41 protein-coding genes and 1 pseudogene are annotated in these 41,931 nt (G+C 65.5%); 20 read left to right on the top strand and 22 right to left on the bottom strand.

What is annotated here, in order from left to right:
- From JZ792_RS28040 to JZ792_RS28025, 4 genes are all read left to right on the top strand, one after another.
- The coding region (locus JZ792_RS28040; protein ID WP_216915025.1) for a DNA/RNA non-specific endonuclease at positions 1-1,013 on the top strand (1,013 nt) is incomplete at its 5' end.
- Positions 1,014-1,045: 32 nt separating this feature from the next.
- Entirely contained in the window at positions 1,046-1,525 is a 480-nt protein-coding gene (locus tag JZ792_RS28035; RefSeq protein ID WP_216915023.1) for a hypothetical protein, read from the top strand.
- On the top strand, positions 1,522-2,694 hold the full coding sequence (locus JZ792_RS28030; protein WP_216915021.1) for a hypothetical protein: 1,173 nt from the start codon (positions 1,522-1,524) through the stop codon (positions 2,692-2,694). Before JZ792_RS28035 ends, JZ792_RS28030 begins: the two co-directional genes overlap by 4 nt.
- A gap of 208 nt (positions 2,695-2,902) precedes the next feature.
- A complete protein-coding gene (locus JZ792_RS28025) occupies positions 2,903-3,583 on the top strand; it encodes a DUF6882 domain-containing protein (RefSeq protein WP_216915019.1) in 681 nt (226 codons plus the stop codon).
- Between the two features lie 236 nt (positions 3,584-3,819).
- Here JZ792_RS28025 and JZ792_RS28020 read toward each other — a convergent pair whose 3' ends face one another.
- Genes JZ792_RS28020 through JZ792_RS28010 form a run of 3 tightly spaced genes read right to left on the bottom strand, consistent with a single transcriptional unit; the run spans position 3,820 to position 5,914 of the window.
- On the bottom strand, positions 3,820-4,965 hold the full coding sequence (locus JZ792_RS28020; protein WP_216915017.1) for an RNA polymerase sigma factor: 1,146 nt from the start codon (positions 4,963-4,965) through the stop codon (positions 3,820-3,822).
- Positions 4,962-5,369, bottom strand: a complete 408-nt coding sequence (locus tag JZ792_RS28015) for a YciI family protein (RefSeq protein ID WP_216915015.1) — start codon at positions 5,367-5,369, stop codon at positions 4,962-4,964. Before JZ792_RS28015 ends, JZ792_RS28020 begins: the two co-directional genes overlap by 4 nt.
- Before the next feature lie 47 nt (positions 5,370-5,416).
- Positions 5,417-5,914: a pyridoxamine 5'-phosphate oxidase family protein gene (locus JZ792_RS28010; protein WP_216915013.1), complete on the bottom strand. Its 498-nt coding sequence runs from the start codon at positions 5,912-5,914 to the stop codon at positions 5,417-5,419.
- Between the two features lie 426 nt (positions 5,915-6,340).
- Between JZ792_RS28010 and JZ792_RS28005 the strand changes: the two genes are divergently transcribed.
- Both JZ792_RS28005 and lon read left to right on the top strand, forming a co-directional pair.
- Complete coding sequence (locus tag JZ792_RS28005; protein ID WP_216915011.1) at positions 6,341-7,675, top strand: NAD-dependent succinate-semialdehyde dehydrogenase; 1,335 nt, start codon at positions 6,341-6,343, stop codon at positions 7,673-7,675.
- Between the two features lie 105 nt (positions 7,676-7,780).
- Complete coding sequence (gene lon, locus JZ792_RS28000) at positions 7,781-10,246, top strand: endopeptidase La (RefSeq protein ID WP_308165490.1); 2,466 nt, start codon at positions 7,781-7,783, stop codon at positions 10,244-10,246.
- A 317-nt stretch (positions 10,247-10,563) separates the two neighbouring features.
- Here lon and JZ792_RS27995 read toward each other — a convergent pair whose 3' ends face one another.
- From JZ792_RS27995 to JZ792_RS27985, 3 genes are read right to left on the bottom strand one after another with little or no spacing between them, the layout of a single operon-like run.
- A complete protein-coding gene (locus JZ792_RS27995) occupies positions 10,564-11,082 on the bottom strand; it encodes a hypothetical protein (protein WP_216915009.1) in 519 nt (172 codons plus the stop codon).
- A 25-nt stretch (positions 11,083-11,107) separates the two neighbouring features.
- A complete protein-coding gene (locus JZ792_RS27990) occupies positions 11,108-12,292 on the bottom strand; it encodes a DUF6973 domain-containing protein (RefSeq protein ID WP_216915007.1) in 1,185 nt (394 codons plus the stop codon).
- Positions 12,292-12,603, bottom strand: coding sequence for a hypothetical protein (locus JZ792_RS27985; protein ID WP_216915005.1), 312 nt, complete (start codon positions 12,601-12,603; stop codon positions 12,292-12,294). The genes JZ792_RS27990 and JZ792_RS27985 overlap by 1 nt, the downstream gene beginning before the upstream one ends.
- Positions 12,604-12,676: 73 nt before the next feature.
- Here JZ792_RS27985 and JZ792_RS27980 point away from each other — a divergent pair, with 73 nt between their 5' ends.
- On the top strand, positions 12,677-13,108 hold the full coding sequence (locus JZ792_RS27980; RefSeq protein ID WP_216915003.1) for a hypothetical protein: 432 nt from the start codon (positions 12,677-12,679) through the stop codon (positions 13,106-13,108).
- A gap of 262 nt (positions 13,109-13,370) precedes the next feature.
- Here the strand turns inward: JZ792_RS27980 and JZ792_RS27975 are convergent, their stop codons facing one another.
- Together JZ792_RS27975 and JZ792_RS27970 are read right to left on the bottom strand one after the other, a co-directional pair.
- Positions 13,371-13,811, bottom strand: a complete 441-nt coding sequence (locus JZ792_RS27975; protein WP_216915000.1) for a PaaI family thioesterase — start codon at positions 13,809-13,811, stop codon at positions 13,371-13,373.
- A 41-nt stretch (positions 13,812-13,852) separates the two neighbouring features.
- A complete protein-coding gene (locus JZ792_RS27970) occupies positions 13,853-14,413 on the bottom strand; it encodes a TetR/AcrR family transcriptional regulator (RefSeq protein WP_216914998.1) in 561 nt (186 codons plus the stop codon).
- Positions 14,414-14,635: 222 nt separating this feature from the next.
- Here JZ792_RS27970 and JZ792_RS27965 point away from each other — a divergent pair.
- The 3 genes and pseudogenes from JZ792_RS27965 to JZ792_RS27955 form a co-directional block, all read left to right on the top strand.
- Positions 14,636-15,700, top strand: a pseudogene (locus JZ792_RS27965) (DNA polymerase IV); the annotation flags it as partial.
- A 63-nt stretch (positions 15,701-15,763) separates the two neighbouring features.
- Positions 15,764-16,759: an oxidoreductase gene (locus JZ792_RS27960; RefSeq protein WP_216915032.1), complete on the top strand. Its 996-nt coding sequence runs from the start codon at positions 15,764-15,766 to the stop codon at positions 16,757-16,759.
- A 13-nt stretch (positions 16,760-16,772) separates the two neighbouring features.
- Positions 16,773-16,991, top strand: coding sequence for a hypothetical protein (locus JZ792_RS27955; RefSeq protein ID WP_216914996.1), 219 nt, complete (start codon positions 16,773-16,775; stop codon positions 16,989-16,991).
- Here the strand turns inward: JZ792_RS27955 and JZ792_RS27950 are convergent.
- Positions 16,934-18,814, bottom strand: a complete 1,881-nt coding sequence (locus JZ792_RS27950) for an ABC transporter ATP-binding protein (protein WP_216914994.1) — start codon at positions 18,812-18,814, stop codon at positions 16,934-16,936. The two genes, JZ792_RS27955 and JZ792_RS27950, sit on opposite strands and share 58 nt — an antisense overlap.
- A 168-nt stretch (positions 18,815-18,982) precedes the next feature.
- Here JZ792_RS27950 and JZ792_RS27945 point away from each other — a divergent pair, with 168 nt between their 5' ends.
- Positions 18,983-21,733, top strand: a complete 2,751-nt coding sequence (locus JZ792_RS27945) for an FAD-binding and (Fe-S)-binding domain-containing protein (protein ID WP_216915030.1) — start codon at positions 18,983-18,985, stop codon at positions 21,731-21,733.
- Between the two features lie 435 nt (positions 21,734-22,168).
- A complete protein-coding gene (locus JZ792_RS27940) occupies positions 22,169-23,116 on the top strand; it encodes a DNA-3-methyladenine glycosylase family protein (RefSeq protein WP_308165489.1) in 948 nt (315 codons plus the stop codon).
- A 63-nt stretch (positions 23,117-23,179) separates the two neighbouring features.
- On the opposite strand, the gene JZ792_RS27935 is transcribed toward JZ792_RS27940, so the two are convergent.
- Together JZ792_RS27935 and JZ792_RS27930 are read right to left on the bottom strand one after the other, a co-directional pair.
- The gene (locus JZ792_RS27935) at positions 23,180-23,386 is read right to left on the bottom strand and encodes a hypothetical protein (protein WP_109522992.1); all 207 of its coding nucleotides are present in this window, start codon (positions 23,384-23,386) and stop codon (positions 23,180-23,182) included.
- Positions 23,386-23,709, bottom strand: a complete 324-nt coding sequence (locus JZ792_RS27930) for a hypothetical protein (RefSeq protein WP_254190459.1) — start codon at positions 23,707-23,709, stop codon at positions 23,386-23,388. The genes JZ792_RS27935 and JZ792_RS27930 overlap by 1 nt, the downstream gene beginning before the upstream one ends.
- Before the next feature lie 653 nt (positions 23,710-24,362).
- Between JZ792_RS27930 and JZ792_RS27925 the strand changes: the two genes are divergently transcribed.
- From JZ792_RS27925 to JZ792_RS27910, 4 genes are all read left to right on the top strand, one after another.
- A complete protein-coding gene (locus JZ792_RS27925; RefSeq protein WP_254190464.1) occupies positions 24,363-25,208 on the top strand; it encodes a helix-turn-helix domain-containing protein in 846 nt (281 codons plus the stop codon).
- The gene (locus JZ792_RS27920; protein ID WP_216914990.1) at positions 25,205-25,411 is read left to right on the top strand and encodes a DUF397 domain-containing protein; all 207 of its coding nucleotides are present in this window, start codon (positions 25,205-25,207) and stop codon (positions 25,409-25,411) included. The genes JZ792_RS27925 and JZ792_RS27920 overlap by 4 nt, the downstream gene beginning before the upstream one ends.
- A 34-nt stretch (positions 25,412-25,445) precedes the next feature.
- Positions 25,446-25,667 (top strand): DUF397 domain-containing protein, encoded by a 222-nt coding sequence (locus tag JZ792_RS27915; RefSeq protein ID WP_216914988.1) that lies wholly within the window; start codon positions 25,446-25,448, stop codon positions 25,665-25,667.
- A 178-nt stretch (positions 25,668-25,845) separates the two neighbouring features.
- Positions 25,846-25,983 carry a hypothetical protein gene (locus JZ792_RS27910; protein ID WP_232839452.1) on the top strand — a complete coding sequence of 46 codons (138 nt, stop codon included), beginning with the start codon at positions 25,846-25,848 and terminating at the stop codon, positions 25,981-25,983.
- Between the two features lie 51 nt (positions 25,984-26,034).
- Here the strand turns inward: JZ792_RS27910 and JZ792_RS27905 are convergent, their stop codons facing one another.
- The 3 genes from JZ792_RS27905 to sdhC are packed head-to-tail and all read right to left on the bottom strand — an operon-like array spanning position 26,035 to position 29,618.
- Positions 26,035-26,781, bottom strand: coding sequence for a succinate dehydrogenase/fumarate reductase iron-sulfur subunit (locus JZ792_RS27905; protein WP_216914986.1), 747 nt, complete (start codon positions 26,779-26,781; stop codon positions 26,035-26,037).
- A gap of 2 nt (positions 26,782-26,783) precedes the next feature.
- The gene (locus JZ792_RS27900) at positions 26,784-28,724 is read right to left on the bottom strand and encodes a fumarate reductase/succinate dehydrogenase flavoprotein subunit (protein WP_216914984.1); all 1,941 of its coding nucleotides are present in this window, start codon (positions 28,722-28,724) and stop codon (positions 26,784-26,786) included.
- A gap of 45 nt (positions 28,725-28,769) precedes the next feature.
- On the bottom strand, positions 28,770-29,618 hold the full coding sequence (gene sdhC / locus JZ792_RS27895) for a succinate dehydrogenase subunit SdhC (protein ID WP_216914982.1): 849 nt from the start codon (positions 29,616-29,618) through the stop codon (positions 28,770-28,772).
- Positions 29,619-30,078: 460 nt separating this feature from the next.
- Between sdhC and JZ792_RS27890 the strand changes: the two genes are divergently transcribed.
- Entirely contained in the window at positions 30,079-31,296 is a 1,218-nt protein-coding gene (locus JZ792_RS27890) for a thiolase family protein (RefSeq protein WP_216914980.1), read from the top strand.
- 54 nt (positions 31,297-31,350) lie between these two features.
- On the opposite strand, the gene JZ792_RS27885 is transcribed toward JZ792_RS27890, so the two are convergent.
- The 4 genes from JZ792_RS27885 to JZ792_RS27870 all read right to left on the bottom strand — a co-directional run bounded on the left by JZ792_RS27885 (position 31,351) and on the right by JZ792_RS27870 (position 36,467).
- A complete protein-coding gene (locus JZ792_RS27885; RefSeq protein WP_216914978.1) occupies positions 31,351-31,638 on the bottom strand; it encodes an Rv0250c family protein in 288 nt (95 codons plus the stop codon).
- Between the two features lie 281 nt (positions 31,639-31,919).
- On the bottom strand, positions 31,920-32,885 hold the full coding sequence (locus JZ792_RS27880; protein ID WP_216914976.1) for an alpha/beta fold hydrolase: 966 nt from the start codon (positions 32,883-32,885) through the stop codon (positions 31,920-31,922).
- Positions 32,886-33,176: 291 nt separating this feature from the next.
- Positions 33,177-35,141, bottom strand: coding sequence for an acyl-CoA dehydrogenase family protein (locus JZ792_RS27875; RefSeq protein WP_216914974.1), 1,965 nt, complete (start codon positions 35,139-35,141; stop codon positions 33,177-33,179).
- A gap of 144 nt (positions 35,142-35,285) precedes the next feature.
- On the bottom strand, positions 35,286-36,467 hold the full coding sequence (locus tag JZ792_RS27870; protein WP_216914972.1) for an ATP-binding protein: 1,182 nt from the start codon (positions 36,465-36,467) through the stop codon (positions 35,286-35,288).
- A 162-nt stretch (positions 36,468-36,629) separates the two neighbouring features.
- Here JZ792_RS27870 and JZ792_RS27865 point away from each other — a divergent pair, with 162 nt between their 5' ends.
- From JZ792_RS27865 to JZ792_RS27855, 3 genes are all read left to right on the top strand, one after another.
- Positions 36,630-36,881 (top strand): hypothetical protein, encoded by a 252-nt coding sequence (locus JZ792_RS27865; protein WP_216914970.1) that lies wholly within the window; start codon positions 36,630-36,632, stop codon positions 36,879-36,881.
- Positions 36,882-37,355: 474 nt separating this feature from the next.
- Positions 37,356-37,919 carry a C40 family peptidase gene (locus tag JZ792_RS27860; protein WP_254190458.1) on the top strand — a complete coding sequence of 188 codons (564 nt, stop codon included), beginning with the start codon at positions 37,356-37,358 and terminating at the stop codon, positions 37,917-37,919.
- A 4-nt stretch (positions 37,920-37,923) separates the two neighbouring features.
- The gene (locus JZ792_RS27855; protein ID WP_216914966.1) at positions 37,924-38,328 is read left to right on the top strand and encodes an RNA-binding S4 domain-containing protein; all 405 of its coding nucleotides are present in this window, start codon (positions 37,924-37,926) and stop codon (positions 38,326-38,328) included.
- Here JZ792_RS27855 and JZ792_RS27850 read toward each other — a convergent pair.
- The 4 genes from JZ792_RS27850 to JZ792_RS27835 all read right to left on the bottom strand — a co-directional run.
- Positions 38,325-39,467 carry a cation:proton antiporter gene (locus JZ792_RS27850; RefSeq protein WP_216914964.1) on the bottom strand — a complete coding sequence of 381 codons (1,143 nt, stop codon included), beginning with the start codon at positions 39,465-39,467 and terminating at the stop codon, positions 38,325-38,327. The two genes, JZ792_RS27855 and JZ792_RS27850, sit on opposite strands and share 4 nt — an antisense overlap.
- A complete protein-coding gene (locus JZ792_RS27845) occupies positions 39,464-39,841 on the bottom strand; it encodes a hypothetical protein (protein WP_216915027.1) in 378 nt (125 codons plus the stop codon). Before JZ792_RS27845 ends, JZ792_RS27850 begins: the two co-directional genes overlap by 4 nt.
- Before the next feature lie 66 nt (positions 39,842-39,907).
- Positions 39,908-41,635, bottom strand: coding sequence for a fatty acyl-AMP ligase (locus tag JZ792_RS27840; RefSeq protein WP_216914962.1), 1,728 nt, complete (start codon positions 41,633-41,635; stop codon positions 39,908-39,910).
- A partial coding sequence (locus JZ792_RS27835) for an acyl carrier protein (protein ID WP_216914960.1) occupies positions 41,632-41,931 on the bottom strand: 300 nt, incomplete at its 5' end. The genes JZ792_RS27835 and JZ792_RS27840, both read right to left, overlap by 4 nt.

The raw sequence follows: 41,931 nt of genomic DNA, 5'->3' as shown, positions 1-41,931 counted from the left end.
CCCACCACCCCAACGGCAGGTCCACCTCCGAAGGTGTCAATCCCAACCCACCCGGAGCGGCGCGCCCCGAAAGTTACGAACCCAGCCGCGATTCCTCGATCGACAGAAGCGCGTTCCGCCGCCCGAGCGTGACACCGAATCCGTACGACAGTCTGACTCGTGGTATGCCGGTCGAGAACATCGGTCCGAGTCATCCGCTTTCTCCGAACAGAAACCTTCCTTTCGGCCGTACTCCCGTCAGAGGACCGCGTACGGCCGGCGCTCCGATTCCGTTGGCTCCGAATACTGCCTACCGTGTCACCGATCAGAGGGGACGTGATCGTGGCCTCTTCATCACCGATGAGAACGGCAACATCAGGGAAGTGATCACGAATTCCGGAACATCCCGCTCACGGGATCTCAATAGCGGCTCGAGGGAGGGCTTCAACCCGGATCTTCGACATCCGTTTGCTGGTGCGGAGTACACCGTCGATCAGAAGTTCGTCTATAGGACGGACTCCGAAGGTCGCGTGGTTCAGGCGGAGGGCCGACTGGAACACACTGGTTCGGACCGGCGCCGGCGTGGACCGGACCAGACTGGGATCGGACGGTATGGACAGCAAGAGTATGCCCGGATCAATGCAGAAACAGAGGCCGAGTTCAAACGGATCTTCGGCCGGGATCCGAGCCCAGAGGAGGTGGTGCTCTTCGCAGCTGTCGCCTTCAATGGCGGGCACCTGTTCGGTACAGAATTCGACGGCCCGGGCGAGGCTATCAACATGGTTCCGATGCTCGAATCCATCAATCAGGGGCAGACGGGTGCGACACCCACCGACAGTTGGCGAAGAATGGAGGAAGTCTGGGTAGAAATCCTTTCGCGACAACCGCCGCCGCAAGTGAATGTGCGGATCGATCTCACCTTCGATCCGAACGACCCCGAATCGAAGACGCCGAAATCTATCGAGGTAACGTATGTAGTCGATGGAACCACCCTACCTCCATTGCCGTTCGGCAACGTTCCACCACGTGCCTGAGCCCGGACGATGAAAGGGAGACAAACTCCTATATGCACACAGACAACCAGCCCGTTGCGCTTCGCCAGGAGAAACTCGTTCGTGCCCTCGGGCAAATGCTGGCAGACTTTATTCCAGAAGGTTGGGAGCGCATCCGCTTCGAAGCTCACGGGACGACAGCGGGATTCAGGTACAAGATTGGTTACGCTGTTGCGGACGGCGAAATGCAGCTGCATCAGCAGTCGCATCGTATTCCACCGGAGTTTCGTAGGATGCTCGCCGACCTCCGTGAATTGATGTACCGGCCCGATATCGGTACCTGGTTCGACATGGAACTATCGATCGAATCCGGTGGCGATTACATTGTGCGTTTCGAACGCGACCGTCCGCCTGAGAATCCGGATAACGTTCCAGAATTCTCCGACGACATCTATGCGCAGGACCTGAAAGTTTATCCCAGATCGGCTGGTAATATTCCAGAATGGTTGGCTCAGAAAGTCTATCGGGCGCAATCGGAAGGAATGGTTGAATGAATTCTGTCGATTCAGAGGATTATTCGACCGAGGAAGTCGTCGAGGAAATAAGGGAAGAATGCGTCGATGTGCTGTGGGATGATGCCCCGGATGGTTGGTCTTCTATCAGATACATCGCATACTCCACCATCACCAGCCATGCCTCCTCCGCAACGGTGACCTCGCAGGATGGGTCGGAATCACCGATTATCTGTGATCCATATCTACTTGCGGTCTTTCATCGGTTGCGGATAGAGATGTTCGAGCCGGGACGGGGCGCCTGGTTCGCGGCTGTTCTCGAACTCGAGTCCTCGAATGACAGTGTATTTTCGTTCGAATACGATTGCGAACTTCCCGCCGAAATGGCGCTCACTGCTGATGACTACGCTCGCGACTTCGACTATTTCCCACGCGATACCAACCGTATCCCTGAATGGCTGCGCTCGAAGCTCGCGGCTGCAGACAGGCCGTCGAATTGGTTCATCAGCCCGAAGGCCGACGGCACTCGTCGTGAACCCGCACCTGTCGACTTCGAAACCCGGGTGGTCGACAATCGAGACGATCGAACGCCTGGCGGAATCCAGGTTTACGATACCCTCACTTTCCGACTCGACGAACTGTATCCGCCCAAGGATCCCGGCGAAACCCGTAGGACCGCAAGTGAAGTCGAACCGAGCGGAATCGATCCCTTTCGTGACAACGCTGTTCTGGAACAGATCGGCCGAAACCTACAGCACGCTGTGCCCGATGGTTGGCAAAAGTTGAGCTGTATCTACCGTGAAGTCGGTCTGTGCCAACATGCTGTCATATGGTGGACAGCCGAAGATGGGACCAGCACGCGAATTCTCTACCCGCTCGAGGTCAGAGATCAGCAAGCCGCAATCCGTCTCGGTCGTTCCGATATGGCCGAATGGTCTCCGCAGGCACTGGATGATCTGTGGACTCGACTCCGAGCGGATATGTATCAGCCGGGACGGGGGACTTGGTTTACGGCAATTTATAGCCTGGACAACACCGGGTCGTTCGGTGTCGAATTCGATTACGACACCAAGCCTGAATTTATACCAAAAGTTTCAGCTGGCATGTATTCCTTCGATTTCGACAACTATCCACGGGACGACGCGCACACTCCAATGTGGCTCGCCGATGCCAGGCGATATGCGCAGACCACTCCCGGTCAACTCGTCTGAGTTCGTCGGTTGGCGGTAGGCCTCGATCCGACGACCGTTCGTCTCGTCAGGAGTCACCGGGCCGACCGCAAGACGTAGTCATGTATTTGGAGAGACTCGTGTAGGAATCGCACAGACCGCTGGAACTAGGATTATCGAGGCTAGGAGGCCGCCGTTGGGGTGCGGCCGGGGAGGGAATGAAATGTCCGATGTGACGTTGGCGAATCTGTTGGACGATGCGGCGTTTCTGTCGTTGGAGCATCAGTTGCATCTGGTGGATGTGACGGGGGATCGGGGCTGGCATGTCGATCTGAAAGGTCAGGGGCGGTTCACGTTCACCGGGGATGAGCCGATTGTGGCTGATCGGGTGCATCTGCTGGGGTCGGCGGCGCCGGGGCCTCGGTCGTGGTTGTGGGCGTGGGCGAATCCGGCCGGGTATCCGGAGGCGGTGACGGGGTTGGCGGCGTCGCTGCGGGATTTCGGCGCGCAGCACGGGATTCCGGAGTTGACGGAGCCGGAGGTGCCGTTCGCCGCGCTACCGGGTGGGGTGGATGATCCGGCGTCGGTGGTGGCCATTTTCATGGAGGCGGCGAAGGCGGTGTCGGGGTTGTGGACCTCGTACAACGGGCCGGTCGGCGGGGGGACGCGTGCGGCGTTCGTCATCGAGCATCCGTCGTTCCAGTTGCCGGCGCCGGTGGGGCCGCGGATCGCGACTGTCCTGCAACAGGGGGCGATGATGCCGACCCTGTCCGATCATCGTCGGGCGATCCACAGTTACGCGTCCAAGCGCGGGCTCGGGCTGCAATGGAATACGGAGTGGTCGCAGGTTGTGATCACCGCACCGGGAATCAGGGCTACGGTCGACTTCGACGGTTATGCGCGTATCGAGAAGATCAATATCGAGATGTGACGGCTCAGATTCTGCGGGTTCCGGACAGTCGTGCTCGGAACCCGTTGATCCACATGACGATTCCCGGCGATACCGGTGGGTGCCCGATATTTCGTACCGTGACGGCCGAAGTGGTGCGGGTCCGTCTACCCGACCACCCGCAAGATGTGCTTCACGCCGCTGACCGTATAGAGCAGGCATAGCGGAGTGGCCGTGAAGACACCCAACTCCTTGGTGAGGCTGCTGGACAACCGAACTCAGGACCGAAGCGACTGCCGCACCCGGGCGGCCTCACGGGTGAGATGGTCGCGCTCGGGCACCGTGGTGGCCGCGTGCGATGCTTCGGCGTACAGGTCGGCGGCCTGCTCGCGATCGCCCGCGCGTTCGAGGAGGTAGGCGCGGGCGGCGGTGTGGCGGGGCAGGTCCGGGTCCAGTTCGGACAGTGCGGCGAGTCCGGCCAGAGGGCCGTCGGCCTCACCGACCGCCACGGCGCGGTTCAGTCGCACGACCGGGCCGTCGGTGAAGACCAGCAATTCGTCGTACCATTCCACGATCTGTACCCAGTCGGTTTCGGCGGTGCTCGGGGCATCGGCGTGCAGGGCGGCTATCGCGGCCTGGGTCTGGTATTCGCCCAGCCGGTCGCGGGCCAACGCGGTTTGCAGAATCATCACACCTTCGGCGATGAGGGCGGTGTCCCAACGGAATCGGTCCTGTTTCGCGAGCGGCACCAGACGACCGCCGGGGCCGGTGCGTGACGCGCGGCGGGCATGGTGCAGCAGCATCAACGCGAGCAGGCCGGAGACCTCGGGGTCGTCGGTGGTGGCGGCGAGTTGGCGGGTGAGGCGGATGGCTTCGGCCGCGAGATCGATATCCCCGCCGTAGCCCTCGTTGAAGACGAGGTAGAGCACGCGCAGCACCGTCGCGAGGTCGCCGGGCCGGTCGAGCGGCAGGCCCGTGATCCGCCGCTTGGCCCGGCTGATCCGTTGCGCCATGGTCGCTTCCGGAACGAGATAGGCCGTGGCTATCTGCCGGGTCGTGAGGCCGCCGACGGCGCGCAAGGTCAATGCGACGGCCGACCCGGGGGACAGCGAGGGATGCGCGCACAGGAAATACAGCCACAGCGTGTCGTCGCGGGCGGGCACCGGACCGGCGGGCGGCTCGACCTCGACGGCGAGTTCCCTTCCGCGCCGCGATGTCTCGGCGCGGACGGAATCGACGAATTTGTGCCACGCGGCGGCGACGAGCCATCCCTTGGCATCGCGTGGTGGATCGTCCGGCCACGTTTCCAGCGCCCGGATCAGCGCTTCCTGCACCGCGTCCTCGGCCGGGGCGAAATCGGCTCCGCGACGGACGAGGATGCCGATCACCGCGGGCACGAGTTCGCGCAGCAGCGATTCGTTCACTCGGTGACCGTGGGCAATTCGGTGTAGAACGGTCGCAACTCCAGCCATTCCTGGACCGGCTTCCCTCCCGCGCCGGGAGCCGCGGACAGGTCACCCGCCAGTTCGAGCGCCCGTTCGTAGGTCTCGACGTCGATGACCATCCAACCCGCGATCAGGTCCTTGGTCTCCGCGAACGGGCCGTCGGTGACCGGAGGACGTCCTTCGCCGTCGGACCGGACGAACGTGCCCTGCGTTGACAGCGCCTGACTGTCGACGTACTCACCGGTCGCTTGCAGACGCGCGACGAAATCCTCCATGTATTGCACGTGGGTCGTCACCTCCTCCGGCGTCCAGCGATCCATCGGCACGTCGTTGACCGAAGGCGGCGCGCCCCGGTAGTGCTTGAGCAGCAGGTATTTGGCCATGGTGTTCTCCGTAAGTTGTCAGGCGGCCCGGAAGGGCCGGATTCGGTTCAGGCGTGCTGACGTTCGGCCCGCTGCCGGATCAGTTCCTCGACCGGGCTGGGCAGGGTGGTGTCGAAGTCGATGAGTTTGGCCCAGGTCGGGGTGATGACGATCCGGACCATGCCGTCGTAGAGCGAGTGGACTTCGGCCTCCCATTCGACGCGCTGCTCGGGGGTCATGACGTAGCTGCCGTTCATCTGGAGATATTCGGCCGGGATACCGTCGACCACGTCCAGTTCGGCGCGGCCGCGGATGAGCAGCATCTGGGGTGGGTGTACCTCGGTGTCGATCGTCAACGCGACCTGGGGATTGTGGCGCAGGGAGTGCAGCTTCGGGGCGTTCTTCGAGGTGCAGACCACGATGTGCGAGCCGTTCCAGGTGAAGCCGATCGGGATATTGCGGGGAGTGCCGTCCTTGGCGACGTAGGCCATGCGCAGCAGGTCGCGGGCCAGGAGTTCCCGGCTGATCGGGAGGTTCAGGACGGTGGTGATCTCGTTCGGTTGCATGGTCGCTCCTTGATTCGGTGTCGTCGAGCCCGTTCGTACCCCTGGGACGGAGCCGGTCGAGCGTTCTCGACATCCCCGGCGCACGAATTCCCGAATATTTTCTCGGGATCGATCAACGTGCCTGTCCGAGGGTCTCCCGTGCCCGGTCGGACCCGCCGCACCGCACTGTCGCCGCAAGACCGGTCACCACCTGCCGCGAGACCTCCCGCTGGAATCACTTCGACCGTGCCGGGCGCGCCGACTACTGAATGTGCGCGTACTGGCATCTAATCAGTGGCACCGATTCCCGTCTGCCGCGCAGTACGGCCCAGGTATGCGTGCGTACCCGGTCACTCCGACCGCGTCGTCGACCCATGGCAGACACCTACGACAGTGTGCCTCGACAAGTCAAGCAGTCGCCGATCGCCGTTGAAAGGAATACGACCCATGAGCCTGTACGCGGTTACCGATCCATCGACCGGTGAAGTGGTCGAGGAATATCCGACGGCGACGGCCGCGCAGATCGAGGACGCCATCACCGCCGCCGCGGCGGCTCACCGTGAATGGGGCCGTGCCACGACGGTTGCCGAGCGGGCGGCATCGATCCGTCGCGTCGCCCGGCTGCACACCGAGCGCAAGGACGAACTGGCACGCATCATCAATCGGGAGATGGGCAAACGGCTCGACCGTTCCGCCGCCGAAGTCGAGTTCAGCGCGGCGATCTACAACTACTACGCCGACAATGCCGAGAAGTTCCTCGCCGACGAGCCGATCACCCTGCTCGACGGCGACGGATCGGCGCTGATCCGGCGTTCCCCGGTCGGTGTCCTGCTCGGGATCATGCCCTGGAACTACCCGTACTACCAGGTCGCTCGCTTCGCCGGGCCGAACCTGACCCTCGGCAACACCATCCTGCTCAAACACGCGCCGCAGTGCCCCGAGTCGGCCGCCGCCTTGCAACAGATCTTTCTCGACGCGGGCTTCCCGCACGGCGCCTACGTCAATATCTACGCCACCAACGAACAGGTCGCCGAGATCATCGCCGACCCGCGCGTGCAGGGAGTTTCGCTCACCGGTTCCGAGCGGGCGGGCGCGGCCGTCGCCGAGATCGCGGGCCGAAACCTCAAGAAGGTCGTCCTCGAACTCGGTGGCTCCGACCCTTTCATCGTCCTGAGTTCCGACAACCTCGAAGCGACCGTCGACGCGGCGGTCGGCGGCCGGTTCGAGAACACCGGCCAAGCCTGCAACGCCGCCAAACGTTTCATCGTCGCCGACGACATCTACGACGAGTTCCTGGACAAATTCACCACGCGGGTGCTGCGCAAGTCGGCCGATCTGGGACCGCTGTCGTCCACCGCGGCCGCCGAGCGTCTGGAGAACCAGATCGAGCGAGCCGTGGCCGCGGGCGCCGATCTCGTCACCGAGGGGCGACGCGACGGCGCCTATTACCCGCCGGGTGTGCTCACCAACCTGCCCGCCGACTATCGCGAGGAATTGTTCGGCCCGGTCGCCGCGGTCTACCGGGTGACGGGGGAGGACGAGGCCGTCGAGCTGGCCAACGACACGCCGTTCGGCCTCGGCTCCTACGTGTACACCACCGACGAGGACCAGGCCCGCCGCGTCGCGGACAGGATCGAGGCGGGAATGGTGTTTGTCAACGCTGTCGGCGCCGAGGGGGTCGAACTGCCGTTCGGCGGCGTCAAGCGATCCGGCTTCGGCCGCGAACTCGGCCGCTACGGCATCGACGAGTTCGTCAACAAGAAACTGATTCGCATCGGCTGAGCGCCGGGATCCCTTCGCTGTGAGCGAACCCCCTCGGCAGGTGGAACAAACCGGCCGGGGGTGGGGTTGAGTAGGCATCGCTCAACTTTCAGAAGGGTCGAACACGTGACTACACCTCAGAACTTGCCGGTGCTGTTCCTGACCGATCCGATCGTGCTGCCGGGCATGGTCGTGCCCATCGAACTGGACGAATCCGCGCAGGCCGCCATCGACGCCGCGCAGGCCGCCAAGACCTCGGCGGTCTTGCTCGCGCCCCGGCTGACGGAGGGCTACGCCACCTACGGCGTCGTCGCCACCATCGAACAGGTCGGACGGATGCGCGGCGGCGCGCCCGCGGCCGTGTTGAAGGCCGAACGGCGCGCGAAGATCGGACACGGGGTTACCGGACCGGGTGCGGCGCTGTGGGTCGAGGCCGAACCGGTCGAGATTCCGCCCGCCGACGGGCGCACCACCGAACTCGCCGCCGAATACAAGAAACTCGTCGTCTCGGTCCTCCAGCGGCGCGAGGCCTGGCAGATCATCGACGCGGTGAATCAGCTGACCGATCCGTCGGCCGTCGCCGACACCGCGGGATACGCGCCGTACCTGACGGCCGATCAGAAGCGTGAACTGCTGGAAACCCCCGATGTGATCCAGCGCCTGACCACGTTGATCGAGTGGACGAAGGCCCATATCGCCGAGGCCGAGGTCACCGAGAAGATCAGCGACGACGTGCGCGAGGGGCTGGAGAAAAGCCAGCGTGAATTCCTGCTGCGCCAGCAACTCAACGCCATCCGCAAGGAACTCGGCGAGGACGAGCCGGACGGCGCCGACGACTACCGCACCCGCGTCGAACAGGCCGATCTGCCCGGTGAGATCCGGGAGGCGGCGCTGCGCGAGGTCGGCAGGCTGGAACGCGCCAGCGATCAGAGCCCGGAATCGGGCTGGATCCGCACCTGGCTGGATACCGTCCTGGAATTGCCGTGGGCGGTGAAGACCACCGACAACACCGATGTCGCGGCCGCTCGCGCGGTACTCGACGCCGATCACCACGGCCTCGAAGAGGTCAAGGACCGCATGGTCGAGTACCTGGCGGTGCGCGCGCGGCGTGCGCAGCGCGGGCTGGAGGTCGTCGGCGGGCGCGGTTCCGGCGCGGTGCTTGTCCTCGTCGGCCCGCCCGGCGTCGGTAAGACCTCGCTCGGTGAATCCGTGGCGCGGTCGCTCGGCCGCGAGTTCGTGCGTGTCGCTCTCGGTGGTGTGCGCGACGAGGCGGAGATCCGCGGACACCGGCGCACCTACGTCGGCGCGCTGCCGGGCCGGATCGTGCGCGCCATCAAGGAGGCGGGTTCGATGAATCCCGTCGTCCTGCTGGACGAGATCGACAAGGTCGGCTCCGATTTCCGCGGCGATCCCGCGGCGGCGCTGCTCGAGGTGCTCGACCCGGCGCAGAACCACACGTTCCGCGACCACTACCTCGACCTGGATCTCGACCTGTCCGATGTGCTGTTCATCGCGACCGCCAATGTCATGGACACCATTCCCGGCCCGCTGCTGGACCGGATGGAATTGATCACCGTCGACGGTTACACCGAGGACGACAAGGTGGCCATCGCCCGTGACTTCCTGGTGCCACGGCAGTTGGAACGCAACGCTCTGACCGCCGACGAGGTGTCGATCACCGAGGAGGCGCTGCGCGAGATCGCCGCGAACTACACCAGGGAAGCCGGTGTGCGGCAGATGGAACGGCTGATCGCGAAGGCATTGCGCAAGGCGGCGACACGGCTGTCCGGGGTCGAGGCCACGGTCTCCGCAGAAACCGGCGACGGCGACGAACTCGGCTACGATGCCGGACTCGGGTACGGAACCGAACAGATGTCCGGAACTGAACCCGGCGCCGGTGCAGTGATATCCGCGGTGATCGCAGACACCCTGACGATCGGTCTCGGAGATCTGAAGGAGTACCTGGGACGTCCGCGCTTCACCCCGGATTCGGTGGAACGCACGGCGGTGCCCGGTGTGGCGACCGGCCTCGCCGTCACCGGCGCGGGTGGCGATGTCCTCTACATCGAGGCCAATGCCGCCGAGGGTGAGCGCTCGCTGACCCTCACCGGTCAACTGGGTGACGTCATGAAGGAATCCGCGCAGATCGCGCTGACCTACGTGCGCTCGCACCTGGAGGAGATCGGCATCGAACCGTCGGTGCTCGACCGCAATATCCACATCCACTTCCCCGCGGGTGCGGTGCCCAAGGACGGACCGTCCGCCGGTGTCACCATGGTCACCGCCCTGGTGTCGCTGGCATTGGGCAGGCAGGTGCGCGGTGATGTCGGTATGACCGGTGAGGTCACGCTCAACGGTCGGGTGCTACCCATCGGTGGGGTGAAACAGAAACTGCTCGCCGCTCAGCGAGCGGGACTGAAGACCGTCTTCATCCCGGCCCGCAACGAACCGGATCTGGACGAGGTCCCGGCCGAAGTCCTTGCCGCCCTGGATGTTCGCCCCGTCGCCGACGTGGCCGACATCCTGGCCTACGCGATCGAACCGGTGGTGGAAGCGACCATCGATCGTCCGGCGTACGCGGCTTCCGCGTAATCGATGATAAAGGGCTGGTGACGAGAAACCCTCGTCACCAGCCCTTTTCGGTGTGGAAGCCCCGGATTGTGACACACGAGCGTGAGTGTCGCAACCAGTCTCGTCGAGCGCGACCGGCCAGGCCCGTGGTGTGGCATCGCGTCAGGTCGGCACGGTCACCGGCGCGACCGGTTCGGCCCGGCGGGTGGGACGAAATCTACCCGCGATACCGGCATCGCTCGACCCGGACAAGCTAACTATCGCAGTTCGAGGCACCTTTCGTCATATCTGGGCCGACTGCCACGAATTTCGATGGATGGGCGAGGTCAGTCAGGCGATTACGAGAATCCTTCGATCTGCAGATACCAGGCTGTCCGTTCGCCCCCTCCGACCTCCTTGACCACGTGCGACTTCGGGCTTACAAGTGAGTCCGGCCTGGCATGACCCTTTTTTACACCGTAGCGCGGTAATTTGTCCTCGTATGCGTATACCACCTTTCCTCCGCTGAGGAAGACTTGTGTCATGGAGTCGGAGTCTGTATTCAGCCCGATCAATTGGACTCCCTGCGTCCCAAGCTTCTCGTTGAGGCTATCGCTGGAAATGGGCGAGCGGACACTGAACATTCGATCCCATTCACCAATAGGGACACCAGAAGATGCGATAACATCGCTCAACTTGGCAGTTCCCTGTTCTTCCAAGAGGTGCGCGAAAGCCGCCGCCAGGGCGGGATTCTCATCCTGAACCGTAATCTTTTCACCGGTAGTCCAACCACCGCACCCCGATACCAAGCTGAACGCCGCAGCTAGGGCGGAAGCGAATAACAGACGAGCGCTCGTACGCCGCTTCTGATAGCGCATCATTCCTCCAAAATTCCAAACACAATTAACCAGTTGACGGCTTGTTGTTCGGAATAAGCGAACCTGGCAAGACGTTCGCATCGTCGACCATCTCAGAGTCCGCTGCCTCACCGAAACGAACCTCCTTGGGCCGAGCAAGGTTTCCATCCTTGTCGATCAGTACACCGTCGCCATTATTGAATGCATCGATGATTTTCTGACTCATGCTGCCGCCTGGATTCTCGGTTGCAATCCTCCGGCCGAGTTCATTGTTGTACAGATCCATCGCCTCGCGCGTACTCCGGTTGTCTTCTCGACCCTCATGCTTCGTGGTGTATTCCTTCGTCCACTCCTCGCCGAATTCCTCAGTCAACATGGCGTTCCAGTAAGCGTGGCGGAAGGCATCTGCATGATTATCCTGATAATTATTATCCGCGCTAGGAAAAAGTTGTTCAGCTCTAGAACTGGCTTCCTCTGATATCATGTAGACCCGGTACTGTTCCCACGCGCTCAGCTTGTTCAGCATCGCGGCCTCGCTGACAGTGACCTCCTTGACCTGGATGTCCTCACCAGGTTTCACTCTGTTGATCCACTTCATAAAATCGTCACTGGGCCAGGTAGTCATCCCCTGTTGGTCCTTGTTGACCTGGTAAGAATTGAGGATATTCTCAAGCTCAGCGTTCGGAGGAATGGGAACGTCGGCGAACACCTTTATGATCGCCTCACCCGCCGAAGCGGCAGCATCGCCCGCTGCCTGCAACGCCGACTTTATCGCAGCCTCGTGCTGGCGTTGGCCTTGGTCGAGCGCGGCTTTCGCTACCTCGAGCGACTTACCTTCTCCGCCTGCAAGCCAGGCTATAACCTCGGTGGCGTAGCTGACGGTTCCATCCTCGGCGACGGTGTACCTCTCATCCTCGGCGGCCTGAATCGCGTTGACCGCAGCTGATTTGGCAAATCCCAGGAGATGGACAATCGAGGATGTCGAGGTTGCGGCATGACCGAATGCTTCCACTACTTTCGAAAGCGAAGTCTTGGCTTCCTCGCTTTTGACGCGCATTGCGTCGCCAGCGGCACCACGCCAAAAGCCCGGAGAGTCGGCGAGTTGCAGATTGATGGTGCCGTACTCGGTGGTGACCGTTTCCTCGGCGCGAGTCCACTCGGCGGCTTGGTCGGTCAAAGCGCCGAAGGCCCATGTACGGACTTCAGTTTTCGTTGGTGGTAGTGCACTCATTAGAGCGGACCTGCTTCTGCCAGCAATGCACCCGTCCCATTCGCCTGCCCTGCTTGCTGGAGGTTGTACTCAATGATGCTTGCCGATGCGGCGTCATTGATCTCCTTGAGTTGTACGGCTACCCCTCGCACACTCAGTCTGGCGCGCACACCGGCCCTCATATAAGCTGCACCCAAGCCTGACCCGGGAAGCGCGGTCTCGATCGCGGCGATGAAGCTCTCTGTAGGCAGGGTATGAAGTGCGTTCTGCGACCCATTCAGGGCGGCAATCATACCTTCGAGCCCAGGCTGATCGACGTACAGCTCGGCCATCAAAATCCTCTCCCCTCAGAATCCCCAATACGTTAACATCGTATTGCTGCCCCGAGAAGAAGCGTAGGAGCAAGTGCATCCGAATTCCGGTGATATCGACCCGATTACAAGCCAGATGCATGCCGTTCGCCAGGCCTTGATGGTCGACCAGGCGACTGTTGGCCGATATGGCGTCGCGGTTGACGTATCCGCCGACGGAACTTTGCAAGCGGTTCGGATCGATGAGAGCGTCACCCCCCACGGCGTCGCACTCGGTAGTCTCATAACGAAACTCGCGCAGGAGGCGCTCGAGCAAGCGCGCGTAATCGTACGTGAGCGTATCGACAACCTCTGCGCCGACCCGCGGATCGCTGCAGCGGTGGAGTCAATCGAAATCGCTTCTGAGCGGCCATATCTCGTGCCGTCCGCCAAGCAGTCAGCTCCTATCCCGGACGATGATCTAACCGAGGAAGAGCTTATCGAGCTGAACCAGCGTCGGAACGCATCGTTCTTCCGCAACGCATAGGGAACTTCCTCCATTCTGTTTCATTCGGTCGCTGATGGTTCTCCTGTGAAGCCGTCGGCTGTTGTACCAGTCGGTCCATTCCATCGTGGTGAATTCGACGTCGGCCAGCGACTTCAGCGGCCCGGTCAGAGACGGGCTGTCACGGGCCATCCTTCGGTTTCGAACAGCACGATCGTGGACTCGGCCAGGGCGTTGCCACAGGCATCGCCGACACGGCCTATCGACGCTGCGATTCCCTCCAGGACAAGGGTTGCCGAGAACTTTATGGACGCATATCCCGTTCCACGGTGCGAGTGGTGCCCTGGGCGAGGGCGCACAGGATCGGTTCGGCGTCGTCGCTCTCGGCGAAGATCTCGCAGTTGACCACCGCCTGCCGACGGGTCGAACCGGTGACGACCGCCTCGGCCCGTAGGCGCGCGCCACGGGCCGGGCGCAGGTAGGTGATGGTGAAACCTACGGTCAGTACGTTCGGCCCGAGTACCGTGCCCGCCGCGAAGGTGAGCGTGTTGTCGGCCAGGTAGGACAGTGCGCCGCCGTGTACATAGCCGAACTGCTGGCCGATCTCGGCGCGGATCGGGACGATCAGAGTCGCGCGGCCATCACCGAATTCGGTGATCTCGGTGCCGACCAGGTTGGCGAAAGGTTGCGCGGCCAGCACCAGGCGCGCCGATTCGAGGTCGAGTGTCGCGGATGGGATGGTCATGGGAAGGCCTCTCCGGGTAGGGCTTTCATGTCATACGGGCTTCAGTTGCCGTGGGCCGCGAGGGTGCGCCATGCGGACTCGGCCAGTTCGTCGGCCACCGAGGTCGGTGCGGTGCGCATGTCACCGGCCAGCCAGTGCCGCGAGTACTCCTGCGCCGCGCCGAGCCACAGGGCGTACACCAGGTCGAACGGCAGATCGCGCACGACGCCGTACCCGGCGTGGGTGCGCCACCAGCGCCAGACGTCGGTCATGAACTGCCGGTTGCCGTCGCTCTCGCGGACGCCGGGCGGCCTGGCCGACAGCAGCACCGTGGCGCGGTACTGGTTCTCGCTGACCCACCGCAGGTGTTCGACGACCCCCGCGGTGACGCCGGCGCGGGCGTCGGCGCTGTCGCCGACCGCCGCCCAGAAATGCCGTTGGTAGTCGGTGAGCGCGTGCGCCCACACCTGACGGTAGAGATCGGCCTTGTCGGGGAAGTGGTGGTAGAGCGCGCCCACGCTGGCGCCCGCCGCATCCCGGATCTGGGTCAGCGTGGCGTCGAGCGCGCCCTGTTCCGCGAATTGACGCTCGGCCGCGAGCAGCAACCGATCTCGAATCTTCATATACCGAATTTAGTTCTGTTTCTCGGGGAGTGCAACGCCGCGAGCGGTTGTTCGACTCGCCATCGGTATCGCGGCCGGTAGCGGCCCGCTCGGTCCCTACGATGGTGGTGACGGTTTGCGCAGCACAGTTCGTGCTCACGGAGGTGCCACCGATGTCGCACGCAGATGGTTGATCGCCCGGATCTTCCCGGACCGGAGGCGGCCCGGCCGCACGCGCGGGAGGTGCGCCGGTGGCTGCTGCATGTCGATCTCGATCAGTTCCAGGCGGCCGTGGAGTTCCGCCGTCATCCGGAGTTGCGTGGGCTGCCGGTGATCGTCGGCGGTAACGGCGACCCGTCCGAGCCGCGCAAAGTCGTCACCTGCGCGTCCTATCCGGCGCGGGCCTTCGGGGTGCGCGCGGGCATGGCCTTGCGCTCGGCGCAGCGCAAATGCCCGGAAGGGGTCTTCCTACCGCTGGACATGCCCACCTACGAAGAAGCCTCCGACGAGGTCATGGCGGTGCTACGCACTTTCCCCGGCCGGGTCGAGGTGTGGGGCTGGGACGAGGCGTTCCTGGCGGCGGACACCGACGATCCCGAACATCTCGCGACCGAGATCCGCAGCGCGATAGCGCGATTGGATCTGACCTGTGCGATCGGGATCGGCGACAACAAACTGACCGCGAAACTCGCCACGGGTTTCGCCAAATCCTCGGGGAAGTCGTCGGCCGAACCCGCCGACGCGGCGGCCGCGACGGCCGGAATGTTCCGGCTGACGGCGGCGAATTGGACCGAGGTGATGGCACACCGGCCGACCGACGCGCTGTGGGGCGTCGGCGGCCGCATCGCCGCGAGGCTGGCCGGGCTCGGCATCGAGACGGTCAGCGATCTGATGGCCGCCGACCGGCATCGGCTGGCCGCGGAATTCGGTCCGAATACCGGCCCCTACCTGTGGGTTCTCGGGCACGGCAAAGGCGATACCGAGGTGACCACCGAGCCGAGGGTTCCGGTGGGCCGCAGCAAGTCCGAGACCTTCGCGCACGATCTCACCGAACGCGCCGATATCGACGCCCAGGTGGCGCGGCTGGCGCGCGAGGTCGCAGAGGAGATGGCCGAGGCGGGCCGGATCAGCACCCGGGTTTCGGTCACCGTCCGCAGCAATACCTTCTTCACCCGCAGCAAACAGCGGAAACTGCCCGAGCCGACCACCGATGTCGCGGTGATCGTCGAGACGGCCCTGCGCGTCGTCGACCGCTTCGAACTGGATCGTCCGGTGCGCCTGCTCGGCGTCCGGTTGGAACTGCTCCCCGAACAACCCAGGTCGCCGCACGGATTTCCCACCGCCGACGGCGACGCTCGTATGCTCGACCGCATGGAGTTCTGGGCGATGGTTGCGAACGAATCGGACAGCGGGATCGTCTTGACCAAGCAGCGGGTTTCCGAGGATTTCCTCGGCCCCGGCGATGTGACGATCAAGGTGCACTACTCGAGCGCCAACTACAAGGACGCACTGGCCATCACCGCGGGTGGCGGCGTGGTGCGCAATTACCCGATCGTGCCCGGTATCGATATCACCGGTGAGGTCGTGAGTTCCGACGTCGACGATTTCGCCCAGGGCGATCTCGTCGTCGCGCACGGCTACGACATCGGCGTCGCGCGCAACGGCGGTTTCGCCGAATACGCGCGGGTGCCCGCCGACTGGGTGGTGAAACTCGACGGCGTGAGCACCAAGGACGCGGCGGCGATCGGCACCGCGGGTTTCACGGCCGCCCTCAGCGTGCAGGCCCTGCTCGATCGGCGGCTGACCCCCGAGACCGGGGCGATCCTGGTCACGGGCGCGACCGGCGGCGTCGGCAGCGTCGCCATCGACATCCTGTCCGGTCTCGGCTTCGAGGTGATCGCCTCGACCGGCAAAACCGACGCGGCCGACAAACTGGCCGATATCGGCGCCAACGAGGTCATCGGTCGGTTGCCGGAGGATCCCGACGCGAAACCGCGCCCGCTGTCCAAGACGCGATGGGCCGGTGCGGTGGACAGTGTCGGCGGCGCGTCGCTGGCCTACATCCTCAGTTCCATCGGCTACGGCGGCACCGTCGCGGCGAGCGGCCTGACCGGCGGCCACGTACTTCCGACCACCGTGATGCCGTTCATCCTGCGCGGTGTCGCCCTCATCGGCATCGATTCCGTCGCGCTGCCGATCGAGCCCCGCCGCGAACTGTGGACACGTCTCGGGCAGGACATGCGGCCGCGCCACCTCTCGGATATCGAGAATGTCGCACCGATCACCGAGGCGGAAAAAGTGCTGCATTCCATCAAGAACGGGACGCATTCCGGCCGAACGATCTTCGGCGTCGCGGGCGAATTCTGATCGCAGGGAAGCGATGGTCGTGATCGGCTTCGCCATGATCGCCCTGATCGGCGCGACCCTGGGGCACAGGGCCCGCGCCGGACGCAAGGCGGGGCGCTACACCTCGCGACCGGGAAACTCCGGCGACGCGAGTTCGTCGTCGGCGTTTCCCGGCTGGTTCCGGCTCGAACGCGCTCAGGCCGCGGTCGGCACCGGGTCGTCCGCGAACTGGGTGCGGTACAGCTCGGCGTAGCGGCCGTCGGCGGCGAGCAGTTGGGTGTGGGTACCGCGTTCCACCACGCGGCCCTCCTCCAGCACGAGGATCTGGTCGGCGGCGCGGATGGTGGACAGTCGGTGCGCGATCACCAGCGCGGTGCGACCGACCAGCGCTTCCGAAAGGGCCTCCTGCACGGCGGCTTCCGACGTCGAATCCAGTGACGCGGTCGCCTCGTCCAGGATGACGACTCTCGGCTGTTTGAGCAGCAATCGGGCGATGGTCAGCCGTTGTCGTTCCCCGCCCGACAGTCGGTAGCCGCGTTCGCCGACGACGGTGTCCAATCCGTCCTGCAACGAATCGACCAGCTCACGCAGCCGCGCCCGTTCCAGCGCGTCCCACAATTCGGTCTCGCTCGCCTCCGGCCGCGCCAGCAGCAGATTGGCCCGGATGGTGTCGTGGAACAGATGACCGTCCTGGGTCACCAGGCCGACGGTGGCGCGCAACGAGGCGGTGTCGAGCTGACGCACATCGGCGCCGTTGAGTCGGACTGCCCCGGAATCGACGTCGTACAGTCGGGAAACCAATTGCGCCACTGTCGATTTGCCCGCCCCGGACGAACCGACCAGCGCGATCAGCTGACCCGGCTCGGCCCGCAGCGAGACGCGGTGCAGGACTTCCACCTCGCCGCGCGTGTCCAGGGTCGAGACATCCTCGAGCGAGGCCAGCGACACCTTGTCGGCGGACGGGTAGCCGAAACTGACCTCGTCGAGTTCGACCGTCACCGGGCCTTCCGGCACGGCGACCGCGTCGGGGGCGTCCTCGATCAGCGGTTTCAGGTCGAGCACCTCGAAGACGCGCTCGAAACTCACCAGCGCGGACATGATCTCCATCCGGGCGCTGGCCAGTGCGGTCAGCGGGGCATACAGCCTGGTCAGCAGTAGCGACAGCGCGACAACCGCACCCGCGTCCAACTGTCCGCGCAGCGCGTACCAGCCGCCGAGGCCGTACACCAATGCCACGGCCAGCGCCGAGACCAGGGTCAACGAGGTGACGAAAACCGTCTGCAACATCGCGGTGCGCACCCCGATATCGCGCACCCGGCGCGCCCGCACCGCGAATTCGTCCGATTCCTGCGCGGGCCTGCCGAACAGTTTGACCAGCGTGGCACCCGGCGCGGAGAACCGTTCGGTCATCTGGGTGCTCATCGACGCGTTCAATCCGGCGGCTTCGCGCTGGATCGAGGCGAGCCGATGCCCCATCCGCCGTGCCGGGAGAACGAACACCGGAAGCAGCAGCAGCGCCAGCAGGGTTATCTGCCAGGAGATGCCGATCATCACCGCGAGCGTGAGCACCAGCGTGACCAGGTTCGCGACCACTCCCGACAGGGTGTCGCTGAAGGCTCGCTGCGCCCCGATCACGTCGTTGTTCAATCTGCTCACCAGCGCGCCGGTGCGGGTCCTGGTGAAGAAGGCGACCGGCATCTTCTGCACGTGATCGAAGACCGCGGTCCGCAGATCGAGGATGAGTCCCTCGCCGATCCGTGAGGACAGCCACCGGATGACCAGCCCGAGCACTGCGTCGACCACGGCCAGCGCGCCGATGAGAGCGGCGAGCAGCACGACCACGCGCGGTGCGACGCCGCCGATAATATTGTTCACGATCCGGCCCGCCAGCAGGGGAGTCGCGACGGCCAGCAGTGCCGAGAGCACGCTGAACAGTAGGAACACCCCGATCCTGCGCCGGTGCGGCCGGGCGAATCGCAGGATGCGCTCGGCGGTGACCCGACGGAAGGGCCGCTCGTCCTGCGGTGCGTTCGCCTGCCGGTACATCTGGCTCCACGCCACTGACTCGATACTCACGTCCCGGTCCTCTCGCTTCCCGCCCATTCAACGCTCGGCCTCCGACATTAAGACCTCAACATAGGTTCAGAGCAAGCCGATTTCCCCGGTCGGAGCGGATTTCCGCCGACGGCGAAATCCACGCGGGCTGAACAGCGCGTTTAGGCTGGCAGGGTGATCGACGACGGGATGGTGCTGGCATTGCGCGGTCGTGTCGACGGCGAGGTGGATCTGTCCGCGCGCCGTCGCGCCGAATACTCGACCGACGCGTCGAACTATCGCGTGCTGCCCACGGCCGTCGTCTTCCCGCGCGCCGACGACGATGTCGCGGCCACCCTCGAATTCGCCCGCGACAACGGGCTCACCGTCACCGCGCGTGGCGGCGGAACCTCGGTGGCGGGCAATGCGATCGGCCCCGGGCTCGTCCTGGATTTCAGCAGATATATGCGCCGCATCCTCGAGGTCGATCCCCAGCGGCGGCTGGCGCGGGTCCAGCCGGGGGTGGTGCTGTCGGATCTGCAACGGCTGGCCCGCCCGCACGGTCTGCGATTCGGTCCCGATCCCTCCACCCAGAACCGCTGCACACTCGGCGGCATGATCGGCAACAACGCCTGCGGGCCGCACGCCGTCGCCTGGGGACGCACCTCCGACAATGTCGCCGAACTGCGGATACTCGACGGCACCGGCGCGGCGCGAACCCTCGGGTGCGATCCGTCGGCGGTTCCCGGTCTCCCGGAGTTCACCCGTGCCAACCTGGCGGTCCTCCGCACCGATCTCGGTCGTTTCGATCGGCAGGCGTCGGGCTACGGACTGGAACATCTACTGCCCGAACGCGGTTCGGCGGTCGCGAAATCCTTCGTCGGGACCGAGGGCACCTGCGGACTGCTGCTGGAGGCGACCGTCGAACTGGCGCCGGTACCCGCCGCCACGGTGCTGACGGTGCTCGGCTATCCCGGAATCGCCGCTGCCGCCGACGATGTCGCGGCGGTGATGGCCTGCGCCCCGATCGCGGTCGAAGGGATCGACGCGCGACTCGTCGACGTGGTGCGCGCCCGCCACGGCAGCGTGCCCGAACTTCCGCGCGGCGGCGGTTGGCTTTTCGTCGAGACGGCGGGTGATTCCGAGGCGCAGGCATTGGCGGCGGCACGCGCGCTGGTCCGCGCGGTCGACGCGCTGGACTCGCGCATCGTCACCGATCCCGTGGAGGCGGCGGCACTCTGGCGGATCCGGGCAGATGGCGCTGGGCTGGCCGGGCGCACACCCGACGGGCGTCCGGCTTGGCCGGGGTGGGAGGACGCGGCGGTACCCCCCGAACGGCTCGGTGACTACCTGCGGGATTTCGCCGACCTCACCGCGGCGCACGACGTCGACGGGTTGCTGTACGGCCATATCGGTGACGGCTGCATCCACGTCCGTCTCGACCTGCCGATCGTCGGCGCGCCGCAACGGTTCCGCGCCTTCCTCTTCGACGCGGCCGAACTGGTCGTACGCTACGGCGGCTCGCTATCGGGCGAACACGGTGACGGGCGGGCGCGTTCGGAACTACTCGAGGTCATGTACTCCCGCGAGGTGCTCGACGTATTCGCCGGTTACAAGGCACTTTTCGATCCCGGGAATCTGTTGAACCCGGGTGTCCTCGTCGATCCACGCCCGGTCGACGCCGACCTGCGTGCGGCGGGACTCCCGCGAATCCCGCTCGCGGGCTTCGCCTTCCCCGAGGACGACGGCGATTTCGGCACGGCCGTGCACCGCTGCGTCGGCGTCGGGAAATGCCGGGCCGAGGGCGGATTCATGTGCCCGTCGTATCAGGCGACCGCCGACGAGAAGGACAGCACCAGGGGCCGGGCGCGGGTGCTCCAGGAGGTGGCGCGCGGCGCGCTCGACTGGACGTCGGAGGCGGTCGCCGAATCGCTGGATCTGTGCCTGGCCTGCAAGGCGTGCGGGACCGACTGTCCGGCGGGCGTCGATGTCGCGACGTATAAATCGGAAGCGCTGTACCGCCGCTACCGGCGACGTCCTCGGCCCGTCGACCACTACACGCTGGGGTGGTTGCCCCGGTGGTTGCGAGTCGCGACCCGGGTACCCCGCCTGGCGAACGCGCTCGCGCGATCCGACCGCCTGCGTCGCACCGGTTTGCGGGCAGCGGGGATGGACCCGCGACGGGCGGTCCCGGTTCTCGCCGAACGCAGCTTCCGCCGGATATGGCGGGCGCGGCGACCGGCCGAGCGCGCGACCGGCCCCGAGGTCATGCTCTGGATCGATACCTTCACCGATGCCTTCGATCCGCAGATCGCGCTGGCCGCCGTGCGGCTGGTGGAATCGCTCGGCTACCGGGTCGTGGTGCCGCGCGCGCGGGTGTGCTGCGGACTGACCTGGATCAGCACCGGGCAGTTGGACGGTGCGCGCGCTCGGCTGCGCGCGACCCTCGACGCCGTCGACGAGCATGTCCGCGCGGGAGGACTCGTGGTCGGGCTGGAACCCTCGTGCACGGCGGTGCTACGCGCGGATCTGCCGCAACTGCTGCCCGAGGATCCGCGCGCGCGGGCGACGGCGGCCGCCGTGCGCACCATGGCCGAATTCCTCGGTGACCATCCCGACTGGCGACCGCCGGTGCGTTCGGACCGGTCGGTCGTGGTGCAACCGCATTGCCATCAGCATGCCGTGTTGGGCTTCGAAGCCGATCGCCGAATATTAGCCGCAATGCAGGTAGAGGTGCTCGAGATCACCGGATGCTGTGGTCTTGCCGGAAATTTCGGTATGCAGTCCGGCCATTACGACATCTCTGTCGCGGTGGCCGAGAATGGTCTGCTGCCCGCTGTGCGAAGTGCGGGATCGGAATCGATACTCCTCGCGGACGGATTCTCCTGCCGCACCCAGGCGGCGCAACTCACCGCCCGCGAAAGCCGTCACATGGTCGAGTTCCTCACGGAAGAAGCATGATTCGGCTTCGGGTGGCGGATTCCAGTACTGCCGCGCTGAAATGCTTGCGCGTGCGGGTATCGCCTCAGCTGCCGGACGGGAACATGCCGGGCGGAATCTGGTAACCCGAGCTACCGGCGAATACGCCGCCCCAGGCGTTGAGAAGCGCATTGAGAAGATTTGTGATCATATCGCCCTTCCATCGCGGCTATTGCTGCATGTTCGCTGATTCTAAGGAATCGTCGAAAGAATTATCGCGTGATGAAATTGGCGTGTTACAGACGGCGCAGATCAGCGATTATGTCGAATACCTATCGCGACATATCCGGTGAATCCGGCGGGAACGATGCCGACGCTCGCGACGCCCCGACGCGGTGGGTGATCTGGTGACCCGATGTCCTCGGGAGAACGCCGGGTCGACGCCGATCGCGGTGACGAGGCGAGCACAATGGTGCGGTGCGCGAATCGACGGCAATCCCGGACACGAGCCACCCCGGCCCGTCCCGGACGGTGATCGCGGACCGGCCGATCGATCTCGATCCGACGCTCGCCCCGCTGCGTCGAGGCACCGGCGACCCTTGCCACCGCGTGACCGCCGACGGCGCGCACTGGCACGCGTCGCGCATGCCGTCCGGCCCCGTGACCTACCGATTGGTCCAAGCCGGTCCGTGCGGGGTGGACGCCCGGGCCTGGGGTCCGGGCGCCGTCGAATTTCTCGACGGGCTCGAGCACATGCTCTGCCTGGACGAAGATGTCTCCGAATTCGCCCCCGAACACCCGAAACTCGCCGACGCGCACCGCCGCTTCCCCGGTCTGCGCATGCTGCGGACGGGCCTGGTCTTCGAAGCCCTGGTACCCGCGGTACTCGAACAGAAGGTGCATACGATCTCGGCGCGCGCCTCGTGGCGGACCCTCGTGCGGAAATTCGGCACCCCCGCGCCCGGTCCCGCCCCGGCCGGCCTACTGCTCCCTCCCGACGCGCAGACCTGGCGTCGGATTCCGTCGTGGACATTCCACAAGGCCAATGTCGGTCCGGAACGGGCCCGGACCATCGTCGCCGCCGCCCGCGTCGCGGATTCGCTCGAACGCACCGCCGTCCGGAGTCCGGCCGAGGCCGCGCGCATGCTGCGGACCCTCCCCGGTATCGGGGTCTGGACGGCGGCCGAGACGGCCCAGCGCGCCTACGGTGACGCGGACGCTCTCTCGGTCGGTGACTACCACCTGGCTGCCATCGTCGGATGGACGTTGATCGGGCGTCCCATCGACGACGCCGCGATGATCGAATACCTCGAACCCCTTCGCCCCCACCGCTACCGCGCCATTCGGCTGCTGGAGATCAGCGGCTACGCGCACAAACCCAAATTCGGCCCCCGCACCCCACTGACCGATCACACCTGGCATTGACCTGCGCCGACTCGATCCGTCCTGCGCGTAGGGGCCGCGGTGGTGCGGCCCCGCGCAGCCTGTTCAGAGCGGAAGCGCCCTTTCGTCGAGGACGCATTTGCCGGATTCGACCAGAGTGGTGCGGGCGCGACGTCGGACCATGCAGCGGTCGACCGTGCAATCCAGGTGCAATTGCATTGCCGCGTGGGCCTGTTCATCGGTCATCACGCCGGGATCGCGTCCGCAGGTGAGGAACGAGGTGACGGGCATATTGAAGTTCGGCAGTTGCATCACGCCACCTCCGCCGGGATGTAGGTCGAATGCGATGTCGGGTAGGTACCGCGCGGGTGCGGCAGTTCGTCCCACGGCGCCTGGTGAATGGCCATGCCCACGGCTTCCAACGCGGTGAGGCCGACCTGATCGGCCAGCTCGCCGACCGAGTCGAGTAGGTCCGGCACAACCTCGGCAACCTTCAGGGCGGACACGGCCTGCGCGCACGTCAGTGTGCGCCCGGGTAGGTAGGAGACCACCCAGCGCTCGTGCCCGACGCTGCGAGCGCGGTGCGGGGTCGAATCGCTGGTCATCAACGACGACGCAATGACATGTACAGCCATGACTCCTCGTTCCTGCGTGTGAGTCCCGCGGCGCTCGTGACGCGCCCGGAGACGTCGACCCCGCGTGATCGAGCGGATCGCGCGGGGCCTCCGTCATCGAATTCGGTGCGTGCCCGGAGGTTTCACAGGGGGGAGGGGACCGTCTGATCGGCTCCGGGCACACATCCAGCACACCACCGTGAGCCCGCTCGGATCGGGTGTCTGCCGATATCCGAAAATTTTCGAGCGAAACCCCAGCACGAAAACCGGTGGGGAGGGCAGGATTCTCCATGGTGGATGAAGTTGCTCTCGGCCGAAGTTGCTGACGCGGATACCGCCGCCGCGGAGGCGGCCGACCAGCCGGGCCGTGACTTTCGAGAGTCCGATCGTCCTCGAGAATGCCGTAACTCTCGAGAGCCCGATCATCCTCGAGAATGCTGTAACTCTCGAGAGCCCGATCATCCTCGAGAATTTGTTGCCCAAGCGAAGTGACGACGAAACCGAGCTCGTGGGACCGTGGTGCCGTCGTTTCGCGCGAGTCCGAGCACAGAACGGAGCGTGCTGTGTCAGCGAGTTCGGCAGAAACCTCGGCACATTCGGAACGAGTCACCGGAGGCGGGCATCGCTCGCATACCGGCGCCGACAACGCCGCCTCCACCCTACCGCGCCGCCAGCTGGGCAGATACCTACGCGATTGGCGCACCCAGGCCGGACTGACCATCGCCGAGGCGTCGCGCCTGATGGAATGGGGCGCGAGCACGTTGCAGCGGCTGGAAAAAGGCCAGGCCGACCGTATTCGGACCATCGATATCCAGGAGCTGTGCCGGATCTACGGGATGCCCGACGAACTCGTCGACGGTCTCAAGGGACTGGCCCAGCAAGCGGCGGTGAAGAGCTGGTGGCACGCGTACGGCGACCTGATCCCCGAAAACTTCGACGTATACGTGGGTCTGGAAGCTTCCGCGCAGAAATTGACGTCCTATCAGTCCGAATTGGTGCTCGGTTTACTACAGACCGCTGAGTATGCTCGGGCCCTGAATCATCTTGGCTACCCGGATGATACGGAAGACGAGATCGAACGCAGGGTCGCGCTGCGCATGCAGCGCCAAGCGCTCATCACCCGCAGGGTCGCGCCGGCCACGGTCGACGTGGTCCTGCACGAGTCGGTGCTGCACCGGGTGGTCGGTGGCGCGAAAGTGATGGCGGCGCAGCTACGACACCTTGCTGATTTCAGCACACGGGACAATGTCGGCCTGCGTATCCTGCCGTTCGCGGCCGGTGTCCCGCTCGGAGTCTCCACCGGACCGTTCACGGTTCTGGAATTCGGAACCGACAGCAAGGGACACCCGGTGGAGCCGCCTGTGGTGTACGCGGAGGGTTTCACCGGGGATCTCTATCTCGAAAGACACGCCGATGTGCGGCGGTACGACCGGGCACACGAGTGTCTTCAGCGTCATGCGCTCGATATTCAACCCAGTAGACACCTGCTACGGCAGGTCGCGAAGGAGTATGTGGCATGAGTTTCGATCTGGTCGGCGCGCGGTGGTTCAAGAGCACCCGCAGCGGTGCGGGCAAGGATTGCGTCGAGGTGGCTTTCCTCGACGCGGACCATGTCGGCGTGCGCGACAGCAAGAATCCGGGCGGCGGGGCCCTGGTCTTCACCCCGCGCGAATGGGACGCGTTCACCGCCCGGGTGACCGGTGGCGTCTTCGATCGTTCGTGAATCCGGTCTCCCCGGTACGGAAGGAATTGGGCAGATGAGCATCAACGGCCGCACGAACGTCGATCTCGACGGCGCCACCTGGCTGAAAGCGGGTGACAGTCCCGGTCGCGACAGCGTGGAGGTGGCGTTGCTAGCCGACGGACACGTCGGGCTGCGCAACGGCAAGGACCCCGACGGTCACGTGCTGGTGTTCACCCCCGGTGAGTGGGCCGCCTTCACGGCCGGAGTGCAGGACGGCGAGTTCGACCGCCCCTGATTCGACGGAACCCGGGCGGCGTAGGGAGTCGCCGTCCGGGGGACGAAAGATCACGAAACAGCGCAGATTCGACAACGAACGGGCGTTTATCGCGGCCGTGGTCGGGTAGCCCAATCATGTGGACCGAGGGTTAAAGAATGCCCCGCCCCGGTACAAGAAACTTCGGCCTGGCGATTGGGTGGAATGGCTGATCGTCGCGCTGCTGTTCGCGGTGTCATCGATCGGCGTCTACGTGCTCACCAGCTCGTTGTTGCCGGCGTTGTTCGTCGGGGTGCTGGTGTGGGTGGTCGCCATCGGTGTAGTGGCGATGTTGTGAATGGGTGCGCCGACCGGCCGGGCTGTGAAACCCGGCCGGTTGTCGTACATCTCAGCGGCGGAAGAGTTTGTTGCCGAGCCAGACCAGGGGGTCGTACTTCTGGTCGGCGACGCGCTCCTTGAGTGGGATCAACGCGTTATCGGTGATCGCGATATGTTCCGGGCATACCTCGGTGCAGCATTTGGTGATATTGCAGAAACCGAGCCCCTGCTCGTCCTGGGCCAGATCGCGACGGTCGGCGACATCGAGGGGATGCATTTCCAGTTCCGCGATGCGCATGAGGAAACGCGGCCCGGCGAAGGCTTCCTTGTTCTCGTCGTGATCGCGCACCACGTGACAGGTGTTCTGGCACAGGAAGCATTCGATGCATTTGCGGAATTCCTGCGAGCGCTCCACATCGACCTGTTTCATCCGGTAGTCGCCCGGTTTCAGATCGTCGGGGGGTGTGAAAGACGGTATCTCCCTGGCCTTCTGGTAGTTGAAGGAGACATCGGTCACGAGATCCCTGATCACCGGGAAGGTGCGCATCGGCGTCACGGTGACCAGTTCGTCCGGCTGGAAGGTCGACATCCGCGTCATGCACAGCAGCCGCGGTCGCCCGTTCACCTCCGCCGAACAGGAACCGCATTTGCCCGCCTTACAGTTCCATCGCACGGCGAGATCCGGTGTCTGGGTGGCCTGTAGCCGGTGGATGATGTCGAGGACCACTTCGCCCTCGTTCACCTCGACGGTGAAATCCTGTAGTTCGCCACCATCTTCGTCACCGCGCCACACGCGGAATTTGGCGTCGTAACCCATCGTTACGCCTCACCTTCCGTGGCAGAGACCGAACCGGACGGGTGTGTCGCGAGTTCGGCGGGGTTGTAGTACTTCTCCAGTTCGGACAGATCGAACAGCGCGAGCAGATCCTCGCGCATCGGAGTCTGATCCTCCGGGGTGACCCGCACCGACGGCACCGTTTCGGCGGCTTCGGCCGGGTCGATGGAACAGACGAGCAACTTGTTGCGCCAGACCGGATCCATCCCGGGGAAATCGTCGCGGGTGTGTCCGCCCCGGCTCTCGGTGCGCAGCAGCGCGGCCTGGGCGACGCAATCGCTGACGAGCAGCATGTTCCGCAGATCCAGGGCGAGGTGCCAGCCCGGATTGAACTGCCGGTGTCCCTCGACCTGCACGCCCGCGAAACGTTGCCGCAGTTCGGCGAGCCGCTCGATGGCCCGGTGCAGTTCGTGGTCCTTGCGGATGATGCCGACCAGGTCGTTCATCGCCTGTTGCAGATCGGTGTGCAGGGTGTACGGATTCTCGCCCGCGCCGCCCGGGGGCGGATCGAACGGTGCGACCGCGTCGCGCGCGGCCCGGTCGACATCGGCGTCGGCGACCGCGGGCCGTGCGGGCAGTCCCTCGACGTAGGTGGCGGCGCCGAGTCCGGCCCGCCTGCCGAAGACCAGCAGGTCCGACAGCGAATTGCCGCCGAGACGATTGGAACCGTGCATACCGCCGGAACATTCGCCCGCCGCGAAGAGGCCGGGCACGGTGGCCGCCCCGGTATCCGGCGCGACCTCGATACCGCCCATCACGTAGTGACAGGTCGGACCGACTTCCATCGGCTCCTTCGTGATGTCGACATCGGCCAGTTCCTTGAACTGGTGGTACATCGACGGCAGCCGCCTGCGGATCTCCTCGGCGGGCAACCGCGAGGCGATATCGAGGTAGACGCCGCCGTGTTCGGTGCCGCGCCCCTCCTTCACCTCGGAGTTGATGGCGCGGGCCACTTCGTCACGTGGCAGTAGATCGGGGGTGCGCCGGGCCGAGTCGTTATCCTTCAGCCACTGGTCGGCCTCGGTCTCGGTCTCCGCGTACTGCCCCTTGAACACCGTGGGGATGTACTCGAACATGAACCGCTTGCCCTCGGTGTTCTTGAGCACCCCACCGTCACCGCGTACGCCCTCGGTGACCAGGATCCCCTTCACGCTGGGCGGCCAGACCATGCCGGTCGGATGGAATTGCAGGAATTCCATATTGATCAACGTGGCACCCGCGCGCAGCGCGAGGGCGTGACCGTCGCCGGTGTACTCCCAGGAATTGGAGGTCACCTTGTAGGACTTGCCGATACCGCCGGTCGCCAGCACCACGGCGGGGGTTTCGAACAGGATGAATTTGCCCGATTCCCGCCAGTAGCCGAACGCGCCGGAGATCCGGTCGCCGTCCTTGAGCAGTTCGGTGATGGTGCATTCGGCGAAAACCTTGATGCGCGACTCGTAATCACCGGATTCGGCGAAATCCTCCTGTTGCAGCGAGACGATCTTCTGCTGCATGGTGCGGATGATCTCGAGTCCGGTCCGGTCGCCGACGTGCGCGAGGCGCGGGTAGGTGTGGCCGCCGAAATTGCGCTGGCTGATGCGGCCGTCCGCGGTCCGGTCGAAGAGCGCGCCGTAGGTCTCCAGTTCCCAGACCCGGTCCGGCGCCTCCTGCGCGTGTAGTTCGGCCATGCGCCAGTTGTTGAGGAATTTGCCACCGCGCATGGTGTCCTTGAAATGGGTTTGCCAATTGTCCTTCTCGTTGGCGTTTCCCATCGACGCGGCGCAGCCGCCCTCGGCCATCACGGTATGCGCCTTGCCGAACAGGGATTTGCACACCACCGCGACCGAAAGGCCGTGTTCTCTCGCTTCGATCACCGCGCGCAGTCCGGCGCCTCCGGCACCGATGACGACGACGTCGTATTTGTGCCGTTCCACTTCTGGCATTGCCGCGAACTCTCCTCTGACTTCTTGGTTACTGGCGGGCGCGGGTCAGTTGATGAACCGCAGGTCCGAAATCGTGTCGCTGGCAACCAACATCACGTAGAAGTCGGTGAGCACGAGCGTGCCGAGCGTGGTCCACGCCAGCGCCATATGGCGGGTGTTGAGTTTGGAGACCTGGGTCCAGAACCAGTACCGCACCGGATGCGCGGAGAAATTCTTGAGTTTGCCGCCCATGATGTGCCTGCACGAATGGCAGGACACGGTGTAGGCCCAGAGCAGGATGACGTTGACGAGCAGGACGATATTGCCGAGTCCGAATCCGAATCCGCCGGTCTTGCCGTGGAACGCGGAGATGGCGTCGTAGGTGTTGATCAGCGAGACGACGACCGCGACGTAGAAGAAGTAGCGATGCGCGTTCTGGATGATCAGCGGCAGTTTGGTCTCGCCGGTGTAGCGCGCGTGCGGTTCGGCGACGGCGCACGCGGGCGGGGAGAACCAGACCGCGCGGTAGTAGGCCTTGCGGTAGTAGTAGCAGGTGAGCCGGAATCCGAGCAGGAACGGCAGCACCACGAAGCCGAGCGGCAGGATGACGGGGAGATCGCCGAACGGGGTGCCGAAATGCGAGGACCCCGGTTCGCACGAGGTGCTCAGGCACGGTGAGTAGAACGGCGTCAGGTAGTGGTACTCGGCCACCCAATACGCCGTCCGCACATACGATCTGATCGTCGCGTAGATGACGAAGGCGCCGAGTCCGACGGCGGTGACCAGGGGCGGGATCCACCATCGGTCGGTGCGCAGGGTGCGCTCGGAGATGCGGGCGCGGGTCTTTCCGAAGACGCCGGTTCCCGGCCGTGGGGCTTCGGGAGTGGCGGGGGTGGCTGTCGGTGCGGCACTCACAGGTGGATGCCTCGCTGATCTGCTGTGCGGGTGGTCATCATTCCCTCCGCGATCGAATGTGATGCTGAGCACCATACGACACGTGCGCTATCGATTGAGCGGGGTCTTGCGAATCCTGGCGGGCCGTGCCACCTATGATTTACGCCACATGGACCGATCCGCGAATACCCGCCCGCGACGTGGTGGACGAACGCGACATTTCGAACTCGACTAAAACAGAACATGTTTCGAGCGACCCCGGCGAAAACGGAACCGGGAGTCCGATTTTCCGGTTGCGGAGCGTCACACGACCGCAACAATTTCGTGGTCCCATTTCCTTGAGTTTTACCTTTGACGTGCACCGATGCCCGTCACGCCGCGGCGTGGACGAGGGTGGGCACGCCCGATGCCCGCGTTTGCCGGGAGCCGCGGAAGCGCCGCAGTTCGGACCCTGCCTTCGGCCGGGGAAGGAGTCACCAAGATGAGAAGAGCCGCGATCGTGGCACCGGTTCGGACACCGAGTGGCGTCGAAGGTGGAGCGCTGACCGGGATGCCGCCCGATTGGCTGGCCACGACAGTGCTTTCCGCGGTGATCGAACGTTCGGGAATCGATCCGTGGCGTATCGAAGATGTGGCGATGGCCTGTGTCGACGGCGGCGTTGTCGGTGCGCCCGAGCTGAGCAGGCTCGCCGCGCGCGGCGCGGGACTGCCCTTCGCGGTGCCGGGATTTCTCACCGATCGGCGCAGCGGCAGCGGACTCCAGGCGGTGATCACCGCGGCCATGATGGTGCAGACCGGGGCCGCCGACGTCGTGGTCGCGGGTGGCGTGGAATGCGCCGCCGACCCGTTCGCCGTCGATTCGGTACGCACGGTGGAATTGGCCAACGCCGAGGAGATCGCGCGCCACTACGGCATCCGGCGCTCCGAGGCCGACGAATTCGCCGTCGCGAGCCACCGCAAGGCCGCTCGCGCGTGGCGGCAGGGCATGTTCGCGGCGGAGGTGATCCCGGTCGGCGTGACCGCCCAGCCTCCGGGGTGGAGCGAACCGGGATTCGACACCGCGGGTCATCGGATCCTGCGTGACGAGGGCGTGCGCGACGATGTGTCGACCCATACCCTCGGGGCGCTGCGCCCGCTGCTGTCCGACGGTGTCGTCACCGTGGGGAATATGAGTTCGCATCGGCACGGCGCGTCCGGCTGCCTGGTGGTCGCGGAGGATCGGCTCGAAGAACTCGGCCTGACGCCGATGGCGTTCCTCGTCGGCTGGGCCGCGGCCGGATGCGACGCGGACTCCGCGACCCTTGGCGCCGCGCCCGCGGTCGCGAAACTGCTCGGCCACACCGGTTTCACCCTCGACGAGATAGACCTGATCGAGGTCAACGAGGGTTTCGCGGTGGAAGTACTCGCCTTGGCGATGGAATGGGATCTCGATCCGCGTGATCGCCTGAACGTGAACGGCTCGTCCATCGCGCTCGGGCACCCCGTCGGGGCGACCGGCCTGCGGATCATGACGACGATGCTGCACGAATTGTCCCGTATCGAGGGACGTTACGGCCTGGAGGCCATCGCGCTCGGCCGCGACCACGGCATCGCCGCGTTGTTCGAATCGGCGGAGGTGAGCCCGGTCGTCGAGACGCCGCGCGGCGCGCGGTTCCATGGCATCCGGCCCTCGCGCAGGCCCGGTAGACACCGGGCCTGAGTCCGTGACGACGTGCGCCGGGACGACGGGCGCTGCGCGTCGCCCGTCACGCCGCTACTTGGTGCGGGGTCTGGAGTGGAATCCCAGACCTTCGTCCTGGGCGCCCATCCAGGCGGCTTCGTCGGATTTGCTGTCGGGCACGTAAATCTTGTCCTGGGGCCTATGCGAAACCTCCGGCGGCGGGGACTGCTCGAACTCATCGGCATCGATGGCGAGGCGCTCGAGGTCGTTCTCCAGCCTGCGCACGGTCTTCGCGTCTCCGTAGTGGGAGCGCAGTGCGCCGATCGATTGCCGGAGCTGGCCGACCGCGTAGCGTAGTTCAGCGATATCGCTGCGTGTCATCGTTACCTCCTGTGTTCCTTGGCGGATATGCGATCCCGGCCATATCCGCCCGGATCAGGGATCTGCCCTGGGCGCACTACACCGAGTCGTGTGACCCACCACACAACGTGATCTACAACACAGTACAGAAAGAATCGGGTTCAGGCTCGTGTCCGGCACAACCCGATATTTGCTCGAATGTTGCCTCCTTCGTCGGGGGCCTTGTCGACCAGCCTGCGCGCACCTTCCGCGTCTCGCAACCGGGCGACCCGCCGGGGCAGGTCATACGGGACGAAAACGGCTCAGCCCGCCGCGGCGTATTCGGGTCCGGGATCGGTCATCGCGGTGGACACCCGCGCGACCAGTGCGACGATCGAGAGCGCGACCTCCTCCGCCCTTTCCAGGATGACGCTGTGGCCCGCGCCGTCGAGCCGGACCAGTTCGGACCTCGCCAATTGCGAAGCGAGGACCACCGAGTGGGCGTAGGGCACGACGATATCGGCCGAGCCCGCGAGCACCAGTGCGGGAATCTCGCCGAGACGATGCAGTGTCGCGGTCTCGTCGAAGGTCATCAGCGAGGTCAGGAAAGTCGCCATCGTGAGCAAGGGCGTGTCGTTGAGCATGGCCGTGGCGACCGCGGCCATGCGGGGATTCACCTTCCTGGTGCCGAACTGGGCCTCGCGGACGATCGGTTCGAAGAGTCGGCGGGTCATCCGCTTGGACACCTGCATCACCCGCGGCGCGCGGACCACCGCGGTCTGGAGTGTGCTCACCGCGTAGCGGTGCAGGAAACGTCCGAGTCCCACCTCGGTGACGCCGTTGGCCGCGCCCGCGATCAACGCGATCCCGACGACCCTGGCGCCGATCGCCTCGGGGAACAGGCGCGCGTAGGCGAGTGTCACCATCGCGCCCATCGAATGTCCGACCAGGATCACCGGTCCGGCCGGCGCGATCGCGCGCAGGACGGCGTCCAGATCGTGGCCGAGCTGGTCGATGGTGTACGTCGACGGGTCCGCCAGGCCGGAGTCGCCGTGACCGCGGTGGTCGTAGAACACCATCCTGGTGTCGCGGCCCCACTGCTTCAGCAGGTGATCACGCAGGTAGGACCAGGATTCGGCGCGCAGGCAATGTCCGTGCACGAAGACGACGGTGGCTGCCGCGTCGTCGTCGCCGAAGAGGCGAACCGAGATCGGGACGCCGTCGTCGGCCGTGACGGTGACGCGATGACCATCGGGATCGGCGGCCCGGCGGGCGATAGTCGTGGACATGATGTCTCCTGTCGCGATGAACCCTTGGACGGAGCGTTCTTGCCCGGTTGTCGGTGTGGATTTCCGTTGCGTTAGCTGCCTATACCAGGCGTTATGCACACGTTGCGCAACCGACGCACGCGGTCGATCCCGGCGTGGCGGCACCCCGCTTCTCGGGCTGTCTACGAATCGGTAGTCAGGACACTAGATTTCTCTAGATTCTCCGATAGGCGAACGGGCAGGCGGTCGGAACGCCGCCGGAACTTTTCCGTTGCCGTCTATCGGAGAATCGAGCGGATCCCCTAGAAATAGCTAGATTGTGGAATCGGCTTCCGATGAGCCGGTATTCGCCAGGAAGGGACGGAGCAGATTCGGTTCCGTCGACGGTCCGGTCTGCCATTCCGCGATCCACGGGCCCGTCCCCTCGCTCGGATCGAAGATGCCGTCCTCCAGCCAGGTGTATCGACCGTCGAGGACGCCATGCGCGACGGCGCGGTCATCGTCGTCGGTGTTGTCCCACAGCGCGTCGAACAGGGCGCGGACCCGAAGGCGGGATTGGCGGCAGAACGCGTCGGCCAGTTCGGCGGCGGCGGTCGCGTCGGGAGAGCCCGCCGAGCGCTGGGATTCGGCGCGTACGCATACCGCCGACATCGCGAACAGTTCGGCGGCGATATCGACGATGCGGCCGAGGAAATTCTGTCGATATTCCAAACCGGCCTGCCAGCGCGCCATGGCGTACATCAGGGCGCGCGCCTGTTTGCGGGAACTGCGTTCGACGAACCGCAGATGCCGTGCGAGCGGCCCGAATTCACCGTATCCGGCCGGTACGGTACCCGCGCCCACCGCCAGCTGCGGGAACCATTTGGCGTAGAAACCGCCCGCGCCGACCGCGGCTTTGGCCTTGTCCTTGAACTGGGCGTCGCGCTCGACGAGCGCGCCGGCCGCCGCCATGTGCGCATCGGCCATTTCGCGGGCGACGAGCAGTCGCATGATCTCGCTCGACCCCTCGAATATGCGATTGATGCGCAGATCGCGCACCATCTGTTCGGCGGCGACGGCGCGTTCGCCACGTGCCGCCAGCGAGGCCGCGGTCTCGTAGCCGCGTCCGCCGCGGATCTGGACGAGTTCGTCGGCGATGCGACAGCTCATCTCGCTCGCCCACAGTTTGGCCAGCGCCGCTTCGATGCGAATGTCGTTGCGTCCTTCGTCGCACATGGTCGCGGACAGGTCGAGCACCGCTTCCAGGGCGTAGGTGGTCGCGGCGATATAGGAGATCTTCTCGGCGACCGCGGCGTGCTCGCCGACCGGCCTGCCCCATTGCACCCGCGCCGCGCTCCACTGTCTGGAGATCGTGAGCGACCATTTCGCCGCCGCTGTGCACATCGCGGGTATGGCGAGTCGGCCCGCGTTCAACGTGGTGAGCGCGATCTTGAGACCGTCGCCCTCGCGTCCGATCAGATTGGCCTTCGGCACCCGGACCCGGTGCATCCGCGTGACGCCGTTCTCGATGCCGCGCAGACCCATGAACGCGTTGCGCCGTTCGACCGTGATGCCCGGGCTGTTCGCTTCGACCACGAAGGCGGAGATGCCGCCGCGATGCCCTTCGCTCTTGGGTACGCGGGCCATCACGACCAGCAGTTCCGCGACGACGCCGTTGGTGGTCCACAGCTTCACGCCGTCGAGTTCGTAGGCTTCGCCGTCCTCGGTCGGTGTCGCGGTACTGGCCATCCTGGCCGGGTCGGAGCCGACGTCGGGTTCGGTGAGCAGGAACGCGCTCACCGCGCCCGCCGCGCAGCGGGGCAGGAATTCGGCCTTCTGTTCGTCGGTGCCCGCCAGTTTCAGCGGTTCGGGCACGCCGATGGACTGGTGGGCGGAGAGCAGTACGCCGAGGCTGGGGTGAGCGCAGCCGACCAGCATCAGCGCACGGTTGTAGCCGACCTGGGAGAGTCCCTGTCCGCCATACGATTCGGGGATCTTCAACCCGAAGCAGCCGAGTTCGGCCAGACCTTTCACGTATTCGTCGGGGATACGTCCCTGTTCCTCGATCACCGCGCCGTCGATGGATTCGCAGAACGGGCGCAGCCGCGCCAGGTAGGCGGCGGTTTTCGCGGCATCCGCCGCGTCGGGGTGCGGGTACGGGTGGATCAGGTCGAGTCGGAACCGTCCGAGGAACATCTCCTTGGCGAAGGAGGGTTTGGCCCAGCTCGTTTCGCGAGACTCCTCGACAAGTGCGCGTGCCTGTTCTTCGGTGGCGTTGACCTTCGCCGCTGTCGTCATGGTCTCCTCCTCGAACGTGACGGGAATCACATTCGAGTGTAAGGAGAAAAGTTACCGGCTGGTAGGTGTTCGAGCGAATGTATCTCTAAACAAATCTATCGATCTTGGTAGATCGGCGAATATTCAGCGATCGTCCGCCGGATCTCACACGCTGCGCAGGTAGCGACCGAAATGCGGCACGGTGAAACCGATGGTTCCCCGCTCGGCCGAATAGATGAGCCCCTTCTTGATCAGGCCGTCGCGCGCGGGCGACAGCGACGCCGGTTTGCGGCCGAGCTCGGTCGCCACGGCGGCGGTCGCCACCGGACCCTCGTCGCCGGACAGATCGGCCATCGCGCGCATGTACTCCCGTTCCGCCGGGGTCGCCCGTTCATAGCGGGATCCGAAGAAGCCGACCGCCAATTCCTCTTCCGCGGAGGGCGAGGCCAGTTCGACATCCTCGGCGGTGATGGGACTCTCCGGTGCCTGATCCCAGGCCGCTTTCCCGTACGCCTGGACGAAATATGGGTAGCCATCAGCCTTTTCGTAGAGCACATCGAGTGCGCCCTCGGTGAATTTCACCTCTTCGCGCTGGGCGGGAGCGATGAGCGCCTGATTCGCCGACTCCCGGTCGAGTCGATCGATACGGTGATAGCTGAAAAGGCGCTCGGAATAACTCTTCGACGCGGACAGTACGGCGGGCAGATGCGGCAGACCCGCGCCGACGACGATCAACGGCGCGGCGTCCTGGCTCAGTTCGTGGCACGCGCCGCAGATCGCGGAGATGTCGGCGGGCCCGAGATCCTGCATCTCGTCGATGAATATCGCGATGCCGACCCCGACGTCGCCCGCGAGCCCGGCGGCCTCCTTGAGCAGTTCGACCAGGTCGATCTCGATATCGCCGGAATCGGCGCGACCGGAGACGGCGGGTACGTCGATACCGGGCTGCCAGCGTTCCCTCATGCCCTTGTCGGCGGTGGCACGCAACGCGAATGCCTTGAGGATGCCGAGGAAATCGTCGACGCGTTCGGGGTTGCGGTGCGTCATCGCGATCGCGCGCGCGGCCATGTGCAGCGCGGAGGACAGCGGCCTGCGCAATTCCTGATCCGGACGGGCTTCGATCTTTCCCGTGCCCCAGTTGCGCGAGACGGCGGCCGAACGAAGTTGGTTGAGCAGCACCGTCTTTCCGACGCCGCGCAATCCGGTGAGCATGACGCTGCGTTCGGGCCTGCCTCGGGCGACGCGTTCGAGCACGATGTTGAAGGCGGTGAGCTGTTTGTCGCGCCCGGCGAGTTCGGGTGGGCGCTGTCCGGCTCCGGGAGCATACGGATTCCGCACGGGGTCCATACCCCGACACCGTAGCGCTTCGGGTCACCGAAATCTCGATGAATCTGGGGCAGTCTAGGGCGTTCCATAGAAAGCGGTATTTCGCGCTTTGTCATTGCGGGGGAACTCTCTACGCTTATCGCGTTCGGAGGCAGGGTCGGCGGCTGGGACGAAAGGGGCGTCATGTCCGAGGATGGTCACGTGCTCGCCGAGGTCGTCGCCTCGTGGCCGGTGCCGCCGGACGCGGAGGAGGCGGGCCGGATCCGGTCGAACATTCTCGTCGCGATCGAGCAGGGGTTCGACGATCCACAGTTGGTCGCCGATCTCGCGGTCGGACCGCTGGTGGTAGCGCTCGGCGAACTGGAGGTCGGCCTCGCCGACGCGCGCCGCAGAATCGCCGAACTCGAGCGTGCGCTGGCCGAGCGGGACGGTTGATCTCACATCCCGATAACCCTGGCTCGCAGTCGATATCGAATCGTGACCTGGCCTGAGCTGCACGGGAGCCGCAGCGTGTCCAGCGATTTCTCGCCAACCCCCGAAAACCCTGGTCTGTGCGCTGGACAACATCGCGTCCGCGTCGTAATCTTCTCGTGACTTAGTGGAGTCTGTCGCTTCGCAAGAGAAACGGCGCCACTGGGTTACCGCCTAATCGGCTGTCGGGGCCTCGCAACTCCGGCTGCCGTGCCGGGAACCACAGGTTAGTTACTGGGGTGAGTCCGCAACGGTCCTCGGACCAGCGCGGTAGGGCCGATCCGCTCGGCACGAACCCGCAGTCGACCCGGTCGGCGGGAAAGTAGGAAAGATCGGAGACTCAGGTCGGTGGGTAAACACAGTTTGCAGCGGGAATCTCGGATGCCGAATTCCGTCAAAGGTGCGCTCGTTCTAGGCGCAGTGGCCGCGACAGGTGCGATGCCCGCTATCCCCGCGATGGCAGCCACCATCAACGTCCCCGGCCTCGGAGATTTCGACGTTCCCGTCCCGCAGGAGTACGAGAGCTCGGTCCAGCAGCTCAACCAGCAGCTGTCGCAGGCTCTCTCCCAGCAGCCCGCGATCCCGCAGGGCGCCTTCGGCACACTGCCCGCGGTTCCGCAGGGCGGACTCCAGTTCCCGAACCTCATGGAAGACCACTCCCCGGCCGCGAAGGCGCTCGACGCCGCTCGGTCGAAGGTGGGTGCCCAGTACTCCTGGGGCGCCGCGGGCCCGGTCAGCTTCGACTGCTCCGGTCTCGTGCAGTGGGCTTTCCGCCAGGCCGGTGTCGAACTGCCGCGCACCAGCTTCGAGCAGTCGCATGTCGGCGCTCCCGTCGCTTTCCAGAACTTGCAGCCCGGTGACATCGTGATCACCAACGGCGGCGGCCACGTCGGCATCTACGCCGGCGACGGCAAGTTGCTCAATGCCGTCCAGTCGGGTACCCCGGTGTCCTACACCCACCTCGACGCCGACGATGTAGTCACCGCCCGCCGCGTCGTATAAGGGGTTGCCCCCCGCCGAGCAGGCTGCCCCGTCCCAGGCCCGCGTCGATTCGTGGACCTGGTCGGTGCGCCTGTTCAAGACGAGATCCGCCGCGGCCGAGGCATGCCGGGGCGGTCACGTTCGCGTCAACGGTGCCACGGCGAAACCCGCCCAGCCGGTACGCCTCGGCGACGAGGTCCGGATCCGCGCGGGTGGTGTCGAGCGCATCGTGATCGTGGAACGTGTCGTCACCAAACGCGTCAGCGCGCCCATCGCCGCGCAATGCCTGATCGACCGCAGTCCGCCACCACCTCCGCGAGAGGTTCTCGCGACCATGCCGCGTCGTGATCGCGGCAGCGGCAGACCTACGAAGCGCGAACGTCGCGAAACCGACCGTCTCCTCGGCCGCGACGATCCACCGCAGGACTAGGTTTCGGCTGTATCGCCCGTGCGAGAGGCGATACGGCTCGCCGCGATTGCCGCGACACCCACGGTCACCAGCGCACCGAGCATGATGGCCGAGGATTCCCCCGGCACCAACACGTGCAACTGTCCGCCGACGGTCACCGCCGCGACCGGCACTCCGATCTGTGCCGCCGACAAGGCCGCGAACCAGGCCGGTTGTCCGGTGCATCGATTCACCAGGTGTACCGCGACAGCTCCGGCGCCCAAGACGATCCCGAGCCCGATGAGCGACGGCCGTTCCGCGAATTCGCGCAGATTCAGCCGCGCGCCGAGCCAGACGAAGAACATGGGCGCGAGGAAACCGTCGTTGATCGCGAAGAGTTGCCGTGCGACCCGGCGGGGCTCGCCGACGCCCGCCACCGCGAGTCCGGCCGCGAAACCGGCCAGCATGATCGAGACGTGCGTCTGTGTCGCCACCGCGCACAGCGCGAACAGCAGCACCAGGCTGACCCGCAGCTCGATCGCGAACCCCCTGTCCTCCGACAATCGGTGCACCCGCCGCCGCGTACCCGACGACTCCAGTCGGCGCAGGACCAGGAACATCACGAACGCGCAGGCCGCCACCGCGACAGCCCCGACGGCGGCCCGCCCCGCGTTGCCGGGGTCGATCACCAGCGGCAGCGCGACGACGCACGCGGTATCGGCGATCGCCACCTGCGCGGTCAGTGCCAGGACCGCCGATCCAGTCGCGCCCGCGGCGTCGATGATCGGCAGGACCAGCGCGGCCGAAGACGAGGCGAGCAGCACCGCGTAGATCGCCCCGTTTCCGGTGTCGAAGAGTTCGGCGATCCCGAAACCCGCGGCGGCGGAAAGCAATCCGACGATCGCGGCCCGCATCGCGCCGATGCCGATGGCCGATCGGACCCGTGGATCACGTACCGGCACGTGGGTGCCCGCCACGAACATCACGACCGCGAAACCCATGTCGGCCAGAAACGTGAAGATCGGATCCGAACTGTCGAGAGCGCCGAATCCGGTGGCGCCGAGAGTTATTCCGGCAGCCAACTCGCCCAGGATCACCGGTACGTGCCACGCGGTGCGCACCGCGAACAGCGGGCCGATCAGCCCGAGCGCGATGACGAGGGCGAGAGTGGAGAAGGTCACGGCATCGAGGCGATCTTGAGCGGAATGGCGATGTTCTCGTCGGCCCAGTGGATGGCGCACACGCGGTGGTAGCCGTCGGCGATCACCATCGCGACACCGCGTCGGAAATCACCGCGCACGACCAGGATCGGGGACAGCGCGGTGCCATTGTTGATCTTGATAAGATCGCGCCGGACATGGGGGTTGTCCGCCGAGAGCAGTTCGAGTCCGGCGGCTCGCAGAATGTCCTTGGCCTTCTTGCGAATGACGGGTGCCTCGCGCAGTCGGTCGACGACGGTCCGCACCACATCCGGTTCGCCGAGCAGTTCGAGATAGTCGGCCGCGGCGGGATAGTCGTGTTCCTCGGGCTTGCTCTTCCACTTCACGTCGACGATTTCGGTGGTCATATCTCATCATCGCCCCCGTGCCGACCCATCCCGGGGAAATCCGGCGGCGGCGCGTCAGCGCGGTGGCTGCCTGCCGACGACGGCCAGACTCGGCAGTCGCCCGGCACCGAACAGCGCGCGACAGTCACCGCGACGGATCTTGCCGCTGGAGGTCTTCGGTATCCGGCCCGGCTCGATGAGCAGCACCGTGCCCGCCATCACCTCGTGCACGGCGGCGACCGCGGTACGGATGCGGCGCGCGACGGCCACGGGATCCGTCGACGGCGGCAGCGCGGCGGTGTTCAATTCGGCGACGATCACGAGGTCCTCCCGGTCGCCGTCATCGTGGCCGAAGGCGGTGATATGCCCGGTACGCACCTCCGGGGCGGCGGCACCGGCCGTCGCCTCGATATCGGACGGGTAGTGGTTGCGCCCGTCGACGACGATCAGATCCTTGAGCCTGCCCGCGATATAGAGCTGGCCGTCGTGGCGGAATCCGAGATCGCCGGTACGCAACCAGCGCTCGGTCCCGCCGACGAGCGTGGCCCCGAAAACGTCGGCGGTCACCTCGGGTTTCCCGTGGTAGCCCGCGCCGACGTTCGCCCCCGACACCCAGATCTCGCCGATCTCGCCGTCGTCGCGCTCGACCCGCGACAGCGGATCGACGATCGCCACCCGCTGTCCCGCGGGAGCGCCGCAGCCGACCAACGTGAGTCCCGATTCCGGCGGCGTGTCCCCCGCCTGCGGTTCGGCTCGGCCCTCGGCCAGCGCGGCTCGGTCGAAACGCGGTGCCACGGGTTCGCGGTCCTGGCCGACGATGGACACCGACAGGGTGGCCTCGGCCAACCCGTAGCCGGGGGCGTGGGCGTGGTGCCGGAATCCGTACTCGGCGAAGGTCCGGGTGAACTCCGAAAGTACCTCGGCACGTACCGGTTCGGCCCCGTTGAGGAGAACGTCCAGCTCGGACAGATCGAGTCCGGCCCGTTCGCGCTCGGAGGTGCCCGATATCGCCAGGGACAGGCCGAAATTGGGGCTGCCCGTGGTACCCGCGCGGTACTCGTGGCAGGCGCGCAGCCAGCGGATCGGCCGTTTGACGAAATCGAGCGGAGCCAGCGTGACACCGTGCACCCCCGAATACAGCGGCAGCGCCAGTGCCAGCACCAGACCCATATCGTGGAAGAACGGCAGCCAGGAGACGATCGGTTTGTGGCCGGTGGCGGGCACGGCGTCGCGCAACTGGTCCACGGCGGTGGACAGATTGGCGTGCGTGATCCGCACGCCCGCAGGGATTTTCGTCGAACCGGAGGTGTATTGCAGATAGGCGATGTCGGCGGGCGGGTCGATCGTCGCGTCGGACAGTTCGGTCGATATCGCGATATCGGACGGTACGCGCACCAGCCGTCCGGCTGCCGCACCGAGGGCGGGGCCGGTCACCGTGTCGGTCGCGGAGACCAGGCCGACGGTGGGTTTCGCATCGGCGAGTACGTCGTCCAGGCGGGCGGTGTTGCGACTGCCCGTCACCGGGAACAGCGGAACCGCGATCCGTCCGCTGTAGAGGCAGGCCAGGAAGGCCACCACGTAGTCGAGCCCGTGACCGCACAGGATCGCCACCCGATCGCCGGGCGCGCTCTCGCGGCGCAGCAGCTGTGCCGCGAGGGCCGCCGCGCCGTGTAACCGGGCGTACGACACGGTGACCGGCGCGCACTCGGTTCCGCGATAGCGCAATTCGGTGAACGCGGGGTCGCCCGGCCGCGTTCGCGCCCATCGCGCGACGCGGGTGGCGAGAGTGTCGGCCGTCGTCACGACGCCTCTTCGGAATCGACCGCGGCGACCCGGTCGGACAGGGCCGCGCCGAGTGCGGCGACGGTCGGGTGCCGGAACAGTTCCGCGGTCGAGATGGCGATGCTCAGCCGGGTCTCCAGGGCCCTGCGTAATTCGATCGCGAGCAGCGAACTGAGGCCGAGATCGTTGAAATCGGCTGTCGGCGGAATCGATTCGGCCGGAATGCCGACGGTGGCGGCCACGATCCGGCGGATGGTCGCGATCAGCGGCTCCGGTGTGGCGGTGCCGGGCGGGGTCGGCTCCGGGTCGACGGGGTG

Source organism: Nocardia noduli (genome assembly GCF_019038455.1).
GTDB lineage: Bacteria > Actinomycetota > Actinomycetes > Mycobacteriales > Mycobacteriaceae > Nocardia > Nocardia noduli.
Note: the sequence above shows the minus strand (reverse complement) of the source record. Positions and strands in the feature narration are given on the sequence as shown.

Bases quoted from the DNA above. Each gene is read 5' to 3' on its own strand.
- JZ792_RS28035 (WP_216915023.1), top strand. From the start codon at position 1,046: ATGCACACAGACAACCAGCCCGTTGCGCTTCGCCAGGAGAAACTCGTT.
- JZ792_RS28030 (WP_216915021.1), top strand. From the start codon at position 1,522: ATGAATTCTGTCGATTCAGAGGATTATTCGACCGAGGAAGTCGTCGAG.
- JZ792_RS28015 (WP_216915015.1), bottom strand. From the start codon at position 5,369: ATGGCCAAATACCTGCTGCTCAAGCACTACCGGGGCGCGCCGCCTTCG.
- JZ792_RS28010 (WP_216915013.1), bottom strand. From the start codon at position 5,914: ATGCAACCGAACGAGATCACCACCGTCCTGAACCTCCCGATCAGCCGG.
- JZ792_RS28005 (WP_216915011.1), top strand. From the start codon at position 6,341: ATGAGCCTGTACGCGGTTACCGATCCATCGACCGGTGAAGTGGTCGAG.
- JZ792_RS27995 (WP_216915009.1), bottom strand. From the start codon at position 11,082: ATGCGCTATCAGAAGCGGCGTACGAGCGCTCGTCTGTTATTCGCTTCC.
- JZ792_RS27990 (WP_216915007.1), bottom strand. From the start codon at position 12,292: ATGAGTGCACTACCACCAACGAAAACTGAAGTCCGTACATGGGCCTTC.
- JZ792_RS27985 (WP_216915005.1), bottom strand. From the start codon at position 12,603: ATGGCCGAGCTGTACGTCGATCAGCCTGGGCTCGAAGGTATGATTGCC.
- JZ792_RS27975 (WP_216915000.1), bottom strand. From the start codon at position 13,811: ATGACCATCCCATCCGCGACACTCGACCTCGAATCGGCGCGCCTGGTG.
- JZ792_RS27970 (WP_216914998.1), bottom strand. From the start codon at position 14,413: ATGAAGATTCGAGATCGGTTGCTGCTCGCGGCCGAGCGTCAATTCGCG.
- JZ792_RS27960 (WP_216915032.1), top strand. From the start codon at position 15,764: ATGGAGTTCTGGGCGATGGTTGCGAACGAATCGGACAGCGGGATCGTC.
- JZ792_RS27955 (WP_216914996.1), top strand. From the start codon at position 16,773: ATGGTCGTGATCGGCTTCGCCATGATCGCCCTGATCGGCGCGACCCTG.
- JZ792_RS27945 (WP_216915030.1), top strand. From the start codon at position 18,983: ATGGTGCTGGCATTGCGCGGTCGTGTCGACGGCGAGGTGGATCTGTCC.
- JZ792_RS27935 (WP_109522992.1), bottom strand. From the start codon at position 23,386: ATGCAACTGCCGAACTTCAATATGCCCGTCACCTCGTTCCTCACCTGC.
- JZ792_RS27930 (WP_254190459.1), bottom strand. From the start codon at position 23,709: ATGGCTGTACATGTCATTGCGTCGTCGTTGATGACCAGCGATTCGACC.
- JZ792_RS27920 (WP_216914990.1), top strand. From the start codon at position 25,205: ATGAGTTTCGATCTGGTCGGCGCGCGGTGGTTCAAGAGCACCCGCAGC.
- JZ792_RS27915 (WP_216914988.1), top strand. From the start codon at position 25,446: ATGAGCATCAACGGCCGCACGAACGTCGATCTCGACGGCGCCACCTGG.
- JZ792_RS27905 (WP_216914986.1), bottom strand. From the start codon at position 26,781: ATGGGTTACGACGCCAAATTCCGCGTGTGGCGCGGTGACGAAGATGGT.
- JZ792_RS27900 (WP_216914984.1), bottom strand. From the start codon at position 28,724: ATGCCAGAAGTGGAACGGCACAAATACGACGTCGTCGTCATCGGTGCC.
- JZ792_RS27890 (WP_216914980.1), top strand. From the start codon at position 30,079: ATGAGAAGAGCCGCGATCGTGGCACCGGTTCGGACACCGAGTGGCGTC.
- JZ792_RS27885 (WP_216914978.1), bottom strand. From the start codon at position 31,638: ATGACACGCAGCGATATCGCTGAACTACGCTACGCGGTCGGCCAGCTC.
- JZ792_RS27880 (WP_216914976.1), bottom strand. From the start codon at position 32,885: ATGTCCACGACTATCGCCCGCCGGGCCGCCGATCCCGATGGTCATCGC.
- JZ792_RS27875 (WP_216914974.1), bottom strand. From the start codon at position 35,141: ATGACGACAGCGGCGAAGGTCAACGCCACCGAAGAACAGGCACGCGCA.
- JZ792_RS27870 (WP_216914972.1), bottom strand. From the start codon at position 36,467: ATGGACCCCGTGCGGAATCCGTATGCTCCCGGAGCCGGACAGCGCCCA.
- JZ792_RS27865 (WP_216914970.1), top strand. From the start codon at position 36,630: ATGTCCGAGGATGGTCACGTGCTCGCCGAGGTCGTCGCCTCGTGGCCG.
- JZ792_RS27860 (WP_254190458.1), top strand. From the start codon at position 37,356: ATGCCCGCTATCCCCGCGATGGCAGCCACCATCAACGTCCCCGGCCTC.